General features: G+C 30.2%; 43 protein-coding genes and 1 tRNA gene (1 of these 44 cut by a window edge). 39 read left to right on the top strand and 5 right to left on the bottom strand.

Annotation, left to right across the window (positions count from 1 at the left end; genetic code table 11):
- Window positions 1-80: 80 nt before the first annotated feature.
- The 8 genes from ACFQ1O_RS11890 (at window position 81) to ACFQ1O_RS11855 (ending at window position 7,356) form a co-directional block, all read left to right on the top strand.
- Window positions 81-512 carry a T6SS immunity protein Tdi1 domain-containing protein gene (locus ACFQ1O_RS11890; RefSeq protein ID WP_377716243.1) on the top strand — a complete coding sequence of 144 codons (432 nt, stop codon included), beginning with the start codon at window positions 81-83 and terminating at the stop codon, window positions 510-512.
- Between the two features lie 93 nt (window positions 513-605).
- The gene (locus ACFQ1O_RS11885) at window positions 606-1,046 is read left to right on the top strand and encodes a hypothetical protein (RefSeq protein ID WP_377716242.1); all 441 of its coding nucleotides are present in this window, start codon (window positions 606-608) and stop codon (window positions 1,044-1,046) included.
- Between the two features lie 9 nt (window positions 1,047-1,055).
- Window positions 1,056-1,274: a hypothetical protein gene (locus ACFQ1O_RS11880; protein WP_377716241.1), complete on the top strand. Its 219-nt coding sequence runs from the start codon at window positions 1,056-1,058 to the stop codon at window positions 1,272-1,274.
- 249 nt (window positions 1,275-1,523) lie between these two features.
- Window positions 1,524-1,994, top strand: a complete 471-nt coding sequence (locus tag ACFQ1O_RS11875) for a hypothetical protein (protein WP_377716240.1) — start codon at window positions 1,524-1,526, stop codon at window positions 1,992-1,994.
- 103 nt (window positions 1,995-2,097) lie between these two features.
- Entirely contained in the window at window positions 2,098-2,634 is a 537-nt protein-coding gene (locus ACFQ1O_RS11870; protein ID WP_377716239.1) for a hypothetical protein, read from the top strand.
- Window positions 2,635-2,793: 159 nt separating this feature from the next.
- A complete protein-coding gene (locus tag ACFQ1O_RS11865) occupies window positions 2,794-3,594 on the top strand; it encodes a helix-turn-helix domain-containing protein (protein ID WP_377716238.1) in 801 nt (266 codons plus the stop codon).
- 106 nt (window positions 3,595-3,700) lie between these two features.
- Entirely contained in the window at window positions 3,701-5,311 is a 1,611-nt protein-coding gene (locus ACFQ1O_RS11860) for a serine hydrolase domain-containing protein (RefSeq protein ID WP_377716237.1), read from the top strand.
- A gap of 728 nt (window positions 5,312-6,039) precedes the next feature.
- Entirely contained in the window at window positions 6,040-7,356 is a 1,317-nt protein-coding gene (locus tag ACFQ1O_RS11855; protein ID WP_377716236.1) for a serine hydrolase domain-containing protein, read from the top strand.
- A gap of 79 nt (window positions 7,357-7,435) precedes the next feature.
- On the opposite strand, the gene ACFQ1O_RS11850 is transcribed toward ACFQ1O_RS11855, so the two are convergent.
- Window positions 7,436-7,912: an Hsp20/alpha crystallin family protein gene (locus ACFQ1O_RS11850; protein WP_377716235.1), complete on the bottom strand. Its 477-nt coding sequence runs from the start codon at window positions 7,910-7,912 to the stop codon at window positions 7,436-7,438.
- 418 nt (window positions 7,913-8,330) lie between these two features.
- Here ACFQ1O_RS11850 and ACFQ1O_RS11845 point away from each other — a divergent pair, with 418 nt between their 5' ends.
- From ACFQ1O_RS11845 to ACFQ1O_RS11770, 16 genes are all read left to right on the top strand, one after another.
- Window positions 8,331-9,629, top strand: coding sequence for a serine hydrolase domain-containing protein (locus ACFQ1O_RS11845; protein ID WP_377716234.1), 1,299 nt, complete (start codon window positions 8,331-8,333; stop codon window positions 9,627-9,629).
- 110 nt (window positions 9,630-9,739) lie between these two features.
- Window positions 9,740-10,249 carry a hypothetical protein gene (locus ACFQ1O_RS11840; RefSeq protein WP_377716233.1) on the top strand — a complete coding sequence of 170 codons (510 nt, stop codon included), beginning with the start codon at window positions 9,740-9,742 and terminating at the stop codon, window positions 10,247-10,249.
- A gap of 53 nt (window positions 10,250-10,302) precedes the next feature.
- Window positions 10,303-10,515, top strand: coding sequence for a hypothetical protein (locus ACFQ1O_RS11835; RefSeq protein WP_377716232.1), 213 nt, complete (start codon window positions 10,303-10,305; stop codon window positions 10,513-10,515).
- Window positions 10,516-10,759: 244 nt separating this feature from the next.
- Window positions 10,760-12,034, top strand: coding sequence for an NAD(P)/FAD-dependent oxidoreductase (locus tag ACFQ1O_RS11830; RefSeq protein ID WP_377716231.1), 1,275 nt, complete (start codon window positions 10,760-10,762; stop codon window positions 12,032-12,034).
- Window positions 12,015-12,617: a hypothetical protein gene (locus tag ACFQ1O_RS11825; RefSeq protein ID WP_377716230.1), complete on the top strand. Its 603-nt coding sequence runs from the start codon at window positions 12,015-12,017 to the stop codon at window positions 12,615-12,617. Before ACFQ1O_RS11830 ends, ACFQ1O_RS11825 begins: the two co-directional genes overlap by 20 nt.
- A gap of 191 nt (window positions 12,618-12,808) precedes the next feature.
- Window positions 12,809-15,232: a TonB-dependent siderophore receptor gene (locus ACFQ1O_RS11820; protein WP_377716229.1), complete on the top strand. Its 2,424-nt coding sequence runs from the start codon at window positions 12,809-12,811 to the stop codon at window positions 15,230-15,232.
- Between the two features lie 63 nt (window positions 15,233-15,295).
- On the top strand, window positions 15,296-16,423 hold the full coding sequence (locus ACFQ1O_RS11815) for a PepSY-associated TM helix domain-containing protein (RefSeq protein WP_377716228.1): 1,128 nt from the start codon (window positions 15,296-15,298) through the stop codon (window positions 16,421-16,423).
- A 56-nt stretch (window positions 16,424-16,479) separates the two neighbouring features.
- The gene (locus ACFQ1O_RS11810; RefSeq protein WP_377716227.1) at window positions 16,480-17,139 is read left to right on the top strand and encodes a class I SAM-dependent methyltransferase; all 660 of its coding nucleotides are present in this window, start codon (window positions 16,480-16,482) and stop codon (window positions 17,137-17,139) included.
- A gap of 4 nt (window positions 17,140-17,143) precedes the next feature.
- A complete protein-coding gene (locus tag ACFQ1O_RS11805; RefSeq protein WP_377716226.1) occupies window positions 17,144-18,163 on the top strand; it encodes a serine hydrolase domain-containing protein in 1,020 nt (339 codons plus the stop codon).
- A 65-nt stretch (window positions 18,164-18,228) separates the two neighbouring features.
- On the top strand, window positions 18,229-19,116 hold the full coding sequence (gene asd / locus ACFQ1O_RS11800) for an archaetidylserine decarboxylase (protein WP_377716225.1): 888 nt from the start codon (window positions 18,229-18,231) through the stop codon (window positions 19,114-19,116).
- Window positions 19,117-19,125: 9 nt separating this feature from the next.
- Complete coding sequence (locus ACFQ1O_RS11795; protein WP_377716224.1) at window positions 19,126-20,649, top strand: phospholipase D-like domain-containing protein; 1,524 nt, start codon at window positions 19,126-19,128, stop codon at window positions 20,647-20,649.
- Between the two features lie 50 nt (window positions 20,650-20,699).
- Entirely contained in the window at window positions 20,700-21,497 is a 798-nt protein-coding gene (locus ACFQ1O_RS11790; RefSeq protein ID WP_377716223.1) for a hypothetical protein, read from the top strand.
- 51 nt (window positions 21,498-21,548) lie between these two features.
- Window positions 21,549-21,926: a ribonuclease P protein component gene (rnpA, locus tag ACFQ1O_RS11785; protein ID WP_377716222.1), complete on the top strand. Its 378-nt coding sequence runs from the start codon at window positions 21,549-21,551 to the stop codon at window positions 21,924-21,926.
- Between the two features lie 132 nt (window positions 21,927-22,058).
- Window positions 22,059-22,826 (top strand): T9SS type A sorting domain-containing protein, encoded by a 768-nt coding sequence (locus ACFQ1O_RS11780; protein WP_377716221.1) that lies wholly within the window; start codon window positions 22,059-22,061, stop codon window positions 22,824-22,826.
- A 239-nt stretch (window positions 22,827-23,065) separates the two neighbouring features.
- Window positions 23,066-24,691 carry a S41 family peptidase gene (locus tag ACFQ1O_RS11775; RefSeq protein WP_377716220.1) on the top strand — a complete coding sequence of 542 codons (1,626 nt, stop codon included), beginning with the start codon at window positions 23,066-23,068 and terminating at the stop codon, window positions 24,689-24,691.
- Between the two features lie 96 nt (window positions 24,692-24,787).
- The gene (locus tag ACFQ1O_RS11770; protein WP_377716219.1) at window positions 24,788-25,636 is read left to right on the top strand and encodes an OmpA family protein; all 849 of its coding nucleotides are present in this window, start codon (window positions 24,788-24,790) and stop codon (window positions 25,634-25,636) included.
- Window positions 25,637-25,645: 9 nt separating this feature from the next.
- Here the strand turns inward: ACFQ1O_RS11770 and ACFQ1O_RS11765 are convergent, their stop codons facing one another.
- Entirely contained in the window at window positions 25,646-26,086 is a 441-nt protein-coding gene (locus ACFQ1O_RS11765; RefSeq protein WP_377716218.1) for a GNAT family N-acetyltransferase, read from the bottom strand.
- Entirely contained in the window at window positions 26,086-26,514 is a 429-nt protein-coding gene (gene rpiB, locus ACFQ1O_RS11760; protein ID WP_377716217.1) for a ribose 5-phosphate isomerase B, read from the bottom strand. The genes ACFQ1O_RS11765 and rpiB overlap by 1 nt, the downstream gene beginning before the upstream one ends.
- Window positions 26,515-26,847: 333 nt before the next feature.
- On the opposite strand from rpiB, the gene ACFQ1O_RS11755 reads away from it, so the two are divergent.
- The 10 genes from ACFQ1O_RS11755 to ACFQ1O_RS11710 all read left to right on the top strand — a co-directional run bounded on the left by ACFQ1O_RS11755 (window position 26,848) and on the right by ACFQ1O_RS11710 (window position 37,672).
- Window positions 26,848-28,674: a hypothetical protein gene (locus ACFQ1O_RS11755; RefSeq protein ID WP_377716216.1), complete on the top strand. Its 1,827-nt coding sequence runs from the start codon at window positions 26,848-26,850 to the stop codon at window positions 28,672-28,674.
- A gap of 196 nt (window positions 28,675-28,870) precedes the next feature.
- The gene (rnr, locus tag ACFQ1O_RS11750; RefSeq protein ID WP_377716215.1) at window positions 28,871-31,087 is read left to right on the top strand and encodes a ribonuclease R; all 2,217 of its coding nucleotides are present in this window, start codon (window positions 28,871-28,873) and stop codon (window positions 31,085-31,087) included.
- Window positions 31,088-31,195: 108 nt separating this feature from the next.
- Window positions 31,196-31,984 carry an alpha/beta hydrolase gene (locus ACFQ1O_RS11745; protein WP_377716214.1) on the top strand — a complete coding sequence of 263 codons (789 nt, stop codon included), beginning with the start codon at window positions 31,196-31,198 and terminating at the stop codon, window positions 31,982-31,984.
- A complete protein-coding gene (locus tag ACFQ1O_RS11740) occupies window positions 31,981-32,430 on the top strand; it encodes a hypothetical protein (RefSeq protein WP_377716213.1) in 450 nt (149 codons plus the stop codon). Before ACFQ1O_RS11745 ends, ACFQ1O_RS11740 begins: the two co-directional genes overlap by 4 nt.
- A gap of 71 nt (window positions 32,431-32,501) precedes the next feature.
- Entirely contained in the window at window positions 32,502-33,092 is a 591-nt protein-coding gene (locus ACFQ1O_RS11735) for a hypothetical protein (protein WP_377716212.1), read from the top strand.
- Window positions 33,093-33,096: 4 nt separating this feature from the next.
- Window positions 33,097-33,819 carry a ceramidase domain-containing protein gene (locus ACFQ1O_RS11730; RefSeq protein WP_377716211.1) on the top strand — a complete coding sequence of 241 codons (723 nt, stop codon included), beginning with the start codon at window positions 33,097-33,099 and terminating at the stop codon, window positions 33,817-33,819.
- 5 nt (window positions 33,820-33,824) lie between these two features.
- The gene (locus ACFQ1O_RS11725; protein WP_377716210.1) at window positions 33,825-35,381 is read left to right on the top strand and encodes an NAD(P)/FAD-dependent oxidoreductase; all 1,557 of its coding nucleotides are present in this window, start codon (window positions 33,825-33,827) and stop codon (window positions 35,379-35,381) included.
- Between the two features lie 74 nt (window positions 35,382-35,455).
- On the top strand, window positions 35,456-36,127 hold the full coding sequence (locus ACFQ1O_RS11720; protein WP_377716209.1) for a head GIN domain-containing protein: 672 nt from the start codon (window positions 35,456-35,458) through the stop codon (window positions 36,125-36,127).
- Window positions 36,128-36,242: 115 nt separating this feature from the next.
- Window positions 36,243-36,923, top strand: coding sequence for a LysE family translocator (locus ACFQ1O_RS11715; protein WP_377716208.1), 681 nt, complete (start codon window positions 36,243-36,245; stop codon window positions 36,921-36,923).
- A 224-nt stretch (window positions 36,924-37,147) separates the two neighbouring features.
- The gene (locus ACFQ1O_RS11710; protein ID WP_377716207.1) at window positions 37,148-37,672 is read left to right on the top strand and encodes a YybH family protein; all 525 of its coding nucleotides are present in this window, start codon (window positions 37,148-37,150) and stop codon (window positions 37,670-37,672) included.
- Between the two features lie 29 nt (window positions 37,673-37,701).
- Here ACFQ1O_RS11710 and ACFQ1O_RS11705 read toward each other — a convergent pair.
- A tRNA-Cys gene (locus ACFQ1O_RS11705) sits at window positions 37,702-37,772 on the bottom strand.
- A gap of 36 nt (window positions 37,773-37,808) precedes the next feature.
- Window positions 37,809-38,165, bottom strand: coding sequence for a dihydroneopterin aldolase (gene folB, locus ACFQ1O_RS11700; RefSeq protein WP_377716206.1), 357 nt, complete (start codon window positions 38,163-38,165; stop codon window positions 37,809-37,811).
- Window positions 38,166-38,204: 39 nt separating this feature from the next.
- Between folB and ACFQ1O_RS11695 the strand changes: the two genes are divergently transcribed.
- From ACFQ1O_RS11695 to ACFQ1O_RS11675, 5 genes are all read left to right on the top strand, one after another.
- Window positions 38,205-39,272, top strand: a complete 1,068-nt coding sequence (locus tag ACFQ1O_RS11695; protein WP_377716205.1) for a helix-turn-helix domain-containing protein — start codon at window positions 38,205-38,207, stop codon at window positions 39,270-39,272.
- A 99-nt stretch (window positions 39,273-39,371) separates the two neighbouring features.
- Window positions 39,372-40,229, top strand: a complete 858-nt coding sequence (locus ACFQ1O_RS11690; protein ID WP_377716204.1) for a hypothetical protein — start codon at window positions 39,372-39,374, stop codon at window positions 40,227-40,229.
- Window positions 40,230-40,274: 45 nt separating this feature from the next.
- On the top strand, window positions 40,275-40,901 hold the full coding sequence (locus tag ACFQ1O_RS11685) for a dioxygenase family protein (protein ID WP_377716203.1): 627 nt from the start codon (window positions 40,275-40,277) through the stop codon (window positions 40,899-40,901).
- Between the two features lie 6 nt (window positions 40,902-40,907).
- Window positions 40,908-42,077: a S41 family peptidase gene (locus ACFQ1O_RS11680; RefSeq protein ID WP_377716202.1), complete on the top strand. Its 1,170-nt coding sequence runs from the start codon at window positions 40,908-40,910 to the stop codon at window positions 42,075-42,077.
- A gap of 194 nt (window positions 42,078-42,271) precedes the next feature.
- Window positions 42,272-43,449, top strand: the 5' portion of a protein-coding gene (locus ACFQ1O_RS11675; protein WP_377716201.1) for a zinc-dependent metalloprotease. 1,054 nt of this gene lie beyond the right edge of the window; 1,178 of the gene's 2,232 nt are visible here — the first part of the coding sequence; it begins with the start codon at window positions 42,272-42,274; the stop codon falls past the right edge of the window.

The raw sequence follows: 43,449 nt of genomic DNA, 5'->3' as shown, positions 1-43,449 counted from the left end.
TACAATATGATTGTCCTAACGGACAATCTGCATGCGTCTGCGACGCACGCATTTTATATCAAACGTTGTAGGTAATTAAAATGATACTTGAAACAATAAATAAGGAATGGGGATGGCTCGGCATCAGTGCCATTGAAGTTATTGATGAAAATGACTTTGGGAATTTGATTTTCCGATCTGATGATGGTGCATATTGGAGGATTTTACCCGAAAGTCCAGAATGTATCAAAATTGCAAACAACCAAAATGAATTTGAAAAACTGAGAACTGATCAAGATTTTCAATTGGATTGGCAGATGGAAACTCTGGTGAAAGCGGCAAAGCGAAAACTTGGTGAATTAGAGCAAGGAAGAAAATACTGCCTGAAAATGCCTGCGATTCTTGGTGGAGAATATAGCGAAGAAAATCTTGGGACAGTTTCGCAAATCGAACAGATTGGCTTCAGCGGAGATATTGCCAGGCAAATTCATGACTTACCTGATGGAGCCAAAATTGAACTGAAAATAGAATAAAAAACTACCTACAACAATGGCTATAAAGCATAGGCCTAACCAACCAAACCGTCCCTACGCTTCATAGCCGGTACGTTGTAGCACATTTGAAAAATGAAAATATTGACTTACATTTTATCATTATTACTCGGAGGATTTGTTTACTTCTTATTTGCTGCATATATGACTGTTTCTGCTGGATTTTCCGCCAGTCCGCTGATAAGTGTTGGATTTGCAATTCTGATTTTCGGATTTTTAAGTTGGTTTCACTTTTATAAACCAAAAATTGGAGCAATCCTTCTGACTTTAGCTTTTTTAGCAATGTATTTTACTTGGCCGATTTATTTGCTTTTTGAATATTTCGGGAATTCTGAATATAAACCTTCACCAATAGAATTTCTGACACCAATAATTTTAGGAACTCTAATGATATTTCTTGCTTGGAAAGGCAAAAACTCGGAATTAAATAAATGGACAAAACTTATTTTAGCTGTTCCGCCAGCAATTATCGGACTTTACATTGGTGGTTTTATGGCAATAAGATTAATCGGATAAAAAATTATAATGGTATACAAATTTAACGCACAAGGTATTGATGAAAATACAGATACATATCTCGAATTTTCAACAGAAGAAGATAGATTAATGATTATTTCTGGCGATTATGATAATGAATTGCAGAATAACATTCATTATTTAAATAAAGAAGAGATTAATGACTTAATCATTGCTCTGACTAATCTGAATAATGAAATCGCCGAATTTGAAAGACAAACTAAATAAAAAAACGTGCTACAACAATGTATAACCGCAATTACGGCGGATTCGACTGCGTCCGAATCCACTCGGAATTGCTAACGTTCGTTCTAAACCGAAAATTATTAACTTTAAATCCGTAACTGACGGTTATACGAGACCGTTACCATACATTCAATGAAAACAACTTTTCTCTTATTCTTAACTTGCTTCTGCTTATTTGCTCAGGAATCAAAAAAATACAAAAAATTAGTCGGCAAACTGGAAAAAATAAGTGTGGAAAAAGACACTACATATTACAGAAATGGACAAGTTAAATTTCTATCTGAAAGAACTACATACAAGTATAATAACCAAGAATTTACAAATTGGACAGGAAAATCAATTCTTTACTACAAAAATGGAGTTATAGCAAGAGTAACTGTTCAAAATGACTATGGTAATTTTCTAAATGAAAAATTTTATGATAGAAATGGTAATTTAATTGAGGAGTGGATTACGACTGAACTAGATAGTAGAGCTAATAATCTAAATGAATACTTTAGTAATAAATCTCTTGGAGACATAAAAAAGATTATTAATTACTATAAGTATTCAAAAAAGTTGTCAAAATATTATATATATAAACAAGAATACATAGAGTTGTTTAATGGAATTGTTAAAGAAAAAAGGAACACCTTAAATTTGAATGGAGAAATAATCAAAACTAAAAACCTTAAACCTCGAAAAGAAAAAAACTTATGGTAACAACGTGTAAAAATAATTACTACTATTAGCCTAATCAAAGTTAGTCACATTTTTACACCAACTGTTGTGTGTAATTTCCAAAACTGAATAGAAATCAAAATTAATGAAAAAACCATACTTAATTCTATTGATTTTCTTTGCTTTTAGTTGTGCAGAAAAACAAAAAGAGAATATCTCCAAAAGGAAAAAACAAATTGAAATTGATTTAAAAGAAGTAAAAACTAAGAAGACTGAATTAAATTATCCAGATTCGATTACAAATGTAGCTATACAATTTATTAATGAATATGTTTCTAATTGTAATAAAACGAAAGAACAGATTGGAATTATTGAATTTGTAAATGCTCATCCTAATGTTAGTATTGAATTTAAAACAGAACTCAAGAGAATGATTGAAAAGGCAGAAAAATCTGACCCGGAATATGGACTAGGATTTGACCCCATTTTTGACGCTCAAGATTACCCTGATGATGGATTCAAACTTTCAGAATTTGACTCAAACACAAATTATTTGACTGTAGAAGCTATCAAGTGGAAAGAATTTAAAATAACAATGAGGATTAAGGAGGTTGATAATAAATGGATTGTGACAGGCTGTGGAGTGATAAACATACCAAAAGACAAACAAGCAAAACGATAAAAACTACATACAACAAGGTATATAATTAATTGCTTCTGAAGTTTCTATCGGAAAGTACTCACAAATTTGTTATCTTCGGTTAGGCTGAAAAAACTCTGTAGACTTTTTCAGCTATCAAATCATAGCCTAAAAACGCTGTTGGTCATAAGATGAAACAGGATGAACAAACTTAAAACAGGAGAATTTTACGGAGCACATTATCAAAAATCAGTTTTTGATAATTTAATAATTACAGATACTGAATACACTCATAGCAAAGTTGATTGGCATTATCACGAAAACCCATATTTTACCTATTTACTACAAGGAAAATTATTTGAATCTAATAAAAAAGAAGCCTACTATTTAGAAGCTGGAGACCTCTTATTTCATAATTGGCAAGACGCACATTACAATATTAAACCACCAGAGTTTACAAGAGGTTTTCATATTGAGCTAAATCAAGACTGGTTTTTAAACTTTAACATCGAATTAAAAGATTTTGAAGGCAGTACTAACTTAAACAATCCAATGATAAAGAACTTGATGAATCAAATATTTATCGAAACTAAAATAAATGACCCATATTCTAACTTAAGCATTGAGAGTAATTTAATTAATATATTTAATAACATTAAAACAGATAAGAAGAGCCTATCTAAAGCACCTATTTGGACAACGAGACTAAAAGAATTGTTATTTGAAGAAAATATTGATTACTCCTTAAAGAATTTAAGTTCAATTTTGGACCTACATCCTGTGCATTTATCTAGAGAGTTTAGCAATTATTTTGGAACTAGTTTAGGTAATTATTTAAGACTAATTAAAATTAATAAAGCCTTTAACCTAATCCTTTCTAATAAACTATCAATGACAGAAATTTGTTATAAGTGCGGTTTTTACGACCAAAGTCATTTTATTGCAAACTTCAAACGAGTTTACCACACTACACCTTCAAAACTTATGAAGAAAATTTCCTAATGTTAATTTTATACAATTTTAGGAAATGAAATACTCTCATCTTTGTTCCTTCATCAAGAATCAATCAAAAACTCATAACATGAAATTAAGTTATTTATTAGTCCTTATGTTCTGTGTACTAACACCTTGTAAGAACAAGATTTACTCACAATCAAAACATGCAGATTTACATAAAAAGGAACATTTATATTTTTCAAAAGACGAAATAAAAAAAAATAAGCCTACCACTTATAACTACATCAACACCTTTACTTTAAACAAAGAAAAATTTCTAAACATTTACTTTGCTTTAGACGTTCCACTAATAAAAAGCCTTCAAAAAATAGCACCTCATTTAACAGAAGATGAGCTCTTAGAAAAAGGAAATTTTCAATTTTCTTTTTTAGTAGATGGAAAGATAATTTATGTAGAAAACTTAAACAAAGGAGCTGGTTTAAAAACTTCTAAAACTGTACAGCTTGATCATACAATACGTTTGGTAGCGCCAGAAAAATTAGATTATTGGGGTTGGTTTATGTGGTTAAAGTTTATGAAATTAGGTGGTGGGCAAGATGTATTAAGCACTGGCAACCATTTGTTAACCATAGAGGTAAGACCTTATATACAAGAAGAATCAATAAAAATTGGCTCTCTTTTAGCTAAAGGTAGTATTAATATAGACGTTGCTAAAATTAAGATTGATGAACGCTTAGTTCCTATTCAAAAAATTCAACCAAATAGTGGTTGGGAAATATCTACAGATGCCATTGACACTCAAAAAATAGAAGCTCTAAACAGAAAAATTGCAGAAGGTAGATTTGAGAATATTAATGGTCTTGTAGTAATTAAAGATGGTAAACTTTTACTAGAAGAATACTTTAATGGCGAAAGTAGAAATAGTTTACACGACCCAAGATCTGTTGGAAAATCAATAGCCTCATCAATGTTAGGTATTGCTATTGATGACGGTTTTATTGATAACGAAGAGATGACGCTAAAGGATTTTTATGATTTAAAATCATATACTAATTACAGTAGTAAAAAAGATTCTGTTACCTTAAAATCACTTTTAACTATGAGTTCAGGTTTTAATGGAGATGACAGTGATTACAGTAGTTTGGGAAACGAAGAAAATATGTACCCAACAGATGATTGGGTTAAGTTTACGCTTGATTTACCCATGAAAAAAGAAGCCAATATTGGTAAACAATTCGCATACTTTACGGCAGGCGTAGTGGTTTTAGGAGACATTATCCATAAATCCGTTCCTAATGGATTGGTTTCTTATGCAGACAATAAATTATTTAAACCTCTTGGAATAACACATTATCAATGGGAATACACACCGCAACATGTTGGTAATACCGCAGGCGGAATTAGGTTGAGGGCTCTTGACTTTGCTAAATATGGTCAGTTATACAAAAACAAAGGCCTTTGGAATAATAGGCAAATTTTAAATAGAAATTGGGTAGAAAAAAGTTTAGGGAAACAAATAAAACAAACAATAGACAAAGGCCATTATGGCTATTTGTTTTGGAACAAAACTTATAAAATTAATCATAAAGAGTATGAAGTTTCTTATTGTAGTGGTAATGGAGGAAATAAAATATTTATTTTTAAAGACATCCCTTTAGTAGTAGTTATTACCGCTTCTGCATACAACAATCCAAATGCACATACTAATGCTGACAAAATAATAAAGGAATACATACTACCTGCAATAGTAGAAAAAAGATAAATCTAATTGTTAGTAATGTATAAAATACACGCCTGATTTTAGCCTGTTTCAAAAGTAAGTGTATATTTACAATGTGCTGTCTTTATATACAACTCGTAAGTAACTATAATACATACATATTATACGGGACAGTTAGCTTTAATTAAAACCCAAAAATGATTGATGTAATAACATTTAAATTTGAAGCAGGCCACAGATTTTATGGGCTTCCTCATTTCACCTACGTAATTAACGACAATCTTTACATGTGGAGATATGACATACAGCGTAAAGCAATGTTAAATCAATGCGCTGGAATTGACAACTTCGGAAAAACTCTTGAATAGGGATTAACAGAATTATTAGGCAGAAGAAGTGATAATAATTTTAGAATAATAAATAAAAAAACCAGAGTTAATTGATATAAAAAAAATGTATATACCACATAACACAGACAAGACTAAAATAACAGAATGGCAAAAAATGAATTTGACTTTTGAAAACTAAAGCCAATAATGTGTATAGTGTATGACACCGTAAACGAACAGTTATAACCAATTAAAGAAACCCTATGAAATTGAGTAATTCATTTAGCGGAGCATTGAGAGCACTCGCATATTTTATCTCAAGTGGAAAAGCTATAAAATATTCTATTGGAACCGAAAACACTTATTTAAAAGAATAATAAAAACTGGTTACAACAGTGACTATAAATGATCACTATTATAAGTGGCAAACCTAACAAAATAATGAGACCAATTTTAACCCTACTTCTTTTACCAATTCTTCTAATATCATGCAAAAATCAAAGTAAAAAAACAGAAGATAATTCACTACATCAAACAAAAAAGCTAGAGAAAAAAGTAGATGAGTACTTCTCTTCACTTAATAAAATTAGAAAATTTAATGGCGTTGTATTTGTTTCTAAAAATGATACAATAATCATTCATAAAGCATATAATTTAAATCAAAATAAAAACAGTACCACTTACGTAACAAAAGCAAGTCAATTTGATATTCATTCTGTTTCCAAGTTAATGGGGAAATACCTGATTGAAAAGTTTGAAATTGAGGGAAAAATTAAAAAAAGTACATCAATCAAAAAGTTTTTCCCAAACTTTCCTAACGGAGACAAAATAACCGTAGAAATGTTACTCAACCACACATCAGGACTTCCTAGAAGCTTAGAAGGTGTTCAAGAAGATGAAATCAACTTGTCTGCAGAACAGATTATTGAGTATGCCAAAAAACAAAAACTACTTTTTGAACCTGGAACTGGAAAACAATATTCTAATGTAGCTTATCAACTTGTTTATTTTGTCATTCAAAAAATTTCTAACAAAACATTTGCCCAATGCCTGGCAGATGAAGTGTTCCAGCCCTTAGACATGAAAAGTTCTGGAGCACATTTCTACCTTAAAGAGAATAACTTAAAACAATTAGCAAAAAACCACGAAAAAGAGGGTGATCGAATTATACAGGTAGATAATGTTTTACCAGATGAATTGAAAACTGCAAGAATATTTTCAACAGCTTCAGACTTAAACAAATTTTTAAACCATATAAAAAACGAACCTTATGCTTCGTTATTACAAAACGAATTGAGTGTTATAGAAAAAAGTGGTGGTTCAGACGGAATAAGAGTTGAGGTATACACAAATCTTGAATATAATTACAATTTCATTTTCTTAGCAAATTATGAAGAAGTGCCTTTTCAGAAAACAATAGAAGATTTTGCCAAAATATTGGAAAACAAACCATATGATATTCCGAAAGAATTGAGTAGAAAATCTATTAAATTACCCACCAACGTTTTAAAAAGATATGTAGGAACATATTCGTTTGCAGACATGGGCAATTTGGAGTTGATTTTTAAAGTAGAAAATGAAAATTTGGTAGTTTATCAAGATGGGGAGCAGATAGCCACCTTAAAAGCTGAATTAGAAAATACTTTCTTTGACGATCCTAAAGAACCCGAATCATTTGAATTTATTAAAAACGAAAGAGGCAATCTTGACGTTTTAATGGGTTGGAAAGGAGTTAAATTAAAAGGAATTAAGAAGTAACATACTACATTCTAATAATATTAGAATGAGGCTAAAGCTTTAGCCTCATTCCCTATAAATACATAAAGATTCATTTCTATTATGAAATCTTAATCGTTCTTGGGGGCTTTTGTTTTGCCTCTTCTTTTTTAGGTAGAAGAATACTTAAAATTCCATCCTTATAATTCGCATTAATCTTTTCTTCATTTACACTTTCAGGTAGGGTAAATGTTCTTTTAAATGAAGAGTAACCAAACTCTCTACGAGTATAGTTATCTTTTTGATGTTCATTTTCTTGCTTTGTTTGAGTTGAAATTGATAATACTTGGTTATCTAAATCAAGATGAAAATCGGACTTTTTCAAACCAGGAACTGCCATTTCTACCATAAAAGCATCTGCTGTTTCTTTAATGTTAACTTTTGGCAAAGTAATTCCAGTATTAAAATTTGAGGTAAATACTGAAGGGAGGTCTCTATTAAATATATCATCTAACCAGTTAGACCAATTTGGGAAGTTTTGATTTGAATTAGTGTTTGCTAAACTTCCGTTTTTAGGAACATTGACTAAATTGCTCATAATTACAAAATTTTAATTAAACATTATTTCAATATTGAAACCTATTAAAGCTTCATTGAGTATTTCGCAAAAAAAATGCCATTATGAATAATTACTAATTACACTCTATTTAAATGCATTATTAAATGAAATTTTGTCACAATCATGATTAATTGACATGTTATTTAATAAATAGCTTACATATTACCAATTACACTAAACATAATATTTTGAATTTACTTTTGTAAAAAGTACAATAAGAAATAACACTGTATAGTAATGTACAAGTACCATAACAACTGAATTCCTAATCGAAATTTAACGCTTGTTAATTGCTCTTACGGCTGTGATATAAAATCACAATTAATTTTCCGTAATAAGCTTAAAAAAATTGTAACAAAAATCCTATTTTTATCTCTTAACAGAGAACGAATACTAAATGAAAAAAATAGCTCTACTATTAATTATAGGAATTGCATGCTCATCTTGTAATCAAAATAAAAAACAACCCCATATCCCCATAAATGAAAAACAAGCTATAAAAGATTCTTTAACAATTGAATTGGATTCCATTCAAAAAAATGGACTAATAAATGGTTTTGCAGTTGCTATGGTTGACCAAGATGGGGTATTATACAAAAAAGGATTTGGTTTTTCTAATACAGAAACCAAAGAAAGATATTCAGAAAACACCATACAGCCCATAGCTTCTGTTTCTAAAACATTAATAGGTATAGCCTTAATGAAAGCAAAAGAATTAGGAAAATTAAATCTAGATGACCCTATACAAGATTATTTAGCTTTTAAGGTTATAAACCCCAATTATCCGAACGAAATTATAACTATCAGGCATTTGGCAACTCATACATCTGGTATTAATGATGGAGACCAATACATGAATAAAGCTTGGGTTTTAACAGAAAATCAAGACTTAACAAATGTGAGCACAGACTATCCAGAACAACAATTCAACCCTTTCGAATCGTATATTTCAATGGATGAATATCTAAAAGCTTATCTACAAGAAAACGGAGCATATTATAAAGAAGAAAATTACTTAAATTTTAAACCTGGAGAACGCTATAACTATTCAAACATAGGTGCTACACTATGCGCATTGGTTATTGAAAAAGCCACAGGCCAAGCATTTGACTCATTTACAAAAGAACATATCTTGAAACCATTAGGTATGAATTCATCTGGTTGGAAACTAGCAGATGTAGATATAAAAAAGCATTCAAGGCTGTATAGAAACGATAATACTCTGCTACCTTTTTATACCGTTATAACCTACCCAGATGGAATGCTTATTTCTTCAAGCAGTGATATGGCTAAATATCTTACAGAGTTGATTAAAGGATACTCTGGAGAAGGAACCCTACTTAAAAAAGATAGTTATAAAGAATTCTTTTCAGAACAATTAAATGAAAACCATTTTGCAAAAGATGAACGTAACGCAAACCATCCTTTTAATGGAGACTATAACCCTGCAATATTTATTGGGCATAGTGCACTAGGCTTTATAGGTCATTCTGGTGGTGATGCTGGAGTTGCAACTTGGATGTATTTTAATAAGGATAAAAAAACGGGTAGATACCTTGTAATTAACTGTGATATGGGTAATGACGATCGATCGAGAGAATTGGAGTACTATGCCATTTGGGATAAAATGGACGAATATTTTGATAGACTAACAGTAAAAAACTCAACACAAGAAAATGTATATAACAATAATTAATTCAAGCATTTTAGGACCAAAATAACATTCTAGCTTAAATAACGTTTACCTATTTAGAACCCTTTTATTCTTCATAAACAAAACTGTTGTAAAACGTTTAGCCAAAAACTATGAAAAAAATTGTACTCTTAATAATTTTAACTTGCCTCTTTTCGTGCAAAAATTCTCAAAAAGAAAGCATTACAAGGCAAAAAGAAACTGAAGGAACTCCAAAAGAAAATATACTCAAACCAAAAACAGAAGAACATGACGTAAAAAGGCAGTTATTAAAACTCACTTCAGAAACAAAAAGTAATATTATTCATTGCGAAAATAAAAAGTTCATAATTAAAGTCGACCGTCTTAAAAACGGAGGTATTAGATATACTTCTTGGAATAAGCCCAAAACAATTTCTGATAAGCCAAACCTTTTGCTATATGATGGAAAAATAGAGCAACAAGGTACCGGTGGTGGTTATCACTACATTTTCACAAGTGGAAAATGGAGCTACATTATTGAAAATAACTTAATGGGAGAAACAGCAGAATCAATGGGAATCTTTCTTAAGTTACTTAACCTTGAAGAAAAATTAATCTATTCTAAAATGACCAATTTAACTACCAAAAAAATTATGATCTAAAGTCTTATTCAAAAGGTAATTTAATTGGAAATTGGTGGACACCTCATTATGCTGTGAGAAAAATACAATTTAATAATGATGGAACATTTCTTTTTGATCATGGAGATGGGAAAAAAATTAAAGGAAAATTTGAACTTTATAATAAATCCATAAATCTTAATTTCGATAATGGACTTAATAAAGTTTTAAAAATTGGTGGAGGATATAACAACTCAAGTCTAACCATAACTGGAGATGGAGAAAATTTTGTAAAAAAATCAAACTAAAACGTGTTACAACAGTGTTTAATAATAATTATACCTACTACAGAACTTATAAATGGATTTAATTTTTAGGGTGGTTAGTAACTTTATTTAAATAGACCTCATTATAATATTTGGATTTATTTACTGAAAAAATAATTAATACTAAATATCTTAAATAGAAAAGAACTTTCTTAAACTAGTTTATTTCTTTAGGCAATTCATTTAACTAACTTTGTATCAAGTCGGATAAAAGATAAGTAATTTCATGGAAAAAAAGTTAAGAATAGTTGTTGTGGGAGGTGGCTTTGCAGGCTTAGAATTTGTAAAAAGATTAGGAAACTCATCAAAACACCAAATCATATTAGTAGATAGTAACAATTACAATTTTTTTCCTCCTCTAATTTATCAAGTATCTACTGGTTTTATGGAACCCTCTGCAATTAGTTATCCTTTTCGAAAAATTCTTCGAAAATTAAAATCTGTAAGGTTCAGACTTGGGTCACTAGAAAAAGTAGTTCCTGAAGAAAATAAGATAATTTTAAACAACGGAGAATTAGAATATGACATTTTGGTAATGGCTACTGGCACCGAAACTAACTTTTTTGGGAATAAAAATATTGAAGAAAAAAGCTTGCCAATGAAAACCATAAGTGATGCACTATCATTACGAAATGTTATTTTAACTAGGCTTGATCGAGCTACTCGAATTTCTAACAAAGAAGAAAGAAAAAAGTATTTAACCATTGTAATTGCAGGTGCAGGTCCTACAGGAGTTGAACTTTCGGGTATATTATCAGAAATGAAAGATTCTATTATAATAAAAGATTACCCTGAATTAAAAAAGGAAGACCTTGGAGAAATTTATTTAATAGATGGACAACCTACTGTATTAGCGCCAATGTCTTCTAGCGCTCAAAATTATACTGCAAAAAAACTTTCTGAGTTAGGAGTAACATTAATTATGAATACTTTGGTTAAAGATTATGATGGTGAAACTGTCTTTTTATCTAATGGAGATGAAATCAAATCGAGAAACCTTATTTGGGCTGCAGGTGTATCTGCAAAAACATTTAAGGGCTTTTCTGAAGATAGTATTGGAGCTGGCAGAAGACTTAAAACGAATCCATTTAATCTAGTTCACTCTTATAAAAACATATATGCTTTAGGAGATTGTGCTTTAATTATTGATGATAAAAATTATCCTAATGGACACCCACAATTAGCACAACCCGCACTTCAACAAGCAAAAAATTTGGCTTATAATCTTAACAGAAAAAAGAATGACTGGGTACCTTTTCAATATACAGATAAAGGTTCCTTAGCTATAATTGGAAGGAACAAAGCTGTATTAGATTTCCCTGGTAAAAAATATTCTTTAAAAGGTTTTAGTGCTTGGTTTATCTGGATTTTTGTACACATAATGGGATTGGTTAATTTTAAAAACAAGGTAAAAACACTTTATAATTGGCTAGGTTATTATATTTACAAGGATCAATTTTTTAGAATGATCATTAAACCAAATGAAAAAAATAAATCATAAAACTAATTATATGAAAATAGTAAAGTTATCGGGAATTTTTATTTTAATTATGAGTTTAACTGCTTGTTATCAAAATAAAAGTAATGATTCGCAAACAAGTGTTCTAGATGGTTGGAAATCGATCGTTGATAACAATTACTCTATTAACTATCCTAGTAATTGGGAGCTTGATGAATCTGGACAAATGGGAACGCGTTTTATTTTGTTTAGTCCACTTTCTTCTGATCAAGATCAATTTAGAGAAAATATCAATCTTTTAATTCAAGATTTATCAGGACATAATTTAGATCTTGAAAAATATGTGGAAATTTCAATAGATCAAATTAACAGAATGATTACCGATGGAAACATTTTAAAAAACAAAAGAAAATTAAATAAAGAATTAAATTACCATCAACTTATCTATACCGGAAAGCAAGGTGAGTACAAATTAAAATTTGAGCAATATTTATGGGTAATTAAAAACAAGGCATATGTGTTGACATTGACTTGTGAAGATGAACAATTTAGCAATTACCAAAAAATTGGAGAAGAAATCATGAATAGCTTCAAATTAAAAAATACAGCTCAAAATACTCAATAAAAACACTATCAATATTTAAAGTTATTTATTAAAACCCTTCTACTTTTAATGCTGCTAACACTACCTCAAAAGCAGTAAATCAGCTCATTAAAAAATATTATTTAGATTTATTATAAATAATTTGGTCAAATCGAAAGACGGATATATTTTTGCCAAAATTTACTATTTATACTAAGTCTTAATAAAAACAAATGAAAAATCTATTATCTATTTTATCATTAATCTTTCTATTTAATATAGCCTCAGCCCAAGAAGGTGTGATTACTGGAACAATACAAAATAACAATCAAAAGCCACTTTTAGGGGTAAATATTTCTATAAAAAATACAACTAAAGGCACTCAAACAAACCAAGAAGGTATCTTTAATCTTTCTAGTTTAGAAAAAGGAAATTACACCCTTGTTATATCGTATTTAGGCTTTAAAACAAGAGAAATTACAATAGATGTAATAAATAACAAACCCGTTCATTTAAATAAAATAACACTTTATGAAGGGAATGAAATTTTAAATGAAGTAGTGATAAAAAACGAACGTCGGAATAAATTTTCCAGAAAAAAAACAGCCTATGTTTCTAAGCTTCCGTTAAAAGACATCGAAAATACTCAAGTTTATAGCACTGTAACTAATGAAATCTTAAAATCTCAAGTTGTAACAAACTTTGATGATGCCTTAAAAAATGCTACTGGAGTTGAACAACTTTGGGCATCAACTGGCCGTGGAGGAGATGGAGCTGGGTATTTTTCACTTCGTGGCTTTTCTGTACAACCTCAATTAGTAAATGGTTTGCCAGGTTTAACCAATGGTACAATTAATGCTGCAAACATTGAACGTATTGAAGTATTAAAAGGACCTTCGGCTACTTTATTTGGTAATGCCGTAAGCTCATATGGCGGTCTTATAAATGTTGTAACTAAAAAACCTTATGTTGGAACTGGTGGAGAGTTGTCTTATACCTCTGGCACATACGGACTCAATCAGGTTGTAGGTGATTTTAATACTGCTTTAAGTAAAAAAGACAACTTATATTTTAGACTAAACACTGCTTATACTACAGAACAAAGTTTTCAAGATGCTGGTTTTAGAAACTCTTTTTTTGTTGCTCCTTCTTTATCATATAAAGTAAACAATAAACTTTCATTTTCATTCTACGGAGAGATTACTCAAGCAGAACAAACAAACCCTACTTTTTTATTCTTAAATAGAAGTGCACCCACAGAAGCAAACAACTTAAATGAATTGGCTTACAACAATAAACTATCGTTTACAAGTAATGATTTAGCTTTAAAAAACCCTACTCAAAACTATAGAATAGAAGCAGATTATAAAATATCTAATACTTGGCAATCTCAAACATTACTTTCTAAAAGTGCTACCTCAACCAAAGGATATTATTCTTATTTATATGATTATGGGATTTTAGGAAATAATACCTTTACTAGATTCATCAATAAACAGAATTCTAACACACAAACTACAGATATACAACAAAATTTTATTGGCGATTTTAAATTAGCCAATTTAAGAAATAGAATAGTTATAGGTATAGACTACTTTAACGAAACTCAAACAGATAACAATACAGGGTATGCTTTTTATGGCAATGTATTACCAAATGGCGATACCAACGGTGATAACCCATTTACTCCTGCAGAGGAAACCGATTCTTATCCGCTTTCAGCATCAGGAGTTGATGCAGTTTTAGCTTCACAAGATATAAATAACGCAAAATCTAAGTATCATATTTATAGCATGTATGCATCTAATGTTATAAATATTACAGATAAATTATCGGCAATGGTTGGTTTAAGATTGGATCATTTTGATAACGAAGGTAATTTAGCAAATCTAGACGATGACTATAAGCAAACAACTATTTCGCCAAAATTTGGTATTGTTTATCAACCTATAAAAGATCAATTATCTATTTTTGGAAACTATCAAAATGGCTTTACAAATGTTGCTCCGCAGTTAGTTGGAGATCCTTCTGATGGACCACAGACTTTTAAAAATTTCAATCCAGAACAAGCCAACCAAATAGAATTTGGAGCTAAAACAAATCTTTTCAATAATAGGCTAAACACTACTATAAGTTATTATAACATCAAAGTAAAAGATCGAGTAATAACAGACCCTTCATCGCCTTTTAACAAAATTCAAGGAGGAGAAGTAATTAGCAAAGGATTTGAAGTTGAATTAAATGCCAACCCCATAAATGGTTTGAATATAAGAGCTGGTTATAGCAATAATCAAAGTGAAACAACAAAGTCAGACAATACAGAAATTTTAAATAGAAGGCCACTTGAAGCAGGCCCGGAAACACTTTACAACTTTTGGGCTAACTATGAATTTCAAAATGGAAAACTAGATGGTTTTGGAATTGGATTAGGATTTAATGGTGCAAGCAAACGATTTGCAATAAATTATGAATCTACAGGCGAATTTATTTTGCCTAGTTATACAATTGCAAACGCTGCTATTTCTTATCAAGCAAATAAGTACAGAATAAGTTTAAAACTAAATAACGCCTTTAATAAAGAATATTATAAAGGATGGACAACTATAAACCCACAAATGCCCAGAGCTCTATTTGCTAATATTTCATATAAATTTTAATTAATCAAATAAAAAAGAGTAAGGACTTTTATTGAGTACTTACTCTTTTTTTAATACACTCTAATGAAAATCAAAAAAATCATTTTTCAACTTCATAAAATACTCGGTCTTATAACGGGTTTGGTGGTTTTTATAGTTGCAATTACTGGTTGTTGTTGGACCTTTAAAGAAGAAATTGAGAATCTTTACCGAAACCACAAAAGCGTATCTCCTCAAAACAGTGCTATTTTAACACCCACAAAAGCTAAAGAAATAGCCAAAGAAGTATTTCCTAATAATACCGTTCACGGAACGGTATTTAAACAAAAAAACGATGCTATTGAGGTTATATTTTACGATGCAGATCCTGAATTTTATCAGAGTGTTTTCTTAAATCCTTACTCTGGAAAAGTCATTGAAATAGATAACCATTTATCTGGATTTTTCGCTTTTATTTTAAAAGGACATATGCGGCTTTGGTTGCCTAAAGTTATTGGCGAGCAAGTTGTAGGCATATCCATTTTAGTGTTTATTTTAATCATTATTTCTGGTTTTATTCTATGGATTCCTAAAAAAAGGAAAAATTTAAAACAACGCTTAAGGTTTAGCTGGAAGAAAACAACAAAATGGAAACGTAAAAACTACGATTTACATTCAATTATTGGTTTTTACATTTGTTCGTTAGCCTTAATTATGGCTTTTACCGGTTCTATCATTTCATATAACTGGTTAAAATATGTTGTTTATATCTCTACTGGAGGTGATAAAGTACCCGCATTTATTATCCCTGAAAACACCAGTAAGCAGATAACTACTAAAGAAATAATTCCTATGGATTTTTTAATTGAAAAACTCAAAAAAGAATCCCCTAATGCCGAGAGTTTTGAATTACACTATCCTACATCAATAAACGAGAGTATTTATGTAGAAGTTTCTAACAGTAAAGGAATTTACTATGATTCTGATTACAGGTTTTTTGACCAAAATACACTCGAAGAATTAGAAACTCCCGCTATTTACGGAAAATACGAAAACGCTAAGGTAGCCGATAAAATTTTACGAATGAATTACGATATTCATGTTGGTGCTATTGGAGGAATTATAGGCAAAATTATTGTATTTCTAGTTAGTTTATTAATTGCTAGTTTACCAGTAACTGGATTTTTACTATGGTATGGAAGAAACTATAAAAAGAAAAAAAGTATTAAATAAGCTTCTAAAACTATTTACTACTTTTAAAGCAATAATATCTGGTTATTTTTTTTGGTATGGATGAAAAATTAAAAACCCAATTAGGCATTGAAGAAAACAAACCTACAGATTGGTTTGAAAAACTATACGCTAGCTCTAACAAAGAAGGAGAAGGCATTCCTTGGGCTCATATGAGTACCCATCCTTTATTTAAAAACTGGATAGAACAAAACCAAAACATTGGTAAAGGCAAAACAGCCTTAGTTATTGGCTGCGGAATGGGTGATGATGCTATTGAACTAGAAAACAACGGATTTAAAGTTACTGCATTCGATGTTTCTAATAGTGCCATTAAATTATGTAAAAAACGATTTCCAGAATCTAAAGTAAAGTTTGTTCAGGCAGATTTAATTAAAGGAATTCCTGAATGGAATCAAAAATTCGATTTTGTATTAGAAATATTTACAATTCAAGCACTTCCTCCTAAATATGAGGATACTTTAATTAAACATATTGCTGATTTTGTTGCTGACAAGGGAAAACTAGTTTTGATAACAGAAATACAAAATGAAAAACGATCTTTTGAAAAAGGTCCGCCTTGGCTTTTAAATAAAAATTATATTACTTCTTTTGCAGCTCATGGCTTAAAACCCATTTTTAATATTAACAATTCTGAACCAGAAATAGGTGATGAAATTCACCTAAGCATTTTTCAAAAAATAGATATACTTCAATAAAAATATGCCTAGAAAAAAAATTATACAAATTTTACTGCTTGTAGGAACAATCATCTCTTTATATTTTGTTCCGTGGATTTTGGTAAAAGCTTGGATTTTACCTTTACCTAAAACTATTCAAGAACAAGTAGACAAATCTATTAACCTAGGTTTTGATGGGACCATTGTTTATGTAGATCAGGCTGGTAAAGCACCTGAGTTGTATACTGCTGGTTGGCATAATCGAGAACATAAAATATCTGCAAAACCAGATGCTCTATATAAAATTGCTAGTATTAGTAAGTTATATGTTGCAGTAGCTATTTCTAAATTAGTAAGCAATAATCGTCTATCTTTAGATAAAACTCTAGCCGAATATTTTCCAGAATTAAAAGAAAGAATTCAGTACGCCAATCAAATCACTTTAAGGATGATGGTGCAGCATAGAAGCGGCATACCTAACTTTACCAATTATCCAAATTATTGGGAAAACCCTCCTAATAATTACAATGGTAAGCTAAATTTAATACTAGATGCTCCTGCCAGTTTCAAACCTGGTGAGGACTACGAATATTCTAATACAAACTATTTATTAATTCGTCAACTTATTGATAAAACTCTAGGTTATAGTCGAAATCAATACATAAAAGATGAAATATTAGTTCCTCTCCAATTAAACAATACATTTTTTTCTTTAGATGAAGTAGATCTTGATAAGGTAATGAGTGGCTACCACATAGGTTACGATTTAGATTTAAAAACAGAAGAACAAGGAATGTTAGCTACTGCTCAAGATGTTGGAGTATTTTTGAGAGCTTTAAACAATGGTTCAGTATTTAAAAATGGAGAACAAGAAATCTATTCAAAAATATATAAATACGAACATTCTGGTTGGGTTCCAGGATACCAAAGTTTTGCAGAGTACCATCAAGATATAGATACCGTTATTGTACTATTTAATAATACTACAGATGCTAAACTATATATGTGGAATCTATCAGAAATTATACTAAATCGTATAGCAAAAATTATAAAGAAAAGATAAACCTTATCTTCATATTTTAAAAAAACTATATTTGTCTATCTAAGCATTAGAGAACTATCTAACCCATGAAAATGAAATCAATTACATTTCTTGATAGAACAACTGGAAAAACCATAACAGAAACTCCTCCTTCTGAAGGTTTATTAAAGTTTTTATATGATAATCCTTTTGGTAAGACAGCCGTTTTACCACTAGCTAAACGTAAACTGATTTCAGAAATTTATGGACGAAAAATGAACAAAGCTGCTTCTACAAAAAAAATTACTGGCTTTGTAAATCAATTAGGAATTGATATGTCTGAATCTGTAAAATCTATAGAAGAGTTTACTTCGTTTAACGACTTTTTTTATAGAAAGTTAAAACCAAATGCTAGACCTATTGGCAGTGGTTTTGTTTCTCCTGGAGATGGTAAGCTTTTAGCTTTTGAAAATGTTTCAGACGTACATAACTTTTTTGTTAAAGGAAGAAAATTTACCCTTCCTGAGTTTTTAAACGATGCTAACTTAGCTGAAAAACATAAAGACTCATCTATGTTAATTCTTAGATTAGCTCCTAACGATTACCATCGATATCATTTTCCTTATGCAGGAACTCCTTCAGAAATGACAAAAATAAAAGGTCATTACTATTCGGTTTCTCCATATGCATTGGCTAGTAACTTTACCAAAGTATTTTGCGAAAATAAACGCGAGTATTGCCTATTAGACACTCCAGATAAAGGCGAAATGGTTATTGCTCCTGTTGGGGCTACAATGGTAGGAAGTATTATAGAAACTTACCATGCTAATCAACCTGTAAAAAAAGGAGATGAAATGGGGTACTTTGCTTTTGGAGGTTCTACCATAGTAGTACTGGTAAACAAAAACAAACTTACCATAGATGCAGATATCTTAGAAAATACCCGAAACAAAATAGAAACATTTGTAAAAATGGGCGAGACTATCGGACAATAAATTTGGATTGTGGTTTTAAAACTTAACTACTTATTATTAATCTTACTTTTTATTTCTTGCTCACAAGAAAAGAAAGAATCTATTAACACCCCATCTGATTTTTGCTCTAAAATTCACAGGAATGATTCCTTAAGTCTTAGTACAGAACTCGAGCCTGTAAAAGAATTAATGAAATCTAAAACGGGTGTATATGTTTTAGAAGACGGAAGTGGTTCTATGGTTGCTAGAGCATGGTTAAGTGAATATGCAGAAAAAACCATCGATATTCAATACTTTATTTTCTCTACAGATAATGTTGGACTTATAGCTTGTGATTATTTAGTTAGAGCTGCTGATAGAGGTGTAAAGGTTCGTATACTAGTTGATGATATTATGGTTGACGCTGATGAGCAAGATGTTTTAGCTCTTAACGCTCACGAAAACATTAATATTAAAATATACAACCCAGGGGTTAACTTAGGAAAAAATCTTTACAGCAGGGTTAAAAAGTTTGCTACCGATTTTACTGTTGCCAATCAGAGAATGCACAATAAAGTTTTTATGGTTGATGATAAGGTAGTTATTACTGGTGGTAGAAATATAGCTGATGAATATTTTGATTACGATCATCGATACAACTTTAGAGATAGAGATGTTTTGTTGCTAGGAAAAGAAACAAAAAATATTGGTAAATCTTTCAATCATTTCTGGAATAGCTCATTGAGTATAAATGCCCATTTAGTTATTGAAAATTCTAAAAAAGAAAAAACCAACTTTAATCAGCTACATGAATATGCTTGTAATCCAGATAACTTTTGGCCTCAAGTAAGAAAAAGGATTGAAAACTTACCCGACACCTTTAAAAACATTCAACAATCTGGTGAACTGGTTTGGCTAGATCATGTAGAATATGTTTCCGATTTTCCTGGGAAAAATGATGGTAGTGAAGGTTTAACAGGTGGAGGAAAATCTACTGATGCTTTAATTAATTTGGTTAAAAATGCTCAATCTTCTATAGACATTCAAACTCCATACTTAATAACCACAAAACTGGGTCAAACCTTATTTAAAGAAGCAACCAATAGAGGGGTTAAGATTAGAATTCTCACCAATAGTCTTGCTTCTACAGATAATGTTGAAGCTTTTAGTAGTTATCAATCTAATAGAAAAGAACTTTTAAAAACTGGAGTTAGAATTTTTGAATTTAAGCCTAATGCTGCCATTAGAACCCAACTATTAACTGGAGAAATTCAAGATACCTTGCAACATAAACCTATATTTGGTTTGCACGCTAAAACAATGGTTGTAGACAAAAAAACAACCGTTATAGGGACTTTTAACTTAGATCCTAGAAGTGCCAACTTAAATACCGAGTGTATTACTATAATTCCTTCAAGAAAAATTGCTAAAGGTGTCTTACAAGGTATGGAAGAAGAATTTAAACCCGAGAATGCTTGGGAAACAACTTTAGATTTTAATCCAGATAACCAAGTGAGTAAATACAAACGCCTAAAAACTTGGTCTAGAAAAATTATACCTAAAGAGATTTTATAATACTCACAATGGTATAAATTTTGATTCATAACTGGAAATTATTTCTAGCTATGCAACCAATATTTAAACTGTTAATCATTACACTCTTTTTTAGTCAAATAAATTTCGCTCAGAGTAAATTAAAAAAAGCTAAGAGTAATCTTTCTGATAATTCTTTTACATCTAATACTAGTACAACAAGTAATTCTAGTAGTTCTTCTAGCTCTAAAAACACTTTTTTAGTTGACTTATTAATTGAACCCATAATATGGATTGGAACACATACCGTTCTAGGTGAGGCAGAAGATAGATCAATAGTTCCTTTCCCGTATTACAATGGCTATCAAGGAGAATATAGTACAAACTACAAGCAAGAAAACTATAAAAACAGTTTATTACATATAAACAGTTATTATATAAGTAGTAAAGACGCCGTAAAAGGACTTAATATTGATGTAAATTATCGCTTTACCCCACTAATTGGAGCAGAATTAAAACACTTGCATTTATTTGAAAAATACTTTGGAGAAACAGAATACTTAGATATTAGTTCTTTGCTCTTCAATTACTATAGAATTCGAGAAAAATATGTAACGGCTTATTGGGGTATCGGGTTATCTTATATTGCTAATGAAGTTAAAAAAGTTGGTTTTTCATATGCAACTGGAATAGAAATATTCCCTGTAAACCCAATTAGTTTGTCGTTTACTTGGCAACAAAATTTTGTAAATGCTCAAGCCATTAATGAATTAAAATTACAATTGAATTATCATATCAAACAATTTAGTCCCTTTATTGGTTATTACAATTACAATCTAGCTGGCGTTAAAAACCCTTCTATAGGTTTTGGTTGTAATTACAGATTCTAAGTTTTATGGTTTTTCAATTCTTATTGCACTAGACTTTTTTATTTTTACCGAATGAATCAATCTTTTCAAAACATAGAAAAGCTAAAAAGTAAAAAGCTGATAGACGAATTATTTCGTAACGGACAATCAGTTAATGCTTTTCCTGTTAAGATGATTTATGCAAAAATTCCGTTTGAAGATGCCGTAAAATTAAAAGCTGGAGTTTCTGTTTCAAAAAGAAATTTTAAAAAAGCTGTAGATCGTAACCGCATTAAAAGATTACTACGAGAAAGTTACCGCCTTCATAAGGCTTCGTTAATAGAAAAGCTAGACACACAATATGTGTGCATGTTTTTGTATCTTGGTAAAGAGGAACCTAATTTTGAGTTTGTAGAATCCAAAATGAAAAAGGTTTTACTAAAGTTTACAGAAAGAGAAGAACTATCTTAATTTGATTTTTTTGAGCATTTCAATGAAGGTCTAAATAATTACTTTTTTATCCCCTAAGAGGAATAACATATCCCATTTTTTAATAATAACTATTCACTCTTTTATAATTATGCTTTTTAATTAAGCTTAATCATGAAAAAAGAACTATTATTTATTTTTGTGTTATTAATATTTTATAATTCAAAAGCACAAACACCAATTTTTAACCCCTCAATGACTATTGTTGAATACAATGTGCTCAACTCGCCCTCTGGTGAGGAAGTAGATAAAATTATTGATGGAGATATCAATACTAAATTATTAGATTTCGACGAAACAGATGGTACTGGCTTTACTGTAGATTTGGGTGGCACTAGCAGAATAGCAACTTCTATAGAAATTACGACTGCTAATGATGCTGAAGGTAGAGACCCTCAAGACTTTGAGGTTTTGGGTTCTAATGACGGAACTAATTTTACTAGCATAGCTTCAGGTGTTATTCCTTGTATATCTACTAGATTTTTTAAACGAACTTTAACGTTTACTAATAGTACATCCTATTCTTATTATAGAATCAATTTTTCTGATAACGAATGTAATAATGTCGAAGGAATTATTCAAGTTGCAGAAGTACAATTAATCGAACCTAATTTAAACATAAGTGAAAACTATTTATCAGATAATAACTTAAAAATTCACCCCAATCCATCAAGAGGCAACTTTAAAATAAATTATTCCGGTAATGAAAAACTTTTAAGCGCTAGGGTATATAATCTTACTGGAAAGTTTATTAAAAATATTGATATGAGCAACTTTAGTGAGCAACAGAATATTTATCTAAAAAATGTTACCTCAGGGGTTTACTTTATTCATATTACTTCAAGTAATTCAACCGTCATTAAAAAAATAGTAATCCTATAATTTTTTAGCAAAAAACTTTTTATAAAAGGCACTATGAATAAATACTCATAGTGTCTTTTCTTTTTTAATTAAAACTTTGTTAATATAAAAGAGATGAGCTAATATATTTACTTGTTTTTGTATCTTGGTAGAGATGAGCCTAACTTTGAGTTTATACAAAACAAAAAGTTTTGCAAAACTTTAAAGAAAAGAAGAAATATAATCAGCAGATTTTGCTGCTGCTATTACAACATAATTATATGAAATCACTACTAAAAAAGAGGGTTTTGATTCCAGTTTTAGCTATCGGAATTTTTATCTCAACCTCAGCATTTAAAAACGACTTTTTTGAAATTGCTAAACAAATAGAAATCTTTACTACTTTGTTTAAAGAGCTCAACATGAACTATGTTGATGAAACCAACCCTGGTGATTTAATGGATACTGCTATAAAAAGCATGTTAAACGATTTAGATCCTTATACTAAGTTTCATAACGAACAAGATGTAGAATCTTATAAGATTAATAACTCTGGAGAGTATACTGGAATTGGTGCTGGAATTAACAGAAAAAATGGACGATTATTCGTTACTGAACCATTTAAAGATTATCCTGCAGATAAAGCAGGCTTAAAAGCTGGTGATGAAATTATACAAGTAGATAATATAAAAGTATCCGATTTTAAAGAAGATACTGGAACTTTATTAAAAGGAGCTCCAAATTCAACTGTAGAAATAACTTATTTACGACAAGGAAAAGAACATAAAACAACTTTAACTAGATCTGCAATAGACATAGACGCTGTTCCTTTTTCAAAGAAAATTAATGAAAACACCGGATACATTGTTCTTAAAAAATTTAATAGCAAAGCTTTTGCACAAACTAAAAAAGCTGTTGTAGATTTAAAAACCGAAGGTGCTACACAATTAATTTTAGATTTAAGAGGTAATCCAGGAGGGCTTTTAAGAGAGTCTATTAGAATTGTAAACCTTTTTGTGCCAAAAGGAGAAGTAATAGTTACCACTAAATCTAAAGTTAAAAAGTACAATAAAGTCTATACAACCAAAGATGATCCTTTAGATACAGAAATTCCGTTAGTTGTATTGGTAAATGGAAGCAGTGCTTCTGCAAGTGAAATTGTTTCTGGAGCATTACAAGATCTAGATAGAGCTGTTGTTATAGGTTCTAGAAGTTTTGGAAAAGGATTGGTACAACGTCCTAAAAAATTAACTTATGGAACTCAATTAAAAGTAACTATTTCTCGTTATTACACTCCTTCTGGAAGATGTATTCAAGCTTTAGATTATTGGAATAGAGATGAAAAGGGAAATGCTGTAAAAACAAAAGAAAAAGATTATAATGCCTTTAAAACTAAAAACGGAAGAACTGTCTATGATGGTGGAGGTGTAGATCCAGATATTAAAATAGATAATGAATCTTTAAGCAATATCTCTAAAGCACTTATACAAGAACAAATTCTATTTAATTTTTGTACTGATTTTTATTATAAAAACTCTTTTAACGATTTAAGTTCTTTTACTTTTACTGATAAGGATTACGAATCTTTTAAGCAATTTGTTATTAACAGTGACTTTAATTACAAAACTAAAACCGAAAAGCTTTTAGAGCGATTAAAAAGCCAAACTGAAAAAGATGAAATTGGTGTAGAGCAAGATATAAAAAACCTTGAAACAGCTATTGTAAATGCTAAAAACAACGCCTTAAACACTCATAAAGAAGAACTAAAATCTTTACTTGCAGACCAGTTGGTAATGCGTTATTTTTATAGAGAAGGTTTGTATCATTATCACATTCAAAATCATGAAGCCATTCAAAAAGCAATTGCTATTATGAATAGTAAAGAATATCAAAACATATTAAAATAATTTTGGCACTACTTTTGTCTAGTTTACTTACTGGATAACGAACTGTCTACACTAGTACTAAAATTTTGTGTAGATTTGTAGCAAACCCCATTGAGTATGAAACATTTTTACGTATGCCTTTTTCTTTTAGTTTCTTCTATATCTCTTGCTCAAAAACAACATAGAGATATCAATGTATATTTCGATACGGCTATTTATACTTTAAACGATAAAGAAAAAAGTGCCCTTAAAAATTTTATAGAAAACTTAGGCCAAGAAAAAATCATAGAAATAACCATGTATGGTTATACAGATGACAGAGGATCAGATGAATACAACATGAATTTATCTATTAAAAGAGCTAAGCATGTTAAAAATGAATTAATTCGTTTAGGAGTAAATGAAAGTCTCTTCAAAATTGTCAAGGGTAAAGGAGAAGTTGTAATTAGAAAATTTGATGAAGTAGAAACCGATATTATTCGTGGTTTAAATAGAAAAGTTACTGTAGATATTAAAACCATTATACCAAAGCCTAAGGTAAATGAAACTTTAATACAAAATAAGCTTGTAGAACCTTTTAATATAGGTGATCGTTTTGTTTTAGAAAACATTCACTTTCAAGAAGGATATGCTTGGATTACCGAAAAGTCATTCCCTCACTTGCGTAAACTAGCTCAAATCTTAACAGATAATCCTGAATTATATATTGAAATTCAAGGTCATGTTTGTTGTACTCGATATGGTAGAGATGCCATAGATCGTAAAACCAAAAAGCAAAATCTATCGCACACAAGGGCTAAAGCGGTTTATAGTTATTTAAGACGTAAAGGAATAGCAAAAGATAGAATGCGTTATAAAGGAATGCGTAGAACCGTACCTCTAGGTAAAGGAGCAGAATACGATAGACGTGTAGAAATTATTATTAAAAATATTGTAAAAAACAGAAGATATAAAGCCAACTACTAGTTGGCTTTTTTATTTAACCATATTCACATGAGGAATCCCATCTTCTAAATAGCCTTCTCCTTCTTGAGTAAAACCATGAGACTCGTAAAACTTTAGTAAATAAGTTTGGGCAGATATACGAATTGTTGTTTCGTCATACCCATCTTTTATAGCTGCTAAAGTTTCTTTTATTAAATCGTGACCAAAACCATATGAACGAGCAGATTCTTTAATAATTACTCTACCAAAACTAGCTTCCTTAAAATAATCGTTTGGTTTAAAGCAACGAGTATAAGCAACCAGTTCTTTCTCTTTATATCCTAAAATATGCAATGCTTTTTGATCTTTTCCATCTATATCTTGATATGCGCAGTCTTGCTCAACTACAAAAACTTCTGAGCGTAACTGTAATACATCGTATAATTCCTCAATAGAAAAGTCAGTAAAAGAAAGTCGTTTCCAGGTAAGCATTAACAAGAAATTTTATCAACTCTATTTTGGTGTCTCCCACCTTCAAAAGCTGTATCTAAAAATGTTTCTACCATACCTAAAGCTTGCTGTAAAGATGTATAACGAGCAGGTATACTTAAAATATTTGCATCGTTATGCAAACGCGTTAACTCTGTAATTTCTTTAGTCCAACATAAACCAGCACGAACATTTTTATACTTATTCGCAGTCATAGAAACTCCGTTTCCACTACCACAAATTAAAATACCAAAATCTACTTTGTTACTGTCTACATCTTGTGCAACTGGATGTACAAAATCTGGGTAATCTACACTAGAATTTTCATTAGTACCGTAATTAGTTACAGCAATTCCTCTAGACTCTAATAATTTTATGACTTCGAATTTGTATTCTGTTCCAGCGTGATCATTTCCAATAGCAATTTTCATTTCTGTAGTTTTTGTGTTGTCTAGGCACAAAAATACAGCAATTAATTGAAAGAAAACGGATTTATAGAAACGTTATAATTTTGAGTATAGTTAACCTTTTCCTTAGAAGAGGCTTTCGTAAGAGAATTATTAATCTTTCTAATAGAGAAGAATGTCCCTATTACAAGGATAACAATAAAAAAGATGATTATTTTATATATTTTCTTCACTTAAATAACTACGTTACATCTATATAGACGCTCAATTCAACGAAATGTTACAGTTTTCTTAAAAAAAATGTAAGAAATGTTAATTTTTACCGAGTACCTTTGTAATACCAAATTTTATGAAGGCATGAGGAGAATAACATTTTTACTCACTCTATCTCTATGTGCTTTGTTTACTTTTTCTCAAAATACTGCTATCCCAGACAGTAATTTTGAGCAAGCACTTATTGATTTAGGTTATGATACTATATTAGACGGTCAAGTTTTAACCGCTAATATTAGCAATGTTATAGAATTAAACATTGAAAATAAAAATATTGCTGATTTAAAAGGAATACAAGATTTTACATTATTAAGGCGATTATATTGTCAAGGTAATGCTTTAACTTTTTTGCCTATAAATACTAATACAGAATTAAGAACTGTTAACTGTAACAACAATTTAATTATCAGTCTAAATATCAGTAATTTATCATTACTTAAAAAATTCTTCTGTAACAATAACAATCTTAGCTCAATAAACATTAGTAATAATGTAAATCTTAGAAACTTTCAATGCAGGAATAATAACATAAGTACCCTAACTTTAGGTATGAATACAGACCTCAAGTTTATCAATGCAAAAAATAATACAATCTCAAGTTTAGACCTAGCAAACTTAACTAGCCTAAAAACACTAAATATTAATAATAATGCAGTAAATAATCTAGATTTATCTAACAATACTAACTTAAAAAAGCTTTTTGTTAATGAAAATAATTTATCCGATTTAGATGTAAGTACAAATATAGATTTGATATATCTCTATGCAAATAAAAACAACATTAGCTCTATAAGTATTAGTAACAATCAGGCTTTAGAAAGGTTATTTATAAACGAAAATAATTTATCTAGTTTAGATACTTCAACTAACACTGCTTTAGAGTGGTTATACTTTAACTATAATTCAGTAACCAATATTAACTTATCAAATAACATCAATTTAAATCGTTTATTCTGTAGAAATAATTCATTAACTTCTCTAAATGTGCAAAATGGTAATAATATAAATATTGCTAATAACCGCTTTAAAATTCAAAACAATCCCAATTTGAATTGTGTTTTGGTTGATGATGCTATTTATTCCACCTCTAATTGGACGAATAAAGATTCTCAAACTAGTTATAATGATGTTGGTTGTGACATTTATTTATCTGCCAAAGTTTACTTACAAGGAGCTGCTTTAAATCCTAATGTAGGAGAAGAAAATTTAATGCGAGATGATTTAAGAGCTCAGGGAATGTTACCAAATATTACTCCTTATACAGATGGTAAAACCTGTAACTCAAACATATTTAACATAACTGGTCCAGATGCTATTGTAGATTGGGTTTGGGTGGAACTAAGAGATAAAAACGACAGTTTTTCTGTACTACAGAATACTTCAGCGTTATTACAAAGAGATGGAGATATTGTAAATACAGACGGAGTATCTGCCCTAAGTTTTAATACAACTTCAGATGATTATTATATTTCTATAAAGCATAGGAATCATTTAGGTGTTATAAGCAACAACACTATATTCTTATCCGAAAACAATACTAACTTAAACTTTACAGATGCTAATAATCAAATTACTAATGGTATAGACGCTCAAAGTAATTATGGAATGCCAAACGGAATTGTTGCCATGTGGGCTGGTAATGCCAACAATGATACTTCGGTAAGGTATTTAGGTTCTGGTAATGACACCAATGCAATTAAAGATCAAATTTTAGCAGAAATTGGTAATTCAACCAATAGTAATTTATACTCATTTTCTGGTTACGCATCAGGAGATATAAACCTAGATGGAGTAACCAAATATCTAGGATCTGGTAATGATACTAATATTTTAAAAGATATTGTATTAGCTCATTTAAATAATCAAACATCTCCTTCAAACTTATATTTAATTCAAGAACAATTGCCATAATTATTTATATAATAATATCTTTTATACATCTATTTTACAATTTAATAATCTATAAAGAGATTCTTTTTTGTAATTTGGGTGAAGATTTTGAGTATCGTCTTAATTTGATACCCTATCTAAAATAATTACGAGGCTAAAAACACCTCACAAAATGAAAACTCGTATTAGGAATATGAGATTAATGAAAAAAGAATAAATGCCAAGAAAAAAGAAAAAAGTAAAGAATAAGATTCCTAACCTTACCAATACCATCCTTAAAATATTAAAAAAGGATCCAAAAAAAACTTATAATTACAAACAAATAGCTGCTAAACTCGGTGTAAATGACCCTAGTAGTAGAAATCAAATCATAAAAAAACTACGTCAGCTCCAAGTAAAAGACAAAATTAAAGAAGTAGAACGTGGTAAATTTAAAATAGTTGCTTTAGACAACTCTTATTTTACTGGAAAAGTAGATATGGGAAGTCGAGGAAATGCTTATGTAATTTGTGAAGAACTAGACGATGATATTTTTATTCCTCAAAACAATGTAAATCAAGCTTTACATGGAGATGAGGTTGAAGTTTACGTATATAGAAGAAGAAGAAACAATAAATTAGAAGGTGAGATTATTAATATAATTGAACGTTCTAAAACAGAGTTTGTAGGTGTTTTACAAATGCAAAAAAACTTTGGATTTGTAGTCTGCGATAGCCCAAAAATGCATGTAGATATTTTCATTCCAAAAAACCAAACTCTAGATGCAGAAGACGGAGATAAAGTTTTAGTAGAGATTAAAGATTGGCCAGAAAAAGCCGATTCTCCTTTTGGAAAAATAATTCAAGTATTAGGAAAACCTGGAGAGCATAATACCGAAATACATTCTATTTTAGCAGAGTATGGATTGCCCCATGAGTTTCCTGAAGCTGTAGAACGTTATGCAAACACATTAGATACAAGCATTACTCCAGAAGAAATTAGTAAGCGTAGAGACATGCGTACTACACCTACCTTTACCATCGATCCTAAAGACGCTAAAGATTTTGATGATGCCTTATCTTTTCAAATTCTGGAAAACGGAAACTATGAAATCGGAATTCACATTGCAGATGTTTCTCATTATTTAAAAGAAGGAACCGTGTTAGATGATGAAGCTTACGAACGTGCCACTTCTGTATATTTAGTAGATAGAGTAGTGCCTATGTTGCCTGAAATATTAAGTAACGGCGCTTGTTCTTTACGTCCACACGAAGAAAAATACACTTTCTCTGCGGTTTTCGAAATGAACGATAAAACACAAATTATCAATCAGTGGTTTGGTAGAACTGTTACCTATAGCGATGCACGTTTTGCTTATGAAGAGGCTCAAGCTATTATTGAATCTAATGGATCTTTAAATGGAACAGATACTTCTTCAATAAATACTACAATACCTGCTAATGTTTCTCTTACTGGAAAAGAATACCAAGCAGATAAACACATTGCATTTGCTGTTTTAAAATTAGATGAGCTAGCTAAAAAAATGCGTAATCAGCGTATGAGAGATGGCGCAATTTCGTTTGATAAAGTAGAAGTGAAATTCCAATTAGACGAAGAAGCCAATCCTACTGGTGTGTATTTTAAAACGTCTAAAGATGCTAATAAACTAATTGAAGAGTTTATGTTGTTAGCTAACAGAAAAGTATCTGAATTTATCGGAAAGCAAAACAAAACCTTTGTTTATAGAATTCACGATGAACCAGACAGTGAAAAACTAGGAAACTTACAAAATGTAATAGCTAAATTTGGATATAAATTAGATTTTAGAACTCCAAAAACTATAACAGCATCTTTAAATAAATTATTACACGATGTACAAGGAAAAGGAGAGCAAAATATGGTAGATACTTTAGCCATACGCTCTATGAGTAAAGCCGAATATTCTACAGACAATATTGGTCATTACGGATTGGCTTTTCCTTACTATTCTCATTTTACATCACCTATTCGTAGGTATCCAGATGTAATGGTACACAGGTTATTACAACATTATATAGACCAAGGAAAATCTGTAGATGCAGAGACTTATGAAGAAAAAAGCAATCATTGCTCTCATATGGAAAACTTGGCCGCTAAAGCAGAAAGAGATTCTATAAAGTACATGCAAATTAAGTTTATGCAGGACCATAAAGATGAAGAATTTGTTGGAGTTATTTCTGGTGTTACTGAATGGGGAATTTATGTAGAAATTGTCTCTAATAAGTGTGAAGGTATGGTTCGCATTAGAGAAATAAAAGACGATTACTACACTTTTGATGAAAAACAATATGCTTTAGTGGGAGAAACTACTAAAAACCTATATCAATTAGGTGATGAGGTTATTGTAAAGGTTAAAAATGCCGACTTGATAAAGCGCCATTTAGATTTTAATTTGATTGGCAAAGTAGAAGAATAAGCCTTAAAGATATTACTTGTAAACCACAAAGAAATGAAAATTTCATACCTATTTCTTACTTTATTTTGTTTTCTTTTTTTAACAAATTGTAAAAATGAGAAAACAGCAATGACACCAGATATAGAAAACTCCAAATTCTATACAGATTCTATTTATAGCAAAAATTTATCTGAATACAGAAAACATAATATTTATTTACCTAAAGGATTTAATTGTAAAAATAAATATTCAATAATCTATGCTACTGATGGAAATTTAGATTCTAATGCAAATTATATGAAATCCTTATTAGATTCATTAATTAATGCTAAACTTATAAAACCTACTATTTATGTTGGAAGCTATAGCAATTCAAAATTAACCAATGAGTATCAAACTAAAGGCAATGGTGAAAAATCATATCATTCATATAGACATTTTGAATATATAGAAACTCAGTATGATTCAACTAATCACGACAAAAAATTAGCTTCTAGATTTAAAAATCATTTAGATTATTTTACCAGTGAATTTATTCCTCATATAGAAAGAAGTTTAAAAATTAAAGCTTCTAAAAAAGATAGGTTATTTTATGGTGTTTCTAACGGAGCAGGTTTTGGAGCTAATTTATTAAATAAACATCCAAATTTAATAGAAAATTATATTTGTTTTTCTACGTTGGGATCTAATGCCACAAGCAATATTTGGAATAAAAACATAAAATACCCTAACTTATATTTAAAATATGGTGATGAGGAAAGCTTTGTTCTTAAAATAATGACCGATCAAATTATAGAAAAATATAAATCTGTAAATTCATTTTACGATATTGAAAAGTATAAAGGTGGTCACAACGCAAAATCTTGGAATAAAAAATTAGAAGAAACATTAATCAAAATATTAAATGTAGAACAATGAAAAAACTAACTCAACTATTTACTCTAGCCTTACTATTAATTTTGGTTAGTTGCGGAAAAGAAAAAAACAATTCCGAAAACACTGAAATTAATAATTACCTAAATGATATTACCTCGTTAGAGAACATTGAAAAAACACCTATTAAAACCATTACATCTTTAGCCAAAGAGTCGGCTTCTAAAATTATTTCTTTAAAGAAAAGTAATATGAAGGAATCATTAGAAAAAGCTAGCAACTTTACCAAAGCTTTAGTAATCGTAGGAAATCATACAGTTGTTAAAATCACCAACCTAAAAGATTGTAAACAATCTGGTTCTTGGGCTACTTGTATGCCAATGGGAGAAGGGTATATTAAAAAAGGTAAATTAAATCATAAAAAAGATTATTTAAATAATATTATAGGTTTACCAGATAATCAAGAAAGAATATTATATCTTTTTAATTAGATTAATTATAAATAATTTGTTTTTAAATGTCTTTATAATATTTTCGGACACTAATTCTTAGTATTCGTTAAATGATAAATCGTAAATTAATTGTATTTATATTACTTTTAAGCAACCTAACCTTTGCTCAAAAAGAAAAAGAAAACAGTAATCCTATACTGTTTGTCGAAGGCTTTTTGGGAGGTGGTGGAGGTAAGATTTCTGGGGTTTTAATTGGTGGAAATTTAAATTATCAGCATGAAAATAGTCTTTTTACTTTTAGAGTTTCACAATTAGCCAATTTTAAATTAGCTTTTCTTTTACTACCCGATGTTACTTCATATAATGAAGAATATGGTTTATTATATGGTAAACGATATATTAAAAATGGACGATCTCTTAGTTTTTCTGGTGGAATTTCTCATAATACTTATGAAACAAAACATATAAATAATGAAGTAGAAATAGTAAATAAGACTAAACATATTGGTTTAGCCTTTGAAGCAAGTATCATGTGGTTTAAAGCCAATAAAAAAAGGTATAGGATTTATAGAATAATTCCTGTAGGAAAACCTACTGCTTTCGGACATAGTTTCGGTTTTAAATTATCTGGAAACATTTCCAAGCAATCTTATATTGGCGTAAGTATGATAATGGGCTTTGGTTGGCATAAAAAATATTAATCTATTGAAAAAGAATGCTAAATTAAAATTTATACTGTTCGGATTATTAGCTATATCCGCAATTGTTTTATGCTCCTTAAACCCTATTTTACAAGATCCTAATTACCATTTTTTTAGTGATCAGAATTCTTGCTTAACGATCCCTAATTGTTGGAATGTACTTTCTAATCTGCCTTTTTTTATCGTAGGCATTTATGGCTTAATATCGATCAAAAGCAAAGACAATATCATTGCTTATCGCTTATTCTTTATAGGTGTTAGTCTAGTTGCCTTCGGTTCGGGTTATTATCACTTGCACCCCAGTAATCAAACACTAGTTTGGGATAGATTGCCCATGACAATAGCTTTTATGGGGCTCTTCTCTGTTGTATTATCAGAGTTTATAAATAAAAACATTGGTAAAAAAGCATTGCTTCCTTTATTACTTTTTGGAATCGTATCTATTCTTTATTGGGTGTTTTATGAAGATCTAAGGCTTTATATTTTAGTTCAGTTTTATCCTATTATAGCTATTCCCATCATTCTTTTGTTCTATAAATCTAAAAACCATAGTATCTTTGGCTATTGGTTGCTTATTATTTGTTACGGACTCGCTAAAGTATTTGAGTATTTTGACACTGAAATTCATCAAACCTTAAATATTATTAGTGGTCATTCATTAAAACATATAGCAGCTGCCTTAGGTATTTATTTGTGGATTCGTTCTCTACAGAGAACAATTAGTTAAAGTATATGGTTCATCACCTTAACATAAGAACCACCTTGGTTCAGGAAAAAGAAGAAGGGTATTTACTTCGTAAAGCTGCTTACGATTTAAACGTAGATAGAAATGAAATATCGGGTGTTAAAATACTGCGTAAATCTATAGATGCCAGAAGAGCAACTATCTATTTTAATTACAAAGTTGCTGTATATATAAACGAATCGGTTCCTGAAAAATCTGATTATACTTTTGACTATAAAGATGTCTCTAACGCAAAACCTATTCATATAGTAGGTTTTGGTCCTGCCGGAATGTTTGCTGCTTTACGCTGCATAGAATTAGGTTTTAAACCAATTGTTTTAGAGCGTGGTAAAAACGTTCAAGAACGAAGAAGAGATTTAAAAGCTATTAACCAAGATCATTATGTAAACGAAGACTCTAATTATTGTTTTGGCGAAGGTGGTGCAGGAACCTATTCTGATGGTAAACTATATACCCGAAGCTTAAAAAGAGGTGATGTTAGACGCGTATTCGAAAACTTTGTTTTTCATGGTGCCACAGAACAAATATTAATAGATGCTCATCCTCATATAGGAACCAATAAGCTACCTAAGATAGTTCAGAATATAAGAGAAACCATTATTAAGTTTGGCGGAGAAGTGCATTTTAATAGCCGAGTAAGCGACTTTGTTATTAAAGAAAATAAAGTACAGACTATTCAATTATTAGACGGAAGAGAAATGACTGCTAACAGAGTCATTTTAGCTACAGGTCATTCTGCTAGAGATATTTATGAATTGCTACATAAAAAGAATATTGCTTTAAAAGCTAAGTCTTTTGCAATGGGAGTTCGTGCAGAGCACCCTCAACAAATTATAGATAATATACAATATCACTGTACTGGACAAAGAGATGATTTGCTACCTGCTGCAGCTTATAGTTTAGTAGAACAGGTTAAAGGAAGAGGTGTGTATTCTTTCTGTATGTGCCCTGGTGGTTTTATAGTTCCTGCGGCTACTGCTAATGGAGAGTTGGTAGTAAACGGTATGTCTCCATCTAAACGAAACAATGAATTTGCTAACTCTGGAATTGTTGTTGAAATAAATGTAGATAAAGACTTACCCAAATACGAACAGTTTGGTGTTTTAAAAGGTCTTGAATTTCAAAAAGACTTTGAAAAGCTAGCCTTTAATGCTGGTGGAAGAACTCAAACAGCTCCAGCACAAAGAATGACAGATTTTGTTGAAGGAAAATTATCTACCGACTTAAATAAAACTTCTTATCAACCCGGATTAAAAAGTGCTCCTCTACATTCGTTATTTCCTAAACATATTGGAAGTAGATTGCGTAAAGGGTTTGTTGCTTTTGATAAAAAAATGAATGGTTATTATACCAAAGAAGCTAATATTATCGGTGTAGAATCTAGAACTTCTTCTCCTGTTAACATCCCAAGAAATGAAACTTTAGAGCATCCAGAAGTTATCGGTTTATTCCCTTGTGGTGAAGGTGGTGGTTATGCTGGTGGAATTATATCTGCAGCTATGGATGGAGAAAGATGTGCCGAAGCAGCTATAGTTGGATTGTAATCTTGGTATTATTTTTGAAACAACTGTAACAATTCATTATTAGTATTGACGTTATATATATAAAATTAAAATTTATGAGATCTGTATTATTTATTCTAGCATTTGTTATTTCATCAACAGCTATTGCTCAAAAAATAGAAAAAAAATTAGGTAGCTTTAATCAGTTAAAAACCTATGATGGTTTAACCATTACTTTAATTCCTAGTAAAACAAACAAAGCTGTTATTACGGGTAAATATGCCGATAAAGTACAATTGGTAACTAAAAATGATTTGCTAAAAATCAAATTAAATATCGAAAAGTATCATAGTGGTAAAGGAACTCATGTAGATTTATACTACAACCATTTGTATTTAATCGATGCTAATGAAGGTTCATTTATTAAATCTAACGGAGTTGTTGAAGCTATAGACTTAGATATTAACGCTCAAGAAGGAGCAGAAATAGATGTTACTATTAAAGCTAAAAGGTTAACTGCTCGTTCAATTTCTGGAGCTACAATTGAAATTTCTGGCAATGCTACCAACCAAGATATTACAGTAAACTCTGGAGCTAATTATCATGCCAAACAATTAAAGTCTGAGCAAGCTAATATTAATTCTAGTACTGGAGCAATGGCTAAAGTTTATGTAACAGATGTAGCAAAAGCCACTGTAAAAACTGGCGGTAATATTAGAATTTACGGTAACCCTAAAGTGGTAGATCAGAAAAAAATACTTGGTGGCTCAATTACTATTGTAGATTAACTCCTTGTCTAGGCTTTTTACAATGTAACAATACAAAGTTTCATTAAGAGATGTTAGCTTAATAATTTCATAGGTTTTTATTTACACAGCCAATACTTATTTGTATTTTTGAACTATGTTTGAAGAGATTCTTAAAGCTGTTGCTTGTGGTATAATTCTGGCCTTAACTATTGGGCCTGTATTTTTCGTTCTTATAGAAACGAGTGTTACCAAAGGCTTTAGAGCTGCTTTAAGTTTTGATTTAGGGGTGATTTTTGCCGATATTTTATTTATTCTGGTAGCCTTTTTTAGTACTACAAAAATTTTAGAAAAAGTAAAAGACGATCCTAATCTACTTATTTTTGGTGGTGCTTTATTATTTATTTATGGACTGATTTCCTTTGTAAAAACATCTAAATCTTTTCGTAAAATAATACGTGAACATAGGAGTGTTACCATTAAAAAAAACTATTTCGAACTCTTTTTTAAAGGCTTTTTATTAAACTTCATCAATTTTGGAGTATTAGGTGTGTGGATTGCTACAATTGTTTTGGCAGAATCTGTTACCAGTTCACCTAATGGAGTGGTTATCTTTTTATCTACTGTACTTCTTACCTATTTAGCAACGGACTTATTAAAAATCTTCTTAGCTAAAAAATTAAAAAGTAAGTTAACACCTAGAAGGGTTTTTAACATGAAAAAAATAGTAAGTCTTATTATTCTTTTTATAGGCCTAGGCTTAGTAGTTCAAGGTTTTTTTCCTAGCGGAATGGCAAAAGTTCAGAAAAAAATAGAAAAAACCACACAATATAACTAATTAAAAACCAAGTAGTTATAATTTATTTTTTATTTTTTTTTAAATAAATTAAAAAACATGGGTAACAAAACCGTGTTTTAAGGTATATATAAGTGAGTAAACATTACTATAATGTCTTCATAGTAAATTTGGGATAAAAAACGGCGCTGGAGAGCGCCGTTTTTTTATAACATAACTTATCATTAAAATCCCTAACTTTAAAGAAGCTTTTAAAACATCATATTATGTTTCAAAAAATAACCTTCTCTGTTTTCTTTTTAATTACTTTCTCATCTAGTCTTGCTCAAACCAAGAATGACTTAAATGAAATTAATGCTGTATGGGAACAATTTTACCAAGCTTTTAATTCGTTAGACGCAAGCTTAATGGCCAATATTCATTCTAAAAAATTGATTAGAATTTCTGGAGGCAACAGAATTAAAGATTATAAAACTTATATAGACGGCTATAAAAAACAATTTAAAAAAGCGAGAGAGGATAAAACTACCAATAAAATATCATTACGCTTTTTTGAAAGAATTGCTAACGATTCTATAGCTAGTGAGCGCGGTATCTACAAACTAGAACGCAAAGAAGTTAATAAAGAACTTAAAATATTTTATGGCCAATTTCATGTTCTTTTAGCTAAAGAAAATGGTAATTGGAAAATCATTATGGACTACGACTCTAATGAAAATAATTCTATAGGAGAAGAAGAATATCGTAAAGCATATGGCATTAATAACTTAGATGCTTTTATAAAAAAATAAAGCTCCCTATAAAAAGAGAGCTTGTTTTGAGGTGTCGAGCGGATTCGAACCGCTGTAGATGGTGTTGCAGACCACTGCCTAGCCACTCGGCCACGACACCCTATTATAAGAGCAAATGTAATAAGTTTTTTTAAAACTATCGTGTTTTCTGTAAAAGAATTGTTACTTTTTCTACGTCGCCTCCTATAGGAGGATTTAATTTAGAAACAGCAACCTCAGCCTCAGTTACTAAGCCAGACTCAACAAAAATTCTATCTAAAATTCTTTGAGCCACAACTTCTAACAATTTAGCTCTAATATTCATTTCTTCCTTAACTATCTTATTCAATAAAACATAATCTACTGTATCATTCAAATCATCTGTTCTAGAAGATTGAGTTAAATCAGCTTTAACTATAACATCTATTCTATAATCGCTACCTATTCTAGCCTCTTCTTCTAAACATCCATGAAAAGCGTAACACTTAATATTTTCAACTTTTATTATTCCCATTAATACAGTATTTTGTGCTAAAATAAGTAAAAAACCAACATGGAAATAACTTTAGAAATATTTCAAATATTCGACTTAATGGCATTTACAACTGCTTTTATTTTAGGGTTGGTTTTTTTATTTAAACCTCCTAAAACGAATATTTACTTAGGTTTATTTTTAATTAGTTTAGGATTAGAAGTTTTTCAAGTTTTTATTACTGAAGTTTCTATTTATAATGATTTTGAAATTGTCGAAGTACTTAACTTCCCAACTCTTGTATTTTTACTTTTTTATGTGCAAAAAAACATATTAGGTTATATTCCTAAAAAAGCTTGGTTCGTTTTAGGTTTAGGCTTAGTTATATCATTTTTTATTCCGTTAATAATAAATAATAACGAAGAGTTTTTAGCAGCTAGGTTTTTAGATTATACTTATAACATATCTATTATAGCTTATCTTTTTAAGATATTGACTATACACCAAAAAAACGTTATTAATTACTATTCAGAAATAGAACAAAAAACACTATCCTGGATTCAAACTATTCTCTATATTATGTTAGGGTTTTATATCTTCTGGATTGCGGAAGATATAATTAGTTTGTTCAACCAAGAATTACCCGAAATTTTTGCTTTAATTTCTACTATTGCTACTTGTATTTTAATTTATTGGATAGGATATAAAGGTTTATCTCAACCCGAAATTTTTAATCAATCTCTTTACAAAGAAGATAAAATAGAACCCAATAACACTCTTGGTATTGAAAATAAAACAAATACAATCAATAATGAAGATTTAAGTTTATTTAATGAACTAAAAGAGCAAATAATTAACCAGAAGCTGTATACAAACCAACAATTAAATTTACGTGGTTTAGCCATAGAGTTAAATATAAAAGAGAAAGAATTATCTAGAATTATTAATACTCAAACTAACTTTTACCAGTTAATAAATACCTTAAGAGTTAACGAATTTAAAACGTTAATTCAATCACCAAAAGCCAATCAACTAAGTTTATTAGGTTTGGCCCAAGAAGCTGGTTTTTCTTCTAAGTCGACCTTTTACACTGCTTTTAAAAAGCTTGAAGGTATGACTCCAAAACAGTACGAAAACAGTATTAATTAGTCCATTTACTTCTATTCGGACTAATTTTGGAAGCCTCAATAACACAAATCATAAGTGTGTTCGTTTACTTTACAAGTATAAATTCAAACCCCATCATTTATGAAAAATTATTTCAAAATTATTGGCCTGCTATTTTTAAGTTTATTATTGAGTTGTGCATCTTGTTCTAAAGATGATTCGTCTAGCCAAGCTACTCCAGATAATGGAGATAACAATTCAAACTTTACAGTTGTATCTAGTTCTGACACTAATTTTCCTGGATTTACAAAAAAAGTTGTTGTTTTTGGTATTCCTATTTATGCGGTTACAGCAGTAGATAATAATAGATTATTGCATGCTGCAAATATTATGGCTCAGTATTTAGACAACAATGAAGATGGAACAATAGACAACCAATTAGTTCTAGATAAGATGATAGAAAATAATGCTTATATGGTAATGTGGAAAAATGAAAACGATTTAAATATCAATCCACCTAACAATGCATTAGGCCAAGATTTAGGAAATGATGAAACCATACCGGTTTGGCATACCAATGGTCATACTGGTCAATTTGATGCAGCTTTAGAAGAAGTATGGCATATAATTACACATGCGGGATACTCTAAAGCGTATCCGTCTATCTTTGGCGAACAACAAGGAAGCTCTTTAAGCAATGCTATGGATACAGCTAGAGGCGGACAGTTTAATAATATTCCTAATACTTATCCTGAAGGAGCTTGGTATACTTATGATGATACTACCTGCACATATGCTTGTCAAGCAACAGAATATTTTTATTGGGCCATGACTTCAATATTAGGAGCTCAAAACAATAGGTTAAATGAAATACAACAAGAGTGGAAATTAAATACTTCTGCATTAGTACAAAGTACAGATGCTACTATATATAACTTATTAACAGATACTCAATATAAATTTCCTACTGTTTTACCTGACGGTACTTATAGACAATAAGTTAGTATCCTTTATCAATAAAGTTTAACATTTAATTAAAAGGATATGGAAAGGAAAAAATTTTTAGAAAATTTAAGCTTGGGTATAATAGCCACTCCTCTATTATCTTCAACATTAATCTCATGTAATAATGATGATAGTGCTAACTCTTCTGTAGATTGTAATAACAACATAACTAAATCTGATATGCTTGGCCCTTATTATGTTTCTGGCTCTTCAGAAGTCACTAACCTTAACACCCAAAGCTTGCCAGGAGATAAAATAATAGTTAGCGGCACCATTTATGGAGGTGTAGGGAACAATACTCCTGTAGCTAATGCCATGATAGAAGTATGGCATGCAGATAATGGAGGTATATACCACCCTGTTGGAGATGGAAACGTATCAGATTATCAAGCAAATCAAATTACTTTAAGAGGTTTTATTACCACTAATGCACAAGGACAATATACATTTGAAAGTATAAGACCTGGCTTATATCCTGGAAGACCTAGACACTTTCATTATAAAGTAACAGCAAATGGATACCAAACCTTAATAACTCAAATCTATTTTTCTGGAGATTCTAGAACTGCAGACGAAAATATTGATAATTGTAGAATTATAGACTTTACACAAAACTCACAAGGTGTATATACTGGTACGGCCAACATTAATTTACAATCAAATTAAAATATTATGAAATTTATTTTAAAATCAATCCTACTTCTTTTTTTAACTATTAAAGTTGTTACTTCTTGTAGTAATGACAATGATAGTTTACCTAATAATCAAACAACAACAGAACAACAAAAAGTTTTTCAAGAATTCTGGGATATATACGATAGACATTATCCTTTATTTCATAGAAAAAATATTAATTGGCAAAATATTTACGATACGTACTACCCACAGATATCTAGTAATACGACAGATAGTCAATTGTTTTCTATATTCAATACTATAATGTCTGATGTAATTAAAGACGGTCATACAGATGTTATTTTAAATAACAATCAAGAAGCTATCTATGAACCTCCTTTTAATCAAGAGATAAAAAACATGGTTCAGAACAATACTCCTAATAAGGTAACGTTGGTAACTAGTAGCATTGATAATCCATACATTTCTTACGGAACACTAACTAATAATTCTAGTATAGGTTATATACAATCAAAACAGTTTGAACCTATAAATGATAATTTTGATTCTGAATTCGTGAATTTTAAAACAATTGTAGATGAAGCTTTAACCGCTTTACAAAATAAGTCTGGTATTATTGTAGATGTTCGTACTAATGGAGGTGGTCAAGGTATGTTTGCTTTTTATTTGGCTGGAAGGTTCTTTAACAACCCTACTTCTTTTCAAGTATCTAGAGAGCGTATAAAAACAACTACTGGTAGTACTATTTCTTCTTTAGGAAATTGGGCAACCCAAGTTTTTGAAGGTTATCCAGATTCAAGAGCAGAAGGAGGTTATATTGCTGGTGTATCTCCTCAAGATAATACTGTAACAAACTCAGGTAACTTTCAATTTACTAATAAAGTAGCATTATTAACAAGTAACGAAACTGGTAGTGCAGCTGAATATTTTACAGCTGCTATGAAAAGTCAATCTCATGTAAAAACTATTGGAGATCGAACTTTTGGTATTTTTGCTGGCAGTGATATACTTACATTAACTAACGGAGGAGGAAAATGGAAAACAAGAGTTTCTGTTCACGATGTAGAAGTTTTATATAATGGCTCCTTCCAATCTTTTGAGGGTATTGGTATTACTCCAGACGAACAAATTTTACCTACCTCAACTCAAGTTTCTAGCGGAGACGATGTTCACATAACTGCAGCAATAAATTATATTATAAACTAATTAATTCTTACTAGCCGAAAAGTAATAACATATTACATTTTCTTTGACGTCATTAGTCAAAATATTTTAAAGGTTAACTAGATTGTTATTCTTTTCGGTTAATTAAACTAATAGTAAAGTAGGGTAATTCCTCTTTAAACTGTTAGTTGTTTAATAATCAAACTATACTTTGTATAATTTTAATTTAATTTTAAATGAAAAAAATTACCCTATCTACTTTTTTGCTATTCTTTTCTGTTATAGCATTTTCACAGGTGAATTTGTGGAAAAAAACATCAGACAAATCAACAAATCGATTAGAAAAAACATTGCGTAAATCTACTCCTAAAGAGTACAATCTTTACCAATTAAATTTAAACGATTTAAAAGCAGAATTAGCTTCTGTTAGCACTGCTAAAAGCTCTTCAAAAACGTTAATAATTCCTGGACCATATAAAACTTTTCAAAAGTTTGAGGTTATCGAGGCTTCTAACTTAGCTCCTGAATTGGCTGCTCAATTTCCGAACATAAAATCTTACATAGGTAAAGGATTAGATGATCCCACAGCTATAGCTAGATTTAGTATTGCAAATGATGGTTTGCATATTATGATTAGTTCTGGTAAATACAGTACTTTTTATATAGATCCGTATACTAAAAATAACGAAAACTATATTGCTTATACTAAAAGTAGTTTGCCTGAACTTGTTAACGACTTTAATTGTTTAGTAGACAATACTGCTAGTGCATTAGATAAAATAAGTTCTGAAAATCAAGTGTTTGCATCTAACGATGGAAATTTAAGAACCTACCGATTGGCTTTAGCTTGTACTGGTGAATATGCTCAATTTCATTTGAATCAACAAGGTGTGCCTGGTTCAGCTACAGATGCAGTAAAAAAAGCAGCTGTTTTATCTGCTATGAATACTACCATGACACGTGTAAATGGAGTATATGAAAGAGATGTGGCTGTAAGAATGGTTATTGTAGCTAATAACACAAGTGTTATCTTTTTAAACGCTGCTACAGATAATTTAGATAATAACGATGCAGGTACTTTAATAGATCAAAGTCAAACAGTTTGTGATGCCAATATTGGAAGTGCAAATTATGATATTGGACATACTTTTAGTACTGGAGGTGGAGGACTAGCTGCATTAGGGGTTCCATGTATCAATGGTAGCAAAGCTCAAGGAATTACTGGTTCTAGTACTCCTATGGGTGACCCATATGATATTGACTATGTAGCACATGAGTTAGGCCATCAGTTTGGTGCTAATCATACACAAAATAATTCATGTAACAGAAATAATGCTACTGCTGTAGAACCAGGAAGTGGATCTACTATCATGGGATATGCAGGAATTTGCCCTCCAAATGTACAAAGTAATAG

The organism is Pseudofulvibacter geojedonensis, assembly GCF_042675745.1.
GTDB classification, from domain to species: domain Bacteria; phylum Bacteroidota; class Bacteroidia; order Flavobacteriales; family Flavobacteriaceae; genus Pseudofulvibacter; species Pseudofulvibacter geojedonensis.
Note: the sequence above shows the minus strand (reverse complement) of the source record. Positions and strands in the feature narration are given on the sequence as shown.

Coding starts and splice junctions, on each gene's coding strand:
- ACFQ1O_RS11720 (WP_377716209.1), top strand. CDS start 35,456: ATGAGATCTGTATTATTTATTCTAGCATTTGTTATTTCATCAACAGCT.
- ACFQ1O_RS11735 (WP_377716212.1), top strand. CDS start 32,502: ATGATAAATCGTAAATTAATTGTATTTATATTACTTTTAAGCAACCTA.
- rnpA (WP_377716222.1), top strand. CDS start 21,549: ATGAATCAATCTTTTCAAAACATAGAAAAGCTAAAAAGTAAAAAGCTG.
- ACFQ1O_RS11725 (WP_377716210.1), top strand. CDS start 33,825: ATGGTTCATCACCTTAACATAAGAACCACCTTGGTTCAGGAAAAAGAA.
- ACFQ1O_RS11870 (WP_377716239.1), top strand. CDS start 2,098: ATGAAAAAACCATACTTAATTCTATTGATTTTCTTTGCTTTTAGTTGT.
- ACFQ1O_RS11820 (WP_377716229.1), top strand. CDS start 12,809: ATGAAAAATCTATTATCTATTTTATCATTAATCTTTCTATTTAATATA.
- ACFQ1O_RS11780 (WP_377716221.1), top strand. CDS start 22,059: ATGAAAAAAGAACTATTATTTATTTTTGTGTTATTAATATTTTATAAT.
- ACFQ1O_RS11710 (WP_377716207.1), top strand. CDS start 37,148: ATGTTTCAAAAAATAACCTTCTCTGTTTTCTTTTTAATTACTTTCTCA.
- ACFQ1O_RS11885 (WP_377716242.1), top strand. CDS start 606: ATGAAAATATTGACTTACATTTTATCATTATTACTCGGAGGATTTGTT.
- rpiB (WP_377716217.1), bottom strand. CDS start 26,514: ATGAAAATTGCTATTGGAAATGATCACGCTGGAACAGAATACAAATTC.
- ACFQ1O_RS11775 (WP_377716220.1), top strand. CDS start 23,066: ATGAAATCACTACTAAAAAAGAGGGTTTTGATTCCAGTTTTAGCTATC.
- ACFQ1O_RS11805 (WP_377716226.1), top strand. CDS start 17,144: ATGCCTAGAAAAAAAATTATACAAATTTTACTGCTTGTAGGAACAATC.
- ACFQ1O_RS11840 (WP_377716233.1), top strand. CDS start 9,740: ATGAAAAAAATTGTACTCTTAATAATTTTAACTTGCCTCTTTTCGTGC.
- ACFQ1O_RS11715 (WP_377716208.1), top strand. CDS start 36,243: ATGTTTGAAGAGATTCTTAAAGCTGTTGCTTGTGGTATAATTCTGGCC.
- ACFQ1O_RS11790 (WP_377716223.1), top strand. CDS start 20,700: ATGCAACCAATATTTAAACTGTTAATCATTACACTCTTTTTTAGTCAA.
- ACFQ1O_RS11765 (WP_377716218.1), bottom strand. CDS start 26,086: ATGCTTACCTGGAAACGACTTTCTTTTACTGACTTTTCTATTGAGGAA.
- ACFQ1O_RS11810 (WP_377716227.1), top strand. CDS start 16,480: ATGGATGAAAAATTAAAAACCCAATTAGGCATTGAAGAAAACAAACCT.
- ACFQ1O_RS11685 (WP_377716203.1), top strand. CDS start 40,275: ATGGAAAGGAAAAAATTTTTAGAAAATTTAAGCTTGGGTATAATAGCC.
- ACFQ1O_RS11890 (WP_377716243.1), top strand. CDS start 81: ATGATACTTGAAACAATAAATAAGGAATGGGGATGGCTCGGCATCAGT.
- ACFQ1O_RS11825 (WP_377716230.1), top strand. CDS start 12,015: ATGAAAAAAATAAATCATAAAACTAATTATATGAAAATAGTAAAGTTA.
- ACFQ1O_RS11855 (WP_377716236.1), top strand. CDS start 6,040: ATGAGACCAATTTTAACCCTACTTCTTTTACCAATTCTTCTAATATCA.
- ACFQ1O_RS11690 (WP_377716204.1), top strand. CDS start 39,372: ATGAAAAATTATTTCAAAATTATTGGCCTGCTATTTTTAAGTTTATTA.
- ACFQ1O_RS11860 (WP_377716237.1), top strand. CDS start 3,701: ATGTTCTGTGTACTAACACCTTGTAAGAACAAGATTTACTCACAATCA.
- ACFQ1O_RS11845 (WP_377716234.1), top strand. CDS start 8,331: ATGAAAAAAATAGCTCTACTATTAATTATAGGAATTGCATGCTCATCT.
- ACFQ1O_RS11865 (WP_377716238.1), top strand. CDS start 2,794: ATGAACAAACTTAAAACAGGAGAATTTTACGGAGCACATTATCAAAAA.
- ACFQ1O_RS11815 (WP_377716228.1), top strand. CDS start 15,296: ATGAAAATCAAAAAAATCATTTTTCAACTTCATAAAATACTCGGTCTT.
- ACFQ1O_RS11830 (WP_377716231.1), top strand. CDS start 10,760: ATGGAAAAAAAGTTAAGAATAGTTGTTGTGGGAGGTGGCTTTGCAGGC.
- ACFQ1O_RS11850 (WP_377716235.1), bottom strand. CDS start 7,912: ATGAGCAATTTAGTCAATGTTCCTAAAAACGGAAGTTTAGCAAACACT.
- folB (WP_377716206.1), bottom strand. CDS start 38,165: ATGGGAATAATAAAAGTTGAAAATATTAAGTGTTACGCTTTTCATGGA.
- ACFQ1O_RS11745 (WP_377716214.1), top strand. CDS start 31,196: ATGACACCAGATATAGAAAACTCCAAATTCTATACAGATTCTATTTAT.
- asd (WP_377716225.1), top strand. CDS start 18,229: ATGAAAATGAAATCAATTACATTTCTTGATAGAACAACTGGAAAAACC.
- ACFQ1O_RS11740 (WP_377716213.1), top strand. CDS start 31,981: ATGAAAAAACTAACTCAACTATTTACTCTAGCCTTACTATTAATTTTG.
- ACFQ1O_RS11770 (WP_377716219.1), top strand. CDS start 24,788: ATGAAACATTTTTACGTATGCCTTTTTCTTTTAGTTTCTTCTATATCT.
- ACFQ1O_RS11680 (WP_377716202.1), top strand. CDS start 40,908: ATGAAATTTATTTTAAAATCAATCCTACTTCTTTTTTTAACTATTAAA.
- ACFQ1O_RS11880 (WP_377716241.1), top strand. CDS start 1,056: ATGGTATACAAATTTAACGCACAAGGTATTGATGAAAATACAGATACA.
- rnr (WP_377716215.1), top strand. CDS start 28,871: ATGCCAAGAAAAAAGAAAAAAGTAAAGAATAAGATTCCTAACCTTACC.
- ACFQ1O_RS11695 (WP_377716205.1), top strand. CDS start 38,205: ATGGAAATAACTTTAGAAATATTTCAAATATTCGACTTAATGGCATTT.
- ACFQ1O_RS11755 (WP_377716216.1), top strand. CDS start 26,848: ATGAGGAGAATAACATTTTTACTCACTCTATCTCTATGTGCTTTGTTT.